The sequence below is a fragment of the Vibrio sp. 10N.261.55.A10 genome, from assembly GCF_041470825.1.
Lineage (GTDB): Bacteria > Pseudomonadota > Gammaproteobacteria > Enterobacterales > Vibrionaceae > Vibrio > Vibrio crassostreae_C.
In genome coordinates, this window is the sequence record NZ_JBFRNC010000054.1 from 1 (window position 1) to 57,671 (window position 57,671).

Below are 57,671 nucleotides of genomic sequence, written 5' to 3' on the forward strand. Positions count from 1 at the left end.
TGCGACGTAATCCATTTCACTGGTTCCAGGAGTAACTGTAGGAATACCAGGTTCGATAGGCTCTCCCGGAAATGTTGGCTCATTCATTTCTGGACGAGTAACTTGATCTACTCGGTAAAGCTCATCTCCATTGATTCCTACTATAAGTTTGCGATCGTTCACGACAATGATTGCTGTGCCATCGTTGTGAAGTGTCACATTGCTTGAATCAACATAAACCTCTTGCCCAACAAGAGTCACAATATATCCACTGTCATTATCCGCGACTTTCCATGTACCAACACTGTCCATTGAAGTAGTGACTGGAAGCTCTGGGATTGTATTACCGTTGTCAGATGAACTGGAAGATGAAGAACTACTTAACAGCCCTGCAACCAACGCAGCCGAGGCGGCACCAACTGCAGCCCAGGTACCGTTAGATTGTTTTTCGTAAGTTACATCATCGACTGTAGCTGTCGTGCCTGGAGTAGCATTGGCATATTGTTCGTTTAATTTATACTGAACAGAAGCATCGATAGCGTTCATCTGCTCGTCAATAAGTTGAAGTGTTTGTTGGTTTGCTAGTTCTACGTCAACTTGAGGTGCAGAAGCAAAAGCAGGTGCTGCTAATACGCTAGAAATTGATATGGCTAAGAGTGATGCTTTCATAAAGTAGGATCTCGTTATTGAATGGAGCGTCTTGCTATCAATGCCTCCTTGGCAAGTGCGTTTATTATTCGCTGTGGTGAGATTTTCAACAATATAGCCAGCTAGTGTTGATGTATAAATCTAATTTATGCATTTGCGCTTTTTAGGTTGAGACTTGAGGTAAGTATGTTGGGTTGGATAAAAACTTGGGTTAAAAGATATGATAAGTGGTGTGAAGAGCTTGGCTTAACGCCTGAGAACAAGCGCAGTTGTGTTGCTTATCGTCGTGATCCTCAAGGGAAACAAATGGAGAGTAGGGAAAATGACACAGCAAATAAGTGACTTTCCGCTGTTTGATACTCATTGCCACGCGGATTTTGAGGCGTTTGAGCAAGGTTTTACACCTGATCAAACTATTGATGGCTATCTTAAAGAAGCGAAACAAGCGCAAGTCGAGAAGTTAATCATCCCTTCTATCGGCCAACGTAACTGGAGGAAGCTCGATGAAATCGCTCAATCTCACCCCAATATTTACTATGCATTAGGCTTCCATCCTTACTTTTTAGAACCGGCCAATGACGAACAATTTTCGGAACTTCGCCAATTACTCGCTTCAAAAAACAGCCAATGTGTCGCGATAGGTGAGTGCGGGCTCGACTTTTTTGTGGACGTTGAACGAGAGAAACAAGAGCGCTTTTTCATCCAACAAATGGAGCTTGCCAAGGAGTTTGACCTGCCTTTAATCATCCATGAGAGGAAGTCTTACAACCGACTTATCGAGCTAATAAAGCAGCATAAGTTCACCTTAGGTGGTGTGATTCACGGTTTTTCTGGGAGTGAACAGCAAGCTTTGGCGTGGATCAAGCTCGGTTTCTATATTGGCGTCGGTGGAACGATAACTTACCCAAGAGCGCAAAAAACACGCACAACCATCGCAAAATTGCCCCTTGAATGTCTGGTATTGGAAACGGATGCTCCGGACATGCCCATGTATGGAAACCAAGGAAATGTTAATCATTCCAAATGTTTAGTTACGATCTTAAATGAACTTTTTTTGCTTAGAAAAGAGCCAAAGCAATCGATTGCAGCGCAAATTTGGCAAAATAGCCATCGCGCATTCGGTATATGTGAATAAAATCGAAGGTTTTTGTTTATCGTTTGCGTAAATTGCACTGAGCTTGTGATTTGGGTCACATTTGCGTGTGAATGGTACATGAATCTTCTACGAAAGTGTGAGGACGGCATTACTTTATTAGTGGTCGCATGAGTATAATTGCCTCCGCTTTATAGCCCCATTTTGTAACACGCCAATAAATAACTAATAAGGAAGTCATAAACTATGAGCCTGTTTATGAGCCTAGTCGGAATGGTTGCACTGATCGCAATCGCAGTACTACTATCTGACAACCGCAAAGCTATTAATCTAAGAACAGTGGGTGGCGCTTTCGCTATCCAATTCGCACTTGGTGCATTCGTACTTTACATCCCTTGGGGTCGTGATCTACTTGCAGGTTTCTCTGCTGGTGTAGCAAACGTGATCGACTACGGTAAAGACGGTACTGGTTTCCTATTCGGCAGCCTAGTTAACTTCTCAGTTGACGGTATCGGTTTCATCTTTGCTTTCCAAGTACTACCAACTCTGATTTTCTTCTCTGCACTTATCTCTGTACTTTACTACATTGGTGTTATGCAAATTGTAATCAAAGTTCTTGGTGGTGGTCTTCAGAAAGCTCTAGGTACTTCTCGCGCCGAGTCTATGTCTGCAGCAGCAAACATCTTCGTTGGTCAAACTGAAGCACCTCTAGTTGTTCGTCCATTTGTTCCTAAAATGACTAACTCTGAACTATTCGCAGTAATGTGTGGTGGTTTGGCTTCTGTAGCTGGTGGTGTACTAGCGGGTTACGCATCTATGGGTGTACCTCTAGAGTACCTTGTAGCAGCATCATTCATGGCAGCACCAGGTGGTCTACTATTCGCTAAAATCATCAAGCCTGAAACAGATACGCCAGACGACAACATCGCTGACGAAATGGACGGTGGCGATGACAAACCAGCTAACGTTATCGACGCAGCAGCAGGTGGCGCATCAGTTGGTCTACAACTAGCACTTAACGTTGGTGCAATGCTACTAGCATTCATCGGTCTAATTGCTCTAATCAACGGTATCCTAGGTGGCATCGGTGGTTGGTTCGGTATGGAAAACCTAACTCTAGAACTTCTTCTAGGTTGGATCTTCGCACCGCTAGCATTCATCATTGGTGTTCCATGGGAAGAAGCAACTATCGCTGGTTCTTTCATTGGTCAGAAGACAGTTGTTAACGAATTCGTTGCATACCTAAACTTCGTACCATACGTTGGTGAAAACGCTCAAGTTGTTGCAGCAACTGGTCAAGTGATGTCTGAGAAGACTCAAGCTATCATCGCATTCGCACTATGTGGTTTCGCAAACCTTTCTTCAATTGCGATTCTTCTAGGTGGTCTAGGTGGTATTGCACCAAGCCGTCGCCACGACATCGCACGTATGGGTGTTAAAGCGGTAATTGCTGGTACTCTATCTAACCTGATGGCAGCAACAATTGCTGGCTTCTTCCTGTCTTTCTAATTAGTTAGAAATCGATATATAGACGCCATAATAATATCGCCCCGTAGCAAGAAATTGCTGCGGGGCTTTTTTGTTTTTAGGCCTGCCGTTTTTAGTATATGCACGCGCTTATGCTTAGATTCGATGTAGGGTCTAGAATGTTTTTTTGAGATACAAACCGTTTGCGTTCTAAGGAGCACTACAATTTATTGATGGATACCTATAATGTATAAGCTAAAGGGATAGGATGTCTCTGTTGGCAAGAAAGTAACCTCGAAATCAACTCGAACGTTATTCTTCTGGGATTAAGCCAAAATTAGCGATACGCTATAGATGTTAGACACAACATGACTGATTTGTTGTGCCATAGACCAAACTGGTACTGTGCGGTGACAAGGATTGCAATTGGTAGCGAAAGTTATCAAGTCTTCAGGGAACCAAGTCCGTTCATTTGTGGCTACTGAGCATTACTAAAATATCCATCTATACTGGATGGAGGGCGAAGTAGTTAACTATTTGAATATATTGATCGGAGATAGAAATGAGCGATTTAAAAGCAGCAGCTCTACGTGCACTTAAACTTATGGACCTAACTACGCTAAATGACGACGATACTACTGAAAAAGTAGTGGCGCTTTGTCATGACGCGAAGACTGCAGTAGGCAACACCGCTGCAATCTGTATTTACCCTCGCTTTATCCCAGCAGCTAAGAAAGCGTTGCGTGAGCAAGGTACTCCAGAAGTACGCATTGCGACTGTAACTAACTTCCCTCATGGTAATGACGACATCGAAATTGCTGTTGCAGAAACAAAAGCAGCGGTAGCGTACGGCGCAGACGAAGTTGACGTAGTATTCCCATACCGTGCTCTTATTGCTGGCAACGAAGAAGTTGGCTTTGAGCTAGTTAAACAGTGTAAAGCAGCTTGTGGTGACATCACGCTTAAAGTGATCATCGAAACAGGTGAACTGAAAGAAGAAGCACTAATCAAGAAAGCTTCTCAAATCTGTATCGAAGCAGGTGCAGACTTCATCAAAACTTCAACAGGTAAAGTGCCAGTAAACGCGACTCCAGAGTACGCGCGCATGATGCTTGAAGTTATCCGTGACATGGGCGTTGCTAAAACAGTTGGTTTCAAACCAGCTGGTGGCGTACGTACTGCTGAAGATGCAGCACTATACCTAGCAATGGCTGATGAGCTACTAGGCGCTGAGTGGGCAGACAACATGCACTACCGTTTTGGTGCATCAAGCCTACTAACTAACCTTCTTAATACATTAGAAGTGACAGACCAGACTGCTGATCCAGCAGCATACTAATTTACTCGTCATATTTGACACCGCAGCGTTGTTGACTGCGTAAGTTCCTCCTAATCACATAGAGCCTCTATGCTCATAGGAATGAACTCACTGGTCGCCTAACTGCAACGCCAAATATTTAGAGTATTGAACATAATAAGTCTGTTTGATGGAGTGGCGTCAAGCCACTCCATATTACCTCTTTTCCCTACAAACCATACTCACTAGAGTTTGGGAGGCACTAATGTATCTACCTCAAGAAATTATTCGCAGAAAACGTGACGGTGAAGTCCTAACAGCTGAAGAAATTAACTTCTTCATTCAAGGTGTGGCTAAGAACACGGTTTCTGAAGGCCAAATTGCCGCATTCGCAATGGCTATCTTTTTTAATGAAATGACGATGCCAGAACGTATCGCACTAACGTGTGCAATGCGTGATTCAGGCATGGTGATTGACTGGAGCCACATGAACTTTGATGGCCCAATCGTTGATAAACACTCTACTGGTGGTGTTGGCGACGTTACTTCTCTGATGCTTGGCCCAATGGTGGCAGCATGTGGCGGTTTCGTTCCAATGATCTCTGGTCGTGGTTTAGGCCACACTGGCGGTACGCTAGACAAGCTGGAATCTATTCCGGGTTACAACATTACACCAACCAACGATGTGTTCGGTGAAGTAACGAAAGATGCTGGCGTGGCTATCATCGGTCAAACAGGCGATCTAGCTCCTGCTGACAAGCGTGTTTACGCAACTCGTGATATCACAGCAACAGTCGATAACATCTCGCTGATCACGGCTTCAATCCTATCTAAGAAACTGGCTGCGGGCCTTGATTCTCTAGTGATGGATGTAAAAGTAGGTTCAGGCGCATTCATGCCGACTTACGAAGCATCTGAAGAGCTAGCGAAATCTATCGTTGCAGTAGCAAACGGTGCGGGTACTAAAACAACAGCAATCCTAACGGACATGAACCAAGTGCTGGCTTCTTCAGCGGGTAACGCAGTAGAAGTTCGTGAAGCGGTTCAGTTCCTAACGGGTGAATACCGTAACCCTCGCTTGTTAGAGATCACTCTAGCATCGTGTGCTGAAATGCTGGTGCTCGGTAACCTAGCTAAAGACTCAGACGAAGCGCGCGAAAAACTGATGGCAGTACTGGATAACGGTAAGGCAGCAGAGTGCTTCGGTAAAATGGTAGCGGGCCTTGGTGGTCCAGTTGATTTCGTAATGAACTACGATAACTACCTAGAAAAAGCAGACATTATTAAGCCAGTGTACGCGTTAGAAAGCGGTGTGGTATCAGCAATGGATACTCGTGCAATTGGTATGGCTGTGGTTGGTATGGGCGGCGGTCGTCGTGTAGCAACTGACAGCATTGATTACGCAGTCGGTTTTGATCACTTCATTCGCCTAGGTGAAGTAGCAAGTGAAGATAAGCCATTAGCAATGATTCATGCTCGCAACGAACAACAGTGGCAAGAAGCTGCAACAGCATTACAAAATGCAATCACTGTGGGCGGAGAATATACAGCAACGCCAGACGTTTACCGTCAGATTCGTTCTGAAGACGTGTAAATAACAGGTATCGGTATACCTCGCGTATACCGATAAACAGAGTTCTGGTGCAAAGAGCAATAAGTTGGTGAAGAAAATGAAAAGAGCATTTATTTTAGTTTTAGATTCATTCGGTATCGGTGAAACAGCGGATGCAGACAAATTTGGTGATGTAGGTTCTGACACTATGGGCCACATCGCAGATCATTGTGACCAAGGTCTTGCAGACAATGCAGATCGTAAAGGTTCACTGGCACTGCCAAACCTGTCTAAGCTAGGTCTAGCGATGGCTCACAAAGAGTCTACGGGTCGTTTTGCTCCTGGTATGGATGCAGACGCTGAGATCATTGGCGCTTACGGTCACGCTGCTGAGCTGTCTTCTGGTAAAGACACGCCATCAGGTCACTGGGAAATCGCAGGTGTTCCTGTACTGTTTGACTGGGGCTACTTCACCGACAAAGAGAACAGCTTCCCAAAAGAACTGACTGACCGCATCCTTGAGCGTGCAGGCCTGTCTGGTTTCTTGGGTAACTGCCACTCATCTGGTACGGAAATCCTAGATAACCTAGGTGAAGAGCACATGAAGACTGGCCTGCCAATCTTCTACACTTCTGCAGACTCTGTTTTCCAGATCGCATGTCATGAAGAGACATTCGGCCTACAAAACCTATTAGACCTTTGTCAGATTGCTCGTGAAGAGCTAGCTGACTACAACATTGGTCGTGTTATCGCTCGTCCGTTTATTGGTGCAGGTAAAGGTCAATTCGAACGTACTGGTAACCGTCGTGACCTTTCTGTTGAGCCACCAGCGGCGACGGTACTTCAGAAGCTGGTTGATGAGAAGGGCGGCAACGTTCACTCAATCGGTAAGATCTCTGATATCTACGCAGGTTGTGGTATCACTCAGAAAACCAAAGCAACAGGTATTCCAGCGCTATTTGAAGCAACCAAAGAAGCGATCACTGAAGCGGGCGACAACACTATCGTGTTCACTAACTTCGTTGATTTCGATTCAGCATACGGCCACCGTCGTGATGTTGCCGGTTACGCAGGTGCGCTTGAGTACTTCGATGGCCGCATCAATGAAATCATCGATATGATGAAAGAAGATGACGTGCTTATCCTAACTGCAGACCACGGTTGTGACCCAACATGGCCGGGTTCAGACCATACTCGTGAACATATCCCTGTGATTGTTTACGGTAACAAGGTTCCAGCAGGCTCTCTAGGCCGTCGTGATACCTTCGCTGATATCGGTCAAAGCTTAGCGTCATACTTTGGCACATCGCCAATGGGATACGGTACAAGCTTTCTGTAATGGTTAACTAAGAGAGAGGGAAACCTCTCTCTTCTTTTTTGTTTTGAGATTAAGGATATTTTCAATGGCTACTCCACATATTAATGCTGAAATGGGTGATTTCGCTGACGTAGTTCTAATGCCAGGTGACCCGCTACGTGCTAAATACATCGCTGAAACCTTCTTAGAAGAAGTGGTTCAAGTGTGCGACGTTCGCAACATGTTTGGTTACACCGGTACTTACAAAGGTCGTAAGGTTTCGGTAATGGGACACGGTATGGGCATTCCATCTTGTTCTATTTACGCGACTGAGCTGATCAAAGACTTTGGTGTGAAGAAGATCATTCGTGTAGGTAGTTGTGGTGCAGTGAGCGAAGATATCAAAGTGCGTGATGTGGTGATCGGCATGGGCGCATGTACTGACTCTAAAGTGAACCGTATTCGCTTTAAAGATCATGACTTTGCGGCGATTGCGGATTACAAAATGGTGCGCGCGGCAGAAGATGCAGCCAAAGCTCTCGGTGTCGGCGTAAAAGTCGGTAACCTGTTCTCGGCTGAGCTGTTCTACACGCCAGATCCAGAGATGTTCGAAGTAATGGACAAATACGGCATTGTTGGCGTAGAGATGGAAGCGGCAGGTATCTATGGTGTATGTGCTGAATACGGCGCAAAAGCTCTAACGATTTGTACTGTGTCTGACCACATCAAGACTGGTGAGCAAACGACATCAGATGAACGTCAAACGACTTTCAACGACATGATGGTTATCGCACTGGACTCAGTGTTGCTTGGTGACCAAGAATAATCTTGATTTGTCTTAGCTTGATAAGTTAACAGATAACAAAAAGCCCCGTTGCTGCCTGAGCGTCGGGGCTTTTTATTGGATCTTTGGAGCTTAGTCGTTATGAGCTTACATTCTTCAACAGTAAGTTCTCACCAGACTTAGTCGGTCTTCTGCGAATCAGCATGATGAACAACACGCCACTCACAAACCCCATCAACACCATACCGATCATGTAGCGATCACTTTTGCGATAATGGTGATCAGAAATTGCAGTCATCTTACCCGTTTCGAAGGTCACTCGAATAAAGCCGATGATCGTCTTCTCTGGTGAATAAATAGGTTCAACTAATTGTTGTCTACCGATACTTGCTGTTGAAAGTGGCGTATCTAAGCCAAGAACCTCACGTACCGAGAGGGCTTTTTCGCTCGAAGCCAGTCGAATACCCTCTGCATCATAGATGGTGGTATCGAACACCAGTCGGTCTTGAGATAGCTGGTTAGTCAGATCAAGCAATCGCTCTTGGTCTTGTTGCGTGATCATCTTGCTGGCTGAAAGTGATGCCTGAGAGATAAGCAGCTTGGTAAGAGTTTCCAACTGTTTTGCTTGGATCTTCTCGTTACCTTTACTGATCACGACCGTATTTTTAATCGTTACAACGAACATGGTAGCCAACAAAATGAGGGCTAGCATTCGTAAAGCGTTACGTATTGAGAACAATGATTCATTCATGTTTCACGAAGCCTGAAATAAACAAATGTTATGATTAAGACATATTGAGACTTGCGTTTTCAAATTGCAATAGGTTAACGTTTAGCATAGTTAATTAGGAATCATACACATGGACGCTCAGAAATATCTGCCGATAAAAAGGCATACGACATTATTAACTCGACTCCCCGAGACTCGTTTCGCTTCTCAACTCGCTAAATCCAAGGCCAATTGGATTGTGTTTGGTGAGTACCTATCTCCACAATCTTTCGATGACATCGACTTTTTCACTGGCACTTACAACACCATCCTCGATACGTGGAAGGTTGGGCATTATGAAGTGGCTTTGATGTCAGGCAATCTAACGCCAGCACACGAAGAAATCCTCCAAGCGCTAAAGCTTGATTATGCTTGCCTTAGCGAGGTCCCAGACTTATCTAAGCCAGGTTTGATCGTGATGGATATGGATTCCACAGCGATTCAAATTGAATGCATCGATGAGATTGCCAAGCTAGCTGGAGTGGGAGAGTTAGTCTCTGAAATCACAGAACGAGCAATGCAAGGCGAGCTCGACTTTGAACAGAGCCTACGCCAGCGAGTAGGAGCACTGAAAGGTGCGGATGAATCGATATTAGAGCAAGTGCGTCAGTCATTGCCATTCATGCCAGACTTGGTCGGGCTGGTGAATACTCTAAATAAGCTTGGCTGGAAAACGGCGATTGCATCAGGCGGTTTTACTTACTTCTCTGACTACCTGAAAGATACCCTTGATCTAGACCATGCTCAATCAAACACGCTTGAGATCGTCAACGGTAAGTTGACGGGTGAAGTCTTAGGCGATGTTGTTTCGGCGCAGACCAAAGCGGATATCTTGGTAGAGTTAGCTGAAGAATACGAATTGGAACTGCACAATACCGTTGCCGTTGGTGATGGTGCTAATGACTTGGTTATGATGGGTTCTGCAGGTTTAGGTATTGCCTATCACGCGAAACCGAAAGTAGAGCAACAAGCTCAAACCGCTGTTCGTTACGCAGGTTTAGGCGGTGTGCTGTGTATCTTGTCGGGTGTATTGGCTAAGCAACAGAAGATCAGCTGGCAAGCGAAACCTTAGGGGCTCTACCTAAGTGCTATTGGCTATGTATCTTATTTAGCAATAGTGGCTCAGACACAAAAAAAGCAGGCTATCAGCCTGCTTTTTCAATTTTCATGCTTAAGTTAATACGCCACTCGAGGCTAGCGTGTTAGCTCCAATCGAATCAGCACTTCATCGGTAATGTCCTCTATCTCGCCATAACCGATAAACGCCGTCACCTCATTCTCTAGCTTCTTAGCTTGATGCATACTGATGCGTGAAAGCTCTTCTAAATCCGACTGGAATAAACTCGTTAGCGGATTAAAGATAGGTGCCGTGGTGACTCGCAATACATACACATCACCTAAGTGCTGCGCTTTCTTGATGAATAAGATGCGTTCCTTTGCTGAGGCGAAGTCTTTGACCAACTTGGTGTGTACCGACTGGATTTTGTCGCCAAACTTCACTGCAGCAATGTACACGTCATGATGCTTAGGCTCCGCACCTTCAATTCTTTTTAGTGGCTCAGCCAACAGTGAGTTGGTGTGACCCTTGAAGATTGGCTCGAGTGAGAACTTTTGGTTGTGACCAAGTTTAGCGAGTAACGTTAGATGTTTATTTAGTGGGAAATTCACACCAATGATCTTACAGCGCAGCGTTGAACTTGGCTTATCAATGAATATTGGGTTGCTGACCATCTTGCTCAACAAAATGTTGTGCAGTGATTCGAGTAGCGAATGCGTTGGCAGTATCTCTTGCTTCTTAATCAGCTTACTTTGGTTTTGATCGATAAGCCCATTAAGGAAAGCGATGGTACGCATTGTCTTGGCGTTCTCGGCAATAACCAACTGCACGTTACGGCCATTCGGGCTCACTCGAATCACATGGTAAGGCACAGTGCTCAGTGGCAAGTTCTTGTCATATAGCTGCAGTTCATTGAAGTTCACTAATACCGGATCATTAATCTTGAGTACCATAGGATGTTCAAGGCTAATACTCAGTCCACGCTTCGAGATATCTAAGGTGTGTCCGTTCGCCGCTGCGCCATCTTGTGATGTAAGTTGCAACGGTGACTTAAATTGGTATCTCGGCTCTTTACGACGAGTCTGAGAGTCAAAGTAGATGCTTTGAATATTGCCGACGACAGTACGCGGGTGACGGAAGCGGTTCAATTCACTGCTTGGAATGCGTGGCTTTTCACTCAGAAGATAGTCCGCCGCACTTTCGTGATCGCCAATCTCTTGCAAGATTCCGCAATGCGTCAGTTGAGCTGAGCTTTGAGCCAGCGTATCCGAGTGTTTAGCTAATGCTTGTCGCTCAGTGTCTGAAAGTTCGAAAACCGAGAACTTGAACGCCTTCCAACTTTTACGTTTGCCACCGATGTGCCAGAACAGCTGTCTTTGTTCACGAGAGGCTTCAGGCAGCATCATTGAATAGAACAAGGTCTTGTTTTGGTGTTCATGGGTAAAAGAGTAGATAACGTTACTGGTTCCCTTCACTCCTGGTTTCGCCAACAGGTTCATACGTTGCTCGTTGAACAGGGTACCCAGCGCTTGTTGATTTCGTTCGTCGTGCCAATATTGCCATAATGGATGGTTGTTATCCGTCAGTAGGGCAAGCTTTAGTTCGCTGCCGCTGAAAAACAGGGGTAGGTTACAAGTATGCTTTAGATAGGTGTGTTCGATTCCTCGAGTACGAGTTCGAATAATCCTATCTTGATTCTCATGGCTGGTTTTCTTACTGGTGCTATTTAAAGACTCATCGAGTAAGCGAGCCACAATATTGTTGTCGCTTACCTTGATGGTTCTTAGAAATTTGACCGCGTTGTTCTCATAAGATTCGTCGATACCCAAAACACGAAATTCAACCGCTTGGTTAACATCGTTTTCTTGGGACTTTTCGATAAGCTCTGAGAACTTAACGCTGATGATCTCGCCGAGGTTGTATCGAAAGGCGCTCGGTACTTTGAACTTTGCACCCGACGGGGAGATATCAACCGTTACACCATGTAGGCTTTGCCCTTTCGATGTGGTGATCTCGACCTGCGAGCTAATCTTGAGTCTGTTCTCTTGGCGTTTTAAGTCGTAACCTAGGTTAATAGCTTCCGCTTCGTACGGGCTATTGGCGCTAGTAATGTCGTGGTTACCTTGAGAAGATGTTTTAACAACGCTCAGAGGCTGAGTTCGCGGAGTCATTACTAACTCCCATGCGCCTTCTGTGTAACCTTTAAACTTTTTCGTACCACGTTGATATGCGTTTAAAGCGATATCATCGAGCCAGTGCTTACGGCCATCGAGAGTGAACTGACGACACTCATTATCAATACGCCCGCGTAAATCAATGCTCTTTGTACACGGAGCCATGATACGATTCAGTTCCATTTTAACGAGCAGCTTCAGAGACGGCGATTCCCCTTCTGTCATTTGAGAAAGAAGGAATTCGAAATCTTCGGCGTGGTAAGCCGGGATTAAACGTTCTGCTACAGATAGAATTTCAGATTGCTGCATACTTTTCTTGTTAGAATGGACGGTGCGTTTATGTTATCGACTAGTTTAAATCGATCTTTAAGTATAAGTGGTATGACTGCAACTTTTATTTTCATCCGTACGGTCAAATAAGTCACAAATTGACAACATCATTGTGTAATTGAGTAAATTATTGAGGTTTTATGGCGAAGGCAAAGCGAGCTTATGTATGTAATGACTGTGGTGCCGATTTTCCACGTTGGCAGGGGCAGTGCAATGCATGTGGTGCTTGGAACACGATTACAGAAGTTAGGTTAGCCGCTTCACCTCAGGTCGCACGTAATGAACGATTGAGTGGTTATGCGGGCGGTGCAACTGAATCTTCGGTTCAAACGCTGTCAGAAATCGATCTGCAAGAAGTCCCACGTTTTAGCAGTGGCTTTAAAGAGCTAGACCGCGTACTTGGTGGTGGTGTCGTACCGGGTGCTGCGATCCTGATTGGTGGTAACCCGGGTGCCGGTAAATCAACGCTGCTATTACAAACCATGTGTCAGCTCTCTTCTCAATTACCGACTCTCTATGTAACCGGGGAAGAATCTCTGCAACAAGTCGCGATGCGTGCGTCTCGACTTGGATTGCCAAAAGAGCACCTAAAGATGCTCTCAGAAACGAACGTGGATAAGATTTGTCAGGTTGCAGAAAAAGAACAACCTAAGATCATGGTTATCGACTCCATCCAAGTTATGCATGTTGCTGATGTTCAGTCTTCACCGGGCAGTGTTGCTCAGGTTCGTGAATCGGCAACCGCATTAACGCGCTACGCAAAACAGAATAACGTTGCTGTGTTCTTAGTGGGACACGTAACTAAAGACGGCACCTTAGCCGGGCCAAAAGTGCTTGAGCACATTATTGACTGTTCTGTTCTATTGGATGGCGGAACCGATAGCCGTTTTAGAACACTGCGCAGCCACAAAAACCGTTTTGGTGCGGTCAATGAGCTTGGCGTGTTTGCTATGACAGGCCAAGGACTAAAAGAAGTCAGCAACCCATCGGCGATCTTCTTGTCTCGTGGTGAAGAAGAAACCTCGGGCAGTTCGGTGATGGTTGTGTGGGAAGGTACTCGTCCATTGCTTGTTGAAATTCAAGCGCTGGTGGATTATTCCCAGCTGGCTAACCCGCGTCGTGTCGCTGTCGGCCTAGAGCAAAACAGGCTTTCGTTGTTATTAGCGGTGCTGCATAAACACGGCGGCTTACAAATGGCTGACCAAGATGTGTTTGTGAATGTCGTCGGTGGTGTTAAAGTAACCGAAACCAGTGCTGATCTTGCGTTGGTGATGGCTCTACTTTCAAGTTTCAGAGATCGCGCATTGCCAAAAGATGTGGTGGTATTTGGAGAAGTAGGCCTAGCGGGTGAGATTCGACCGGTACCAAGTGGGCAAGAGCGTCTTAATGAGGCATTTAAACACGGCTTCAAGAAAGCGATTGTACCGGCGGCTAACATGCCTAAGGGAGGTATTCCAGGAATGCAGATCCATGGCGTGAAAAAATTATCAGAAGCAATTAATGCTTTTGATGAGTTGTAATTGAGCTCACTTCAGCTACTCTATACAGCAGAAATTCAGTCTAACTTAAAACGCCAATTGCGCTTTAGATTAGCACTAAACTAAACAATCATTTAGATTGTTTCTACAGATTGCCTTTTTCTATATGTTAGAAAAAGGCAAAGTTTTTTAGTCCCAAATGCATGCAAAGCTATCAGTCTTCACAGATTGTGATATACTCTGCGCGCATTTTATATCCTATTAACAGAGTAAGACAATGGCAGATTTATCGAAATACAGAAACATTGGTATTTTCGCGCACGTTGATGCGGGTAAAACAACTACCACTGAGCGTATCCTTAAGCTAACTGGTCAAATCCACAAGACTGGTGAAGTACATGATGGCGAATCAACGACTGACTTCATGGAACAGGAAGCTGAGCGCGGTATTACTATCCAATCAGCAGCTGTAAGCTGTTTTTGGAACGATCACCGTCTAAACGTTATCGATACTCCTGGACACGTTGACTTCACAGTTGAAGTATACCGTTCTCTTAAAGTTCTTGATGGCGGTATCGGTGTATTCTGTGGTTCTGGTGGTGTTGAACCTCAATCAGAAACTAACTGGCGCTACGCTAACGAATCAGAAGTATCTCGTCTGATCTTCGTTAACAAACTAGACCGTATGGGTGCAGACTTCTACAACGTTGTTGACCAAGTTAAAAACGTTCTAGGTGCAACTCCTCTAGTAATGGTTCTACCAATCGGCCGTGAAGACGAGTTCGTTGGTGTTGTAGACCTACTAAGCCGTAAAGCATACGTTTGGGATGACACTGGTCTTCCTGAAAACTACGAAATCAAAGATGTTCCAGCGGACATGGTTGATGACGTTGAGCAATACCGTGAAGAGCTAATCGAAACTGCTGTAGAGCAAGACGATGACCTAATGGAAGCTTACATGGAAGGTGAAGAGCCTTCTATTGAAGACGTTAAGCGTTGTATCCGTAAAGGTACTCGTGATATCGCATTCTTCCCAACGTTCTGTGGTTCTGCGTTCAAGAACAAAGGTATGCAACTTATCCTTGATGCTGTAGTAGATTACCTACCAGCACCAACTGAAGTTGACCCTCAGCCTCTAATGGATGAGAACGGTGAAGAAACTGGCGAACACGCTATCGTTTCTACAGAAGAGACTTTCAAAGCGCTTGCATTCAAAATCATGGATGACCGCTTCGGTGCTCTAACTTTCGTTCGTATTTACTCTGGTAAACTGAACAAAGGTGACACGATTCTTAACTCATTCACTGGCAAGACAGAACGTGTTGGCCGTATGGTTGAGATGCAAGCTGATGACCGTAACGAACTAACTAGCGCACAAGCTGGTGACATCATTGCGATCGTTGGTATGAAGAACGTGCAAACTGGTCACACTCTATGTGATCCTAAGCACCAAGTAACGCTTGAGCCAATGGTATTCCCAACCCCAGTAATCTCAATCGCTGTATCTCCAAAAGATAAAGGCGGTTCTGAGAAAATGGGTATCGCGATCGGTAAAATGGTTGCAGAAGATCCATCTTTCCAAGTTGAGACTGACGAAGAGACTGGCGAAACTATCCTGAAAGGTATGGGTGAACTTCACCTAGACATCAAGGTAGATATCCTTAAGCGTACATACGGCGTTGACCTAACTGTAGGTGCTCCTCAAGTTGCTTACCGTGAAACTATCACTCAAGCAATTGAAGATAGCTACACGCACAAGAAGCAATCTGGTGGTTCTGGTCAATTCGGTAAGATCGATTACCGTATCAAACCAGGCGAAGCAGGTTCTGGCTTCAAGTTCAACTCTGTAGTTGTGGGCGGTAACGTTCCTAAAGAATTCTGGCCTGCAGTTGAGAAAGGCTTCGCATCTATGATGGAAAACGGCGTACTAGCTGGCTTCCCAACTCTAGACGTTGAAGTTGAACTTTTCGATGGTGGTTTCCACGCAGTCGATTCATCTGCTATCGCATTTGAAATCGCAGCGAAAGGCGCATTCCGTCAATCTATGCCTAAAGCTGGCGCGCAACTTCTTGAGCCAATCATGAACGTTGACGTGTTCACTCCAGACGATCACGTTGGTGATGTTATCGGTGACCTTAACCGTCGTCGTGGCATGATCAAAGATCAACAAGCTGGCGTTACTGGTGTTCGTATTAAAGCTGACGTACCTCTTTCTGAGATGTTCGGCTACATCGGTCACCTACGTACTATCACTTCTGGTCGTGGCCAATTCTCTATGGAATTCGCACAATACGCACCATGTCCAACTAACGTTGCTGACGAAGTGATTGCAAAAGTTAAAGCAGAAAAAGAAGCTGGTAAGTAATTAGCCCTTTTCTCAATTAGCTAAAAAAGCCCCGCAAGTGAAAGCTTGCGGGGCTTTTTATTTTCAACAAAACTAATTCTGCTCTCTTATCTTAAGTGCTTATATCCAAAAACTTAAAGTTACAGTGATGCATTAATTTCTTTTCATAGGATAGTGGTAGAGCCATATACGGTGTTCGTTAATATTTTTAGCTGTCCACTGACTAAACCGTAGGTTTCTTCATCACGTGTATCTATGGCATAGCTTTAACTTCAACCGTTATCGTATCTTGATATTTACCAGCTCTCGCAAAGTCTATGTTACCTAGCATTACTTCAAGGGGGAGCCCCCAACGCTTGGTTTCATCATTGTTTGAGAAGGTATAAACTGACTTCCGGTTTACCAAAGCATTATTAAATCGCAACGTATATGGGATCGAGATATTGGGTTCCGACTTCTGCTTTAACTCTCCATATTTTTGCTTTACAACTAACCTTACATTCGAGTTTGAAAGAAGATCAAAATCAGAACGGTAGGTGCGGTTAGATTCAAGATCACCAAGTTGGAAGCGATAACCTGAGCTCCCTGAACGTTGAACGTGTGGCGCATTTGGCACTGAGTTGAAAGCTACAAACGCTGGGACTTTGAGTTTAACTTTGGCATTTTTGGTCTCTTGCTTTCTATCTAAGGAAATAGAGGCTTCAAGAAGTCCGTTATAGTTACCAGATGCTGCTACTTTAGCTTCTGGTACCTTTATCCAAAACTTCGTCCTTTGGCTATTATCCAGAGGTAGTTGAAAACCTTTGCTAGGAAAGTGACTCAATTGACGGAAGTTCTTGTCCAGAATAGTAAGGGGCAAATTCGTTCCAATTGAACTTAAGTAGCTAGATTGTTTATTGTTGACCGATACTATGGCCATTGGGAATCGACAGTTCTGAATATCACGTGACAACTCTAAATAAACAGGAATATAAGCGCCTAAATCTCGCTTAAATTCAACATTGCTTCTGTCGATGTTTAGCATCCACTTGCCATTGCATTCGGCGGCCCAAATTGGTTGAGATAACATGGCTAAACCGAACACTGAGATCTTTAGAAAGTGTTTCATGGTTTATCCCTCTTTAATAAGTAAAGTTGGTAGATAAATCAGGTTGTCATTGATTTCTGGGACGTTCAATTTTGTTGGGCTAAAGCCATCTATGACGATGGTGTAGTTGCCCGGTGCAACGCCTTCCACAACGAACCTGCCTGATCGATTAGTGAAAAATTCATACGTTTTCTGTTGTCCAACCAACTGACCTTGGAAGAGCTTTAATGGTTTTTCTTGTCCGATCTCAATTTTACCAATGATGGTTTTCGATGCTGCCGATCCGATTTTTATTAGATGGCCTGTTTGTGATCCTGGCGTAATGCTGTACTCGTGGTCGCCAAAGTCATAACCTATCGGTGCGTCTGGCACATCAATGTAGATACTGGACAATTGGTGCCCTCCAGACAACTGAACGGCATTACTAATAGTATAGGTAGATATTGCTTCTGCAGGATCATCTGCAACCGCATTAATTTCTACATCAGCATCTAACGAGTTATGAACGGCAATAATTGCCACTGGACCATTGATGGGACGTGACCAAGCTAAGTTACCGTCAGCCAGGGTAAGCGCTGTACTTGCTCGTAAAGAAGCGGTTTGGTAGTTTGCTGAGTTATCAAATGCTAGGTGAGAAACCTTAGCATCTGTGATAAAACGGTTTGCCACATAATTACCCTCGAAAGAGTAAGTTTGAGAGTCGCTCTCGCCTTCAGCAGTCATCGCATAGCCATAACTGCCCGTATAGTCCTCTGATGGGCGTTGAAATTGAGCTCGATAGGTATCTGGTTCGTTGGAGTAGGATATATTTGCATTGTATTCTCCATTGTCAGAGTTCCAGTCCCAATCTGCTGAAAAAGTAAAACGGGTTTCGTCAATGTTTTCATTTGGGTTATCTTCTTTCTCTATACCAGCAGAGAGTGATATATTATAAAATTGCCAAGCAACTTCAGTAGAAGCCTGCCATTGCACTTCAGCCTCTTCAAAATCACGATAGTCACCGCTCAGGATTAAACTAAGGTTATCCGTAATACTGAAAACGTAGTTTGAAAAGACACGAAGTCCAGTACTCGCATCTGCAATCTGCCAGGGTAGTGCAAAATAATTATCCTGGTATTCACTACCAAGGCGAAAGTTTGGGGAGCCATAACTGTCTGTTCCCCATAGTTGATGGGAATAATCTAAGCTGTAGATGCTACCTGTATCGTTATTGGGCTTGTTGTTTTGTGCTGAAGCTCTAACGCCTAAATTCCCCCAATCAGAACCTATTGTTGCAATCACGCCTAGTTGCTGTCCTTCAGGGTGATACAAAGCGTTTGCACCGGCTGTTAAGGTATCGCTAATACCATAGTCATAATAACCAGAAGTTACCCATTGCTCGTCGTCATACTTAAAGTTGTTATCTTCAATCGTCGACGTTAAACCAGAGTAGAATCCAAAATCTGAAATACCTTCGCGTAACAAACGCGAGTTAAAGAACTGGCTATAAACGATGGTATCGGTTCGACCTGATTGATAACTAATATCCAACCGAACATCATTGGTACCAGAAACGAGAGGCAAGTCGTCTAGTGTATATCGACCTGGAGGTAAGCGAATTTCAGTGAGAAAAACGTCGTTAATATAGACTTCTATATCAGCACTCTCATTCAGTACCAGTGGTTGAGTTCCGCCATTTTGGATATTCCGGGTAGGTTGTAAGTCTTGGTACAAACGTTCAAAAGCAAGTCCACCGAGAGGTGTACTAGGAAGGTGTCCGGCACTTGCTTGGGTTACATCGCCAAAGGTAAGTCGAAAAGGGGTTGTCGGTTCATCGAAGAAAAGACGAGCTTCGCCACGATAGACGTCAGAGTTGATATCGTTACCACCAGTAACAAAACCGGAAATGTCAATATTAGCGCCTCGAACGCCGCCAATATTGGTTTTTAATAACCATTCACCAAGCCACGTTTGGGTGTCCTCTGTATTAGAGTCGTTAAACAAGGAGTAGTCAGTACTGGCATTTAATGTATTTTGCATTGTCCAAAAAGCGCTTTCTGAGTATTGGGCGGGTTCATATTTGCTACCAAACGAAAGCAAAAACTCAGCAGCAGCGGTTTCATCAATAACTAGGTTAATATTTTGATCGGAGGAATTGAAGGTTGCACTGATACCCATATGGTTCAGTTGTTCTATCGTAATGTACTCTTCGGAGAAATTTCGTAGCGCCACCAATGTCTCAGGGTTGATCAGCTTTTCAGTTGCCTGCACAAGCTGTTCTACGTTAATGGATCCAACAGTCATACCATCAGAATACGCATTTACTTCGCCGATAGTGTTTTCCCCCCAAGTTACTGGGAATGGGAACAACCAACTTTGCGCGAGCGCGGTTTGTATAACAGTAATGAGAGTGAGACATAAAATGAGATTTTTCATGAAAACCTCACTAGTCTATTGTTTTAACAGAAACTTTCTCTGGCTGCCCTAATTCACTTGGTAAGGTGTACTTGACGGTTGTTCCTGGCATTAAGTAAGCGCTTGTCTTTTTACTTAATACTTCCCAATCGACCGTTTTGTTTGCTTTGTCACCAGAGAAGCTGAACTCCATACCATTCATGTTCAGTACTCGTTTGCCATCGTTACGGATAGCAACCTGGCGATTTTGGAGTGTAGTAGTTGGAATTGATTTACTGGATGTGGGAGAGACAAAAACCAAAGTCGCAAACTCTAATAACATGGAAATAGAACTGTCGTCATCTTCCTCAATTTGATTTTCTAGTTCAATTTGCGAAAAGACGATACGGTAGGTGACGGTTTGTTTTATAGGTCCTGTTGGCATGTAACGTACGCGGAAAGTCTGAGATTTTTGCCCGTCAATTTTAGCTTGAGGTGGAAGGACGAGAAACTCATCTTCCGATGGTGTTAAAATTTCTTCGCCAGTAGAAAAATCAGTTTGATAGACATTTACTTCTAAGAGGATTGGTTCTTCTTCCACATTAGTCACTTTATACAAGCCTTGTGCATTTCGACCAACATCATCAAGTTCTAGATAGATTGGGCTGACTTCGTACGCGAAAAGGGCTGAGCTGAACAATAAAGAAAATAGAAGAGTTATAATCCTAGTCATTGATATTTCTCCATAAAATAAACTTGGCTCGAGAACCGAGCCAAGTTTCTTGCCTAAAAGACATTATCCATAAAGCGTCATTCGGTTATTAGCTTGCTGGACCTGCTGCAGCAAGACTCACTTTGATTTTACCTTTATATTTACCTGCTCGTGCAAAGCCTGAATCTTCAGGTTGTACATAAATTGGATGCTTGTTGATTTTGTTCACCAAGTGTTCGCCCAATGATGGAATTGGCGACGCCGTTACCTCCATGCCATGGTCGTTTTCGGTGTTCGCCACCGTATCTGAACCAATTTTCACTGCGTAGTTAATTTTTTCACTCATATTGTGCTTGGTTACGCCGTTTAGCTGGTAAGCTGTTACTGAAAACTCCAAATCAGTTCCGTAGTTACACCATGCACGCAAGTTACCTACCAAAACTTCCTTATTGTTGAAGCCATTGGACCATGAATCCTCGTGCACTTTGTTCGCTTTGCGTAGAACGTTATTCTTCACATCTTTCTTACCTATTCGCAGTAGACAGCGTTTTGGAACTCGGCCTTCAATTCGAATCGTTTTTTGGTCCGTGTTACTCAGTGTCGTAAAGTCCACAGCATTATTAAATTGAACCGCAGAAGCGCCAAAAGAAAGTGAAGCGGCTGCTACAGCAGTAGCAAGAAGTAACTTTTTCATAACTCAATCCCTCGTTAGTTAAGATGCATATCTGTGCATCGCCTCTAAAGACTACGAGGGAACGGTTAGTCAAACCTCATCACATGGAGTGAAAAATATCGTTTGCATAGGGTGAGTTTAGAATGAGTTTTGTCATAATTCATTTTTCTTTTGATTTAACCTTGTTGCTACCTAGTTAGCGCTTTTTACTTGAGCAAGAAGTTCATATCTCGATCGTAAGTTTAATTTACGAAGTAAGTTTGATGAGTGAGTTTTCACTGTATTGATACTGACGTGCTGCTGAGATGCAATCTGAGAGTTTGAAAGCCCCTTTAGCATCAATGTGCAGGTATCCCTTTCCTTTTTAGTTAACTCTTTGTAATTGATTATATTTTCGCAAGCTGATTCATAATTAGGCTCATTGCTTTGATAGGAAGAAACCAGCTTATTTAACACTGACCTTGGGAACCATATATCTTCTTGATAAACAGATAAAATTGCTTTCGATATAAACTCAAAGTGCTGACCGACTTGCCCTGAAAAGCCTTTCTCTAGCCATACTGTAGAGGTATTGTCATTCACATTGACTGCTAACCAAAATTCGTTTCGTTCATGTAGGATAAATCCGTATCTTTTGGGGCATGGCATTGTTTGAATATCAAATAAAACAACCGTTTCAGGTTCGAGTTTCGGTACTTGCACAAAGCATTGGGAATGAGTGATTTGCGCGCTAGGAATAGATACCGAAAGTAGGTCTTTTATCACCCTATAGTATGAATTATTGCGGGTAAGGACATGAATGTCTAACGCGAGTTCAGAATCAACTTCCATGATTGACCTCTCTATTTACTCATACACAAAATCTTTATTAATCGCTAGGTTAATGGGGAGTTATCCCACTGTCTCTGGTTCAATAATATTAGTATTGATTGAGCATTATTCAATGGAATGGATGTGCTATTTGTTTTAATTATTGATTTTCAAAGGAAAATAATAAAATTGAATGGAATGCGCACCAATGGGTTCATACTTTAGTACCGTAAATGGTGCGTTTGTTAAAGGTAGGGACTAGCTAGTTTTTAGTTGGATGTAGATTTGCTCTACCTTGGTACGTGCCCAATCTGTTTTACGCAAAAACTTTAAGCTCGATTTAATGCTTGGGTCTTTTTTAAAGCAGTTGATGTTCACCATGTAACTCAACTCTTCCCAACCGTAATGTTCAACCAATTCAGTCAGTAGCTTCTGTAGAGTGATACCGTGAAGTGGATTATTGTCTTGTGTCATGAGATGTTCTCGCCATTTATTTGAGCTAAGTATACCAGTTTCGCTTTATGAATTATCCGACCATTTGAGTTCGTAATCGGTGTGGATAATCGAAAGCTCTTCTCTACCTGTATCACCAAACAATTTAACTTGAGTCTGCATCCATTCTTCGAAGCGTTTTATCTTTTCTCGATGGAAGTAACCTGGAGGCGCGCATAAAAAGTAATTGTATTTAGGCTTCAGCGCGATATTACCGATTCGGACGAGTTTCTTTTCCTGCAAATAGCGATACACCAAGCTGTGCTTAACCAAGGCAACGCCCTGAACGGATAATGCACCCTCTAAAACAAAATGTGAGCCGTCAAATTGCAATGATGAACGTCCTGCCTTCGCCCCAGCAACGTCTAACCATAGATTCCAATCCATATCAGGCCAACGGTCTTCAATTAACTCTGCTTTATGCAGATCGCTGATGTCATAGATTCCATATTTTTCTTGATAGATAGGATGACAGACAGGGTAAACAACTTCGTCCATTAACCAACGTGATTCAATATTTGGGTAGTTACCATGACCATATCGAACACAGACATCGACAGCTGAGTCTTCAAAGGTAACCAGTTTGTTGGTCGGTTCTATTAACATAGATAAATCTGGGTGACGGTCGCGGAAGTCGCCAATTCTAGGCACTAACCAATGTTGTGCAAAAGAGGGTACGGTCGAAATCGATAACTGAGTGGGGTTGGGGTCTTGGTTTATTCGTCTTACTCCATCTTGAATATGAGCAAAGCCTTTCTTCGCTTGTAGATAGAGCACTTCACCTTCATGAGTTAATACTATTTTTCGGTGCTGGCGAATAAACAGGTCTGCGCCTAACCATTCTTCAAGTTGGCGAATTTGTTGGCTGACTGCTGCAGCCGTGACAAATAGCTTTTGTGCGGCGAGCTTAAAACTGCCTGTTTCAGCTGCCGTATAAAAATAGTAGATCCCTTGGAATGGTGGGGTACGCTCTCTCACATTAGTTTTCCTTAACTGAATGCCAGTATCTATCGTTTGTCGACGTTGCTCTGCTGGTTGATTATTGACCACAACAAAGCAAAAGATCAACAGGAGAAAGGCTATGAATACGATCACAGCAACAGCAAATACCAACCATTCATTTTTGTCATCATTATCAATTAAGAAATTCTATTCTAAATTAAGCCTGTACTTTCAAAATCGTAGAACCAGAAAGCAACTGTCTGAGCTACCCGATTATTTACTTAGAGATATCGGGATTACGTCGGAACAAGTCGAGAAAGAACTGAAGAAGTCATTTTGGGAGTGATTCAAGGCAACGTAGCTTTTAACTCGACGTTGCTTTAACTCAACATAGTTTTGTCGGTGTCGGCAGGTTTACGTTACCGTTCTATGTTGAGTTAAGTTTATAGTTTATATAAAGAAGTGGGAGATGAGATTTAACTCTCCAATAGCTCGTTTACTTCTTCGTGCAACCAATTGGTGAACGCGGTAATGCGTTCTTCTCTCGGGGAGTTAGGATCAAAGCATAGGTTTACTTGAACACCAGGTGTCATGCCAATATTAAAGGGCTTCACTAACAAGCCGCGTTCGATGAAGTCACCAGCCAAGCTGTCTGTTGCCAAGCAAACCCCATGCCCTGCCATGACCGTGGTTAGCCCCATATCAAAGGTTCCTACTTCCATCCACTGAATGGTGCTGCTTTGAGTCGATATGTTTGCTTGCCTAAACCATTCCTCCCACGGGAAACAACCGCTATCAAACTGAATCAGCCAACATTTGAGGAGTTGTTCAGGTGATGTGAAGTTCAAAGAGTTTGCGAGTTCAGGGGAGCAAAAAGGGTAAACCGGTTCGTTGATTAGCATCTCAAGAGTTAAGCCTTCTTCAACACACAGATCTTCGCCCTGCAGAATAGCCACGTCAATCTCACCATGTTTTAAATTTGGGGTGTCAGACCCTGTGAGCACCTTAATTGGGATCTCTGGGTGTTTTACCGAGAACTTCCACAACCTAGGCAGCAACCAACGAGAAGCAAAAGAAGGGGGACTTCTAACAACAAGCAACCCTTGAATAGGTTCTGATTGGATCTTGTTTAACCCCAGCAGAACCTCTTGAAATCCATCAGAGACATGTCTAAAAAGTGTGTGCCCTTCATGTGTCAAAGTCATTGCACGCCCCTTACGAATAAAGAGCTTACATCCAACCTGTTCTTCTAACTGTCGAATCTTCTGGCTGACTGCTGCCTGAGTGACGAACAGCTCTTCAGCCGCTTTACTGTAATTGCTCAAGCGTGCTGCAACTTCAAAGTAACGGAGGCCTGAAAGGTGACGCAGTCTATTGTCCATAATCTCAGCTTATAGTTCTTGTTAATAATGATTGTTCGCTTATCGAACAGGTTGTTTTCATAATAGCGATAAATAAACAGGGAATACAAGAGAGAGAACATGAAAGCAATAACCTGCTGGGTCGGTATATTTGTTACTCAGGTACTTAAAATCAATGATAATACTAAGGTGAGGAAGCCGACTAAATCTAGACAAGTTGTTTGCTTGGAATCGTTAAGTCATCGAATGAGAAAGGATGTCGGCTTAGATTACGAGAGTAGTGATGCTGCGGATTATACTAAGTACTTATAATGTGAGCTTACAAAAAAGGAGCCATAATGGCTCCCTCTCGATTTTAATTATTCTTCCCAAACCACCAATTTATCTTTCGGCCAGTTATGACCAACTTCATGGTATTTCTGCTCAAGGATATGTCGCTTGATTTTGAGAGTCGGGGTTAACACGCCATTCTCAATGCTCCATGGTTCCTTAATCATCAATACACCTTTGATCTTCTCGTGTGAACCAAGCTGCTCGTTCATTTTCTCGATAACGCGCTTTGTCGTTTTCTCATAGCGAGCTCGATCGAAATTAGGGAAGTCATGCGGTACCACAAGTAGGATTGGACCAGGTAGGCCAAGACCTATCAAACACATCATTTCTACGCGGCTGTACTCAAACAGTTTGTTTTCGATTGGTACAGGGGCAACAAACTTACCTTTAGCGGTTTTAAAGGTATCTTTCTTACGCCCACGAATCGTTAGGTAACCTTCACTATCGATATCACCGATATCACCGGTATGAAGCCAACCATCCGAGTTAAAAGACTCTTGGGTTGCAATATCATTCTTGTAGTAACCAGAGAATAAGCCTTTGCCTCGAACTAGAATCTCTTCATCTTCAGCTATTTTGAGTTCGATCCCTGGACCTGCATTACCAACCGTACCAATTTTATCGGCTCTGAATGGGTAGTTGAGCGTGCTGTAGGCGAAAGACTCTGTCATGCCCCATGCCTCGGTAATGTGCAGGCCAACACTCTCATACCATGCGAGTAGAGCGGGTGATACAGGTGCAGAACCACATCCAAGAACGCGAGCTTGGTCTAACCCTAAGCCATCAGCAAGTTTCTTCTTAATGATGTTGTTGATAAACGGAATCTTCAGTAAGAAGTTCAGTTTCTTCTGTGGTAATTTGTCTTGGATTCGCTGCTGGAACAGAGTCCATAAGCGAGGAACTGAGATAAACAGTGTAGGGCGATGCATTTTCACATCATCAATAAAGGTGTCTAAAGATTCAGGGAAAGCCGTAACCACGCCCCCCATCACTGAAGAACCAAAGATGTAAACGCGTTCTGTAATATGAGCAAGTGGTAAGTAAGAAAACAGGCGATCGCCAGGTTGGATTCCAATATGATCAATCAACCTTTGAACAGACCAAGTAAACGCGCCGTAGGTGAGCATTGCGCCTTTTGGTAGCCCTGATGTACCCGATGTATAAACAAGTGACATCAGCTTATCGTCGTGATGCTGAGGGCGTTTGGTTGATGGTTCATGTGTATCAATGAGCTGTTCGAAAGTGTGTTGGCACTTCGCTGCGCTGTCGTATGGCAGTGAAATACTCACTAAGCTCGGATTGTCATCAAGTACTTTTTGAGTGGCTTTAGGATCGTCAAGCTTACCTGCAATCACAATTTTACATTCACTGTGTTCAATACAGTATTGAATGGTATCTGCACCCGCTGTAGGAAAGATTGGGACGCTGACAAAATCTCCTAACATCATGGCAAGATCGCAGATGAACCATTCTGCACAGTTTTTCGATACGAGAGCGACTCGATCGCCAGGTTGGGCTCCGAGTCCTTCTAATGCTGACGCTAATTTCAGTGCTTTGTCGGCTACTTCTTTATAAGTAAATTCGACAAATTGGCGGTTAATAATCTGTTTCAAATAGACTTCATCTGGGCGTTCTTCTGCCCATTTTAAAATCATGTCATTGGGTGTAGGGAGAGCTGTTGCTTGTTCTTGGCTAAACTCGTTAGGCTGAATCATTGTCTAACTCCATGTTTTTCGCTAAGTTATTTTTGGTTATTTTTGTTAAAATCATGTTAAATGTACCATGATTTTTTCTTTTAGGGAGTAAAATTAGCGTTTTCTGTTATCTGTGCAGGCACGTCTGTAGCTTGCAGGGGTTACCCCCGTCCTTTTCTTAAAAATTCTTGAAAAATACGACACATCCTTGTAGCCACATTGATAAGAAATTACAGCTATTTTTGATTCGGTATCCGCCTCAATCAACTTTTTGGCTAACAGTATTCGTTTATCGCACACAAAGTCTCTAAAGCTTACTCCAAAGTGTAGATGAAACTTTTTAGAAAAATAGGTTGCTGAACAGTGACATTTTTCAGCTATGTCCGTTTCTCTTATTTCCTTGTTAATGTTATCCATAACAAAATTAACAACTTCAGAAGCAAACTGCTTGGTCGGCTCCTGGTTGTTGCTATTCATGTCTCTATCGAGGTCGAAGTGTGCTTCAAAGATATGCTGTGTTTTACTCTTTAATTCTTCGAAGGCACTGGTCAGATGATTGTTACTCGTTTCTATAATGAAAAATATATTCTTATGATTTCGAATGATATTAGGTATCTCAAATGGAGAAATTAAAACTATCCGCTTGTTTAGGTTTTTACAAATAGATAATGCCATGGTAAGTAATTGAATTTCACTTTCTCTATTTAAAATGAAAAATACAATTCTTACATCTAAGTTACTGATAACTGATATATCTTGTTGAAAATTTTCCACAGGGAAGTAGCGACTAATTTTATTTATAATAATTGAATTAAACTCGCTATCTATATCTGATAGCAGTGGTGTTATTAATTTCATTTCTACTAAACCTGTATCATATATAAAGGGCCAGATGTGAAAATTTAGAAATAAGGGAGTTATTACAGAGATTAGAAGTACAACAAAAAAGTGCAAGTAAATGGCAAAAAAATCCTAACCGAATGTGTGACTCACCTCTAGATTTACTTTACAGGTAAACGAAGCCTGTTATGAAAATCAAGGAGAGGTTGTCATGGGTAAGTTTTTGAATAATTGCAAAGAATTCATGAAAGATGAAGAAGGGTTGACTGTAATCGAGTATGTAATCGGTGCAGCATTATTGGTTTTAGGCTTAACAACTGTATTTTCAGGCCTAGGAAATACACTGGCAACTAAACTAAACACTATTGTTGCCAATGTTGGTAACACTTCGGGTGGTTAATACTATCATGGATAAGAAAAGAGCAAGACAGCAAAAAGGGCTTACTACGGTCGAATACGTGATTGGTGCTGCTTCACTTGTTCTTGCTGTTGGATTCATTTTTTCTGGAATGGCAACAGCCTTACTTAGTAAGTTCCAGAGTATTATATCGAGTGTATAAATAGAAAATATGATTAATGAGCCTTCTGCTTTTTGGGCGTTACTAATTGCAGTTTCTGTATACGATGTTGAGAAGCATCGTATACCTAATAAAATATTGACTCTTCTTTTATTTGTTTATTTTTTGTCAATGTTTGATAGCAATTATACGTTGGGTTTTTTCTTGTCTTCATTAGCAGGGCTTGTCGTACTTTTTGGGTTTGGTTTGCTTTTGTATTTTATGAGAGCGATGTCTGCAGGTGATGTGAAGTTATTGGGTGTTGTGGGATTGTATCTTGGGTGGGGACAAATACTTGATGCGTCGTACTTTATCTTACTTGCCTCTGGGATGATCGGATCCTTTTATTTACTGTATAACTACGCTAACTCAAGTAGTGTCAGCATTAAAGGTTATTTCCAAAATAAACTTATTTTATTGAGTGGTGTTTCACCAGTCAAAGATGAGCTTACTAATTTTCATAATCGATACTTAAATAAAGTGACAATGCCTTTTGCCCCCTCTGTTGTCATAGGATTAGCGATGTATAGCTATTTTAATTAAAGCTGTTGTTGGTAAGCTTTGTGGAGAGGAATAATATAATGGATATTATAGGGCATACGGCTTCAACAACATTAAAACCGCAAATATCAGCTCCTGTTGTCCCAACATCACTTGATACGTTGGGAATTCCTGAAGTCGTGATTGAAAATCTCGTACTTAAGCATTTGTCTGCATACCCTAAATCGGACGTTTTAGAACTTTCCAATCATATATGTGTTGTGACTCATATTGTGGAAAGTGCTTTGGCGGTATTGAGGAAAAAATCTCTAATTGAGGTTTTTCAACCTACCTCAGATCTTTCTCTCTCATCTGCATCACATAGTCATGTTCGTTATTCTCTCTCAGAGAAAGGGCTAGAAGAAGCCGATTTAGCTTTCAAGCGTGATGCTTATTTAGGTCCAGCCCCAGTTTCTCTTGAGCAATATAGTGAGGTGGTCAAGCAGCAAGACCTTAGGGCTGAGCTCGTGACTCGTCCACATGTCGAGGCGGCGTTAAGTGATGTCTATGGCATCGATAAAATGATTTCCGTCCTAGGGCCGGCAATAAACTCAGGGCGAGCCCTTTTGTTATATGGGCATGCTGGTACTGGTAAAACCTTTGTTGCTAGCCGTATTGTCAACGCTTTGCACACTTCGGTGTTTATTCCTTATGCCGTCTATGCGCTTGGCAATATCATCAAGGTTTTCTCAGCACAGCACCATAAATCTTTAGATAGAAACGGGAGTACCAACGCTATCTCGCTAAAAGACCAATATGATAAACGTTGGCTTAACTGTGAGAGACCGAATATTCAGGTGGGTGGTGAGCTTACCATGGATATGCTTGAAGTAAATCATTCAGAGAACAGCCGAGTCTGGTTAGCACCGGTACAGATGATGGCTAACAATGGGATCTTCGTTATTGATGATCTTGGTCGTCAACCAATACCTGTAGATGCATTGTTAAATCGATGGATTGTTCCGATGGAGTATTCTTTTGATTATTTATCGTTGCCCAATGGTCAGCAGATAACGATGCCGTTTGTTCTAACTCTTGCCTTTTCCACTAACTTAAACCCCAAGAAAATAAGCGATCCGGCGTTTTTACGTCGCTTGGGCTACAAAATTGAATTTAAACCTTTAAATCAGCGAGATTATGAAACTTTGTGGATGAGCGTGGTCGCTGAAAAAGAACTAGAACTTCAAAATGGTTTCTTTGAGCGTTTGTCTCAAATGCACACGCTTCTAAAAGTGCCTCTTTTCCCTTGCTTACCTAAAGATCTCGTTGGTATAAGCAAAGACATTCTTTCGTTTGAGCAACTCCCACCTGTTATCACATTCGATATTCTTTCCATGGCATGGGAAGTTTATTTTACCTCTGATGGACACGAGGAAGAGAATAATGAATAAGAGTCAAGTTTTCCTACTGTTTTTACTGTCCGTAGTATTCGGCTTAGCGGCTGTATTTTTTGCTAAGCAGTGGATGGATGATCAAGTTCAGCCAACCGTTGAAGTTGAAACGGTCGAGCGTCACCCCGTTGTTGTCGCATCACAAGAAATCGAAGCTGGAACCATAATTGAAGAGCAGTATTTAACGACGAAGTTGATGGAAGTTGATTGGATCAATGAAAACAACTATTCGGATCAATCTGAGCTAATCGGTAAGGTTGTCGCTAATACCATTTATGCCGGAGAGGTGCTTCACAAGTTACGATTTACTGTACCAGGAGAAGGGTCAACGCTTGCAGCTCTTATCCCTGAAAATAAACGTGCGGTAACGATACGTGTTGATGATGTTATTGGTGTGGCAGGTTTCTTATTACCGGGTAACAAGGTTGATATTCTCAATACGGTTTCTTACGGAAAAAATTCTGCAGCTACTCAAACGGTTCTTAAAGATATTAAGGTTTTGGCTGTAGATCAAACGGCTAAAACGAATGAAAACAGTCCAATTATTGTACGAGCGGTAACTCTTGAGATGACGCCGAAAGAGGCCGAGAAACTTCTCACGGCTAAAAGCAAAGGCAGTATTCAGCTGACTTTGAGAAACCCACATGAAGTTGAGAAAAAAGTGGTTCGTCGATATGTGCCTAGACCAAGTGTCACCATTATCAAAGGTACAGAAACATCTAATGTGCGCGTCAAGGATTGAGGTGAAATATGAGAATATTAATTGCGTGTGTTTTGAGCCTAATTTGTATTTCGACGGCCAGTGTTGCGGCGTTACAAACGGGAAAAACAGTCACGGTTCCACATCATAAATCTACGCATGTCGTGCTGTCGGGAAAAGCGGCGAAGGTTTCTCTTGGTGATCCTGAAGTTTTAGATATTGTAATTTTAAAATCAAATGAAGTGTTTTTAATTGGTAAAAAATTAGGTGCGACAAACCTAATGGCTTGGGACTCTCGAGGTCGGTTGATTGAGTCTATTAACATTGAGGTTACTCATGATCTTAATAGCCTCAAAGCTAAATTATATGAGTTTCTTCCTGATGAAACTATCGAAGTGCACAGTGCTCAAAATCGTCTGTTGTTAAGTGGACAGGTGAGTAATCAACAGCAGATGAATGTGGCAATTAGAATTGCAGAAACCTATTCATCTGGGCAAACCGCTGATGAATCGAAAGAGAGTGGTAGTGAACAAGCTGCGGCTACGGGGGTTATCAATTTAATGTCGATTGGTGGGGCTCAACAGGTCATGTTAGAGGTGACCGTAGCCGAAGTTCAACGAAGCTTGGTAAGAAAGTTTGACGCCAATTTCCATTTCTTCCAAACCAGTGGTTCAGACTTTTCATGGGGGGCATCTTCAGTGCCTGCTGGTGTTCTGGGTGCGACGCCTATCTTTGATATTCCCACTTCTACGGATTACGGTATTTTGGGATCTTTCATTGATAGCAATACATTGTTTACTTTCGCATTGGACGTAGCAAAACAAAATGGTGTGGCGAAAGTTTTAGCAGAACCTAACTTAACCGCATTAAGTGGCTCAAAAGCTGAATTTTTAGCGGGTGGTGAGTTCCCTATTCCGGTGCCTGACGAAGATGGTATTACCATTGAGTATAAAGAATATGGCGTTGGGTTAAAGTTCATCCCTACGGTTCTTAGCGACAAGAAAATCAATCTAAATTTGGCCGTTGATGTGAGTGAAATTGCCAACAGTAGTTCGTTAACGATTGACCCTGGTACTACTAATGCGACTTACTTTATACCTCCTATTACTCGACGAAGCGCATCGTCGACACTTGAATTAGCCGATGGACAAACTATCGGTATCGCAGGTTTATTGAGTGAAAACGTTAGAGATATCAGTAATAAAATGCCAGGTTTTGGTGATGTGCCAATTTTAGGTCAGCTTTTCAATAGCCAAGAGTATGTATCTGGCGAAACAGAACTCGTTATTCTTGTTACTCCTAGACTTGCCAGACCAATCGATCGAACGAAAGTGACGTTACCTACGGATGCTTTCGTTGACCCCAATGACTTGGAATATTACTTATTAGGCCGAAGCGCTTACATCGCTGAACCGTCAGAGTCGGACTCCGAGCAATCTCAATCGACACAGACTGTATCGCCGACTGATGGTGGTAGCGAAGGCTCATTTGGTCATGATTTATAAGGAGATGGATATGATTAGAATAATGATGGTCTTTCTCGTGATGGTGTTAGTTGGCTGTGCGAACGATGCTCGTTTAGGGCACTCAGTAGCACTAGTGAAAACTGAGCAAACGTATAACCCTAATGCGACCCAAGAGAATTTACTCGAAGTACCTGATGGTACAGGGGAGCGGATGCAGACTGGTTACGACAGATATGTTGGCAGAGGTGAAAATGACCTGTCCGGAAGTAGTAGCCAGATCTTAGAAGAGTTTAATTAAATCTGGAGGTACTCACATGTTGTATCGAGTATCACAAAGTCCGAAAAAACAGAAAGGATTAGTGGTGATTATGATTACTGCTGCCTTGTTGGTTTTTTTAGCCGTCTCAGCGTTAGCTGTAGATATCAACCATATGGTTGTGAACAAAACACGGTTACAAAATGCGGTAGATTCAGCTGCTTTAGCTGCCGCAACTATTTTGGATAATAGTAAGGATAAAGATGCAGTAGATGCCGAGGTTGGCACTGCATTAAATGCCATGGCTGGCTCGACGGGAAACCACGAGTTTGATTTTTCAACCGCTTCAATCAGTATCGATTACTCTAATGATCCTCAAGACTTTACGGGCACGGCTACTTTTGGCATCGACGATGATGTTTATGTGCGTGTTCGAGTAGATTCATTGGGTATGAGTGAATTCTTTATTCAATTATTTGGCCTTGATAAAGAGGTATCTGCTAGTGCTGTTGCGGGCCCCAGTTCAGGGCAAGAAGTTGTAAATAACGTTGTACCAATAGGTGTATGTATTGGTGATGGGACATCTGACAATGATATAGATCCTGAAGATGGCTTTCATGATGTAACTGGTGAAGAAATAACGAATGTTTTTGGCTATGAAGTCGGTACCGTTCATGCTTTGAAAGTTGGAGATAACAAACTATCTGAAATGGGTAATGGAAATTACCACCTATTGGACTTTGGCTCTGGTGGTAAAACGGTAAAAGAAGGTCTAGGGGGGAACTATAGTTATCCTGTTGCAATAGGTGACGATATAACCACCAAACCAGGAGGAACGGTTGGTCCTACCGGTGATGGCTTAAATACTCGATTTGGTGATTATGGTGGAGGATTATCGGCATCAGATTACCCCACTGATTATGTAACGACTGAGCCTACTAATGAGATTACGATCGATGCTAGTACGGGAGATATCGATTTTGACGGCAGTTATACCTATGCTCAATATGAATCAGCGACTAACACATGCATAGCTAATAATGGTTCTGGGTGTGCGGCTAATGGTGTTGCTTGGCGTCGTATATTACCTATACCTATGGTGGATTGTTCAGGTAAAAGTGGCGGTGCGACTGAATTTACGGTGAACAAAATTGGTTGTTTCTTCTTGCTACAAAAAGCGCCGACCAATAACTCAGGAACGCCTGCAGTTTTTGGTGAATTTATACACTCTTGTAGCGTAGCTAGCGGATCTGGCAGTACTAACTCGACTACGGAAGGGACATACAAAATCGTATTGTATAAGGACCCAGATAGTGGGGAGTCGTAACCATGAAACTATTCAATAAATTACAGGGTGGTTTTGCAGCCATTGAGGTGGTTATAGCGACCCCGGTATTACTGTTCTTTCTGATATTGGTGCTGGAATTTGGCAATATTTTAGTCCATTACAATGTGATATCTAAATCTGTGCAAAACGGTGCTCGTTACGCAGTTAGTGAAGTCTATGGAACGATCGGTGGAACTATTGCGCCGACTTCCGAAATTCAAAATGTGGTGGTTTACGGACAGAATAGTGTAGGGACTGCGGTGTTATCTTCATTGACGACTGCAGATGTTACCGTTACGCCACCGTCAGGAGATAGTTATGTACGGGTAAGTGTTACCTATGATTATGTTCCACATTTCTTGTCTATTCCCTTTTCCTCGGAGAGTTTTTCGATTCCGTTAAGCGTCACTTCGGTTATGAGGGTGCTGTGATGAGAAAGTCAAAAAGGTGTATTGAAGGGCTTGCTATCATAGAGTTCACATTAGTGTCATGGCTGATTTTTCTCTTGATTTTTATAATCTTGGCATTGGGTGCCTATATGTTTTCGTTGCAGATGGTAAGTGAAGCCACGAGGAAAGCAGCAAGGTTAGCAACGGTTTGCTATGTAGCAGATAGAGATAATATTGCCGCAATGGTTGTGGGAGATATTCCTCTTGTAGGATTTACCGCTGCCAATTTAGAAGTTGCTTATTTAGATATTGATGGGAATGAAATTACGTCAGGTTACGACACTGATCCAGTATTTAGTACCATTAAATTTGTAAGGGCGAGTGCAACTGGATATGGCGTTCAGTTAATCGGAGATTTGAGTTTTTTTGGTACTAGTGGGTATCTTACAGCTCCTTCGTTCGAAACTATTTTGCCAGCTGAGAGTTTAGGAGTTGTTAGAGCTGATTCCGAAACAAGGAATAGATGTCCATGAGTTATTTTATACAGGAGTTGTAGCATGGGGGAAGCAATTAAAATAACGCCAAATGAGAGTGATATTGTGCGTTTGAAAACAAACCTTAAGGTCTGGTTAATATACAGCTCAGAAGGTTTTCTTTCACATATGAGTCTTGAATTAAAGAAATGTCGAAATGTACATGTTACATCATTTTCTCTCGCAGCAATGAGCGAGGAATACCTAAAAAATGCTGATGTTCCAGAGCTTATCTTTGTAGAAGCAAGTGGAAGTTGGGCACAAAAAATGGTGGAGTTACAGGGGTATGATTTATCGCTCGAGGATAAGGATTTATCTTTAGTTGTACTCGGGGACGAAAGTGATAACGGGTCATTAAAAATTGCGCTTCGCTTAGGAGCCTCAGATTTCTTATCTCATAATGTCACTATTTCAGACTTACTCCCTTTGCTTAAGAAAACGGCTTCCGAAAAGCTTGAAAACTCCAGTTATGGAGAATTTATCTTGTTTTTGAACACCAAGGGAGGGATGGGAGCAACCACTTTAGCGTTAAATACCGCTATTGAGATGGCTAATCAACACCCAAATGAAGTTCTCTTACTCGATATTGATCTCCAATTTGGAGTAATTCCTGATTACTTAAATATTATTCCCACCTACAGCGTTTCTGATGCAATAAATAGCGCGAATGACCTAGATGAAATCTCCTTAGGTACTTTGGTCAATAAACATGAATCTGGTCTTCATGTTCTAAGCTTTAAACATGAAAACAATGCTGATGATTTCGAGCAGGCACAAAAAATAGGCAGACTGCTGCCTATATTGCGCCGTTTTTACCCTTATGTGGTGATCGACCTATCTAGAGGGTTAGATCATGTATTTGCATCTGCTATATCACCTGCAACGAAAGTGCTTCTGGTTTTACAGCAGAGTTTAGTGTCAGTAAAAAACACAAGTAGATTAATTAAGTCTCTGAAGTTTGAGTACGGCTTACAAAGCGACGCAATAGAGGTAATCCTTAACCGTTACGAAAAACGACATTCTATAAAGTTAAAAGACATTGAGCAGGCGGTGGGCAATCACGACATCCACCTGATGCCTAATGATTTTAAAGTGGCACTAGAGAGTGCCAATTTGGGGCAACCGTTAGTTCAGTCGAGAAAGAAAAGCTCAATTACTCGTTCTATCATCGATTTGTCTCACGTTCTTTCACCACCAGAGCAAGAAGAAAAAGGCTGGTTGAAAAAGTGGTTTTCATAACGGGTAGATGAATAGTGAACACGAGGGATTGTGATGTTCTTTAAACGAAAAAATGTAAATCCAGAGTTTGAAAAAAGAGTAGAACAGATTTCGCATGACTCAGAAGATACCAACCCTGTTGAGCGTTTATCCAGTGTTGATACGTCTAGTCAATCTCGCAGTTCTGAAGCGAATGTAGAAAAGGAAAAGGCGATTGATGAAGCTCGAAAAGTGTTAGAGCAAGAGTTATCAATCAAACACTTTTTTCATAAGCAACTGCTTGAGACCCTAGATTTAGGATTACTCTCAAGTTTGGAAAAAGAGCGGGCTAAGGTTGACTTGCATGAAGCCATTTTACAGTTGATGGCTGACGATGGTAGTCATGCGCTGAGTGCTGAAGGGCGAAAGCGGGTTATAAAGCAGATAGAAGATGAGGTGTTTGGTCTTGGGCCGTTGGAGCCTTTACTCGCTGACCAAACCGTTTCAGATATCTTGGTCAACGGTCCTAAAAGCGTTTATGTCGAGCGAAGAGGTAAACTTGAAAAGACGCCGTATACTTTTCTTGATGATCGCCACTTAAGAAATATCATTGACCGTATCGTAAGCCAGGTTGGTCGCCGAATCGATGAAGCATCACCTATGGTAGATGCGCGCTTGGTTGATGGCTCACGTGTGAACGCTATTATCCCTCCTCTCGCACTTGATGGCCCTTCTGTTTCTATCCGCCGTTTTGCTGTGGATCGCTTAACGATGGATAACCTTATTGACTACAATTCAGTTTCACCCCAAATGGCTAAGTTTGTTGAAGCTGCAGTAAAAGGCGAGCTCAATATATTGATTTCAGGTGGTACAGGTTCAGGAAAAACCACCACGTTAAACATATTCTCTGGCTTTATTCCACGTGATCAACGAATAATTACCATTGAGGATTCTGCGGAGCTTCAACTTCAACAACCTCATGTTATTCGATTGGAAACTCGCCCAGCAAACCTTGAAGGTAAAGGCGAAATCAGCCAGCGAGAACTCGTAAAAAATACCCTGCGTATGCGCCCCGACCGAATCGTGGTTGGTGAGGTTCGTGGTAGCGAAGCGGTTGATATGCTGGCTGCGATGAACACGGGCCATGATGGATCTCTTGCTACTATTCACGCGAATACCCCCCGTGATGCTTTGAGCCGTGTCGAAAACATGTTCTCGATGGCTGGGTGGAACATATCAACCAAAAACTTACGAGCTCAAATAGCTTCGGCTATCCACCTCGTCGTACAGATGGAACGACAAGAAGATGGTAAGCGTCGTATGGTGAGCATCCAAGAGATCAATGGTATGGAAGGTGAGGTGATTACGATGTCGGAAATTTTCCGTTTCCAACGTCAAGGTATTGATGAAGATGGCAATATTATCGGCTATTACACAGCAACGGGGGTAGTTCCTCAATATCATGACCAGTTAGTCAAACGTGGACTCGACCTGCCTTTCGAGCTCTTTACTGAGACTCACGGTTAAGGAGAGGTTATGGATAATGTAAGCGTTTCATTAGGTCTGTTATTCATTGCGGTGCTTTTTATCTCTCAAGCTTTGTTATTACCTGCTGCAGGGAAAAAAGCGAAGCATAAAGAGTTGTCTCGGCGTTTGAAGGAGGCGCAACGTAATATCGATGAAGAGAGTCTATCTTTATTAAAAGAACATTATAACAAAGAATTATCTCCTATAGACCGTAAGTTAATAGTTATTCCATACTTTGCTGGATTAAAAAAAATGTTGGAATTAGCTGGTTTTAAATTAGCATTGAGCCGGTTTTTACTTATTGTTTCTCTTTGTGGTGTCTTGCTCACATTGATATCAATAATGACCAATCAAGAATGGTTTATTAGTTTAGCAGCATTCATTTCTGTTTGGGTTATATCTTATCTGTATGTACAAAATCGAGTGGCTTATAGAATGGCTCGATTCGAAGAGCAACTTCCAGAGGCTTTAGATATTATCCGACGAGCACTGCAAGCAGGGCAACCGCTTGTTCAATCATTTAATGAAGTTGGTGAAGAACTTCCTGAACCTATCGGTGCTGAGTTTAAAAATACCTACAACTTACTTAATTACGGTTATGACTTACGTTTAGCTATTTTACAGATGGCAGAGCGAGTTCCCACCGTATCAATGTTGGCTTTTTCTAGTGCAGTAATGCTACAAAAAGAAACTGGGGGGAATCTATCAGAGAACCTGCAAAAGGTATCTGAAGTACTAAGAGCCCGCTTTAAGTTAGAAAGGAAAGTAAAAACGCTCTCTGCTGAAAGCCGTCTGTCAGCATGGATCTTAACCTTATCCCCTTTTGGTTTATTTTTTGCCTTAAAGGTAGCCAGTCCTGAATATATCGAGCCACTTTACAAAGATCCTCGCGGTCTATCGATGGTCAGTGTCGGTATTGTTCTCTTGGCGATCGGAGCCTTGTGGATTAAAAAGATCATCAGTATAGAGATTTAACTTATGGAATTATTAAATATTGAAGTCTGGAAGCAGATGTTAGCAGAGTTTGGGATCAGCTCTCAGGCTGTTATCTATGCGATGATTTTGCTCACTACTGTCTTATTAACATTGACTATTGGGTTCTTGTTTTTAGGTGCTAGATCTCCTTTAGATAAGAAGCTAAGACAAATATCTGAAGAGGGGAGTACTGGTGGTCGAAAACCTTATGATTTTTCTAATACGTTAGAATCATTAAGCCCCTTTATAAGTAAAGGTAATAAAAAGGACAATGAAACTTACTCAGAAAAGCTGATGCATGCTGGGTTCCATGAGAAGAGCTCGTTATCAGTTTTCTACGCGTTGAAGGTTTTATCTAGTTTAATAGGCATCGTCGCTGCTTTTATGGTCTATTACATATCGTTGGGTGGAGATTACAATAATTTACTCATCATGACTTGTGTTTTTCTCGGAACATTTACGCCAAATATTATTCTGAACAAGTTACAAAAAGAGCGTCAGAAAAAAATAAGAAATGGTGTCCCTGATGCGCTTGATCTTCTTGTTGTGTGTACCGAGTCTGGGCTTGGTTTTAATGCAGCCCTTGGACGTGTCGCATCTGAGATCTATGTCTCTCAGCCGGAACTTGCGGATGAACTAGAGACTGTGTTTGCTAAAATCCAAGCGGGTGTCACTATGCCTGATGCGCTTAGACAGCTTATCGAGCGAACCGGTTTAGTCGAATTGGAAGGGTTGGTTTCTTTGCTTTCTCATGCATCGAGAATGGGCGGTAGCTTAGCGCAAACGCTTCGTGATTATACTGAAGACTTTAGAGATAAACGTCAGCAAGCCGCTGAAGAAATTGCGGCGAAAATACCGACCAAAATGTTATTTCCTATGCTGATTTTTATTTGGCCTTGTTTTTTCATTGTTGCACTTGGCCCAGGACTACTTATCGTAATGGACGCATTGAGTGCGCCGGGAGCAAGTTTATGATGTTATACAATAAGTTCCTTCTACTTTTCCTACCAATACTACTACTCGGTTGTGCATCATCTGATGAGCCAACGAATCAATTTGATGCAGAACTGTATTCTGGTAAACCGATAGATACGTTAACGAATGATGACCCTCCTTTGAGTGAGAAAGAAGCGATCATGCGTGGTGATGTAGCATTAAGGGACAACAACATCGATCTAGCCTTGTATGAATACATCCGCTCTCTGTCTTTTCCTGAGCAAGAGTTTCACGACAAAACGCTGTTTACTATAGGTAAAATCCATTCATCTCGTGGCAACTCGGCGCTTGCCGAGAAAGCGTATTTGGCGGCCTTAGATTTCAATCCAGCACATACCGAGGTACTGGAGGAATTAGGCGTTTTGTATACGAAGCAGCGACGAACGGATGAAGGTCGAAGTTATTTCTTTAAAGCGATTAATGCCGACCAAGTTCGTTTGAAAAGCAGTGAAACGATTAAAAACCACCAAGCGTTAAGCCAAAGTGAAGTCGCTAGCTTGAAGGTTGACAGTATGTCTCCTGCATCAGCATATATGGGAATTGGTGTGTTGGAAGATGTCGACGGAAAGCATCAGATAGCTCAAGAGTACTTCAAAAAGTCACTGCAGATAGACAAAAACTCATTCAAAGCTCTGTTGAATATGGGCTACTCCCATTACATGTACGGCAATTACAAGGAAGCGTATCAGTACACGCGTTCAGCTCTAGAGTTAGAGCCAAATAGTGAGAAGGCCCAAAACAATCTAGCCCTCATTTATCTGGCTTCCGGTGATGTTAAGAAAGCCACTAATATGTTTATGCGACATATGGATACGCCTGAAGCGTTGAATAATGTAGGGTATTTCCTAATATTACAAGGTAAGCCGGATGAAGCCGTTCCTTACCTTCAGCAAGCAATAGACAAGAAACCATCGTATTACAGAGTTGCGAACGAAAACTTAAACAGAGCACTAGCGGAAGTGAGAGAGATGGAGCAATAGTCGTTTAAATTTTGGCTCAGTGAAAAGGATATTCATGTCGCCTAAAAGTGAGAGTTTTAATAAAGATATCATTGTTATCTCTGTCATTTGGCTAGTTTGTGCCACAATGATCTTTATTTACAAGTGGGAGAGTGTTTCAGCTCTTAACCTGAATGATAATGACGACTATATGCGTTTCGTTCAATTTCAGGATTGGATGGCAACTGGACATTGGTACCTAGAGCCAATGAATAATTTTAATGCCGCTGATGGCATTGTTATTCATTGGTCTCGCTTTCCTGATTTAATCTTATCGCTCGTAGCTTTTCCATTGTTGTTTATCGTCGATGATAATCTTGCTTATACAATATCCATTTCTCTTGTCCCTCTGCTTTACTTGCTACTTTTTTCGCTGTCATGCTTTTACCTAGCTGACCACCTCTTCGGTGCCAAGTATCGCTTTATTAGTATGATGTTTGCGATTTCTTCGCCTTCAATTATCCATTTTTTACCCGGTTCTATTGATCATCATAATATTCAGCTGGTCTTCGCGGTCCTATTTCTAGCTTTAACGCCATTGAATCATGAGCAGTTGCGCCATGCGTGGCGTGTGTATGCGCAATCTATCTTGCTGTCTCTATCTTTATGGACGGGGCTTGATAATGTTTTGCTATTCATGTTTTTTTTCGCGATTTACACCGTGTATTACGGTCTTGTTCGCCATGAGTGGTTTGGCTATATCTCTAAGTTGTATGCGAGTTCCGCTCTGTTTGGGATTTGTGCGGTTTTATTAAATCGGCCTTACGATGAGTTTTTCGTTTTTAAGTACGACGAAATATCATTTGTTCTCATCATCCTTTTCTTCTGTGGCTGGCTTTTCGTTAATGTTTATCATCGGTTTATGAATGAAGATAACAGTCTACTGCAAAAGGTTTTTCTGTTCGTATTTCTAGCTGTTCTATTTTTAATCCCAGTGGCAGTGCTTTATCCATCACTCAGCAGTGCGTTGTTAATTGATTACCCTCCAATACTTAAAGTCTATTGGTTAGACCAAGTGACGGAAGCGAAATCGGTCGTTAGATATGTCGCAAGTCATGGTTTTTTCTCGATAGAGAATTACGCTTTGCTCGTGATTCCTGCCACTTTGTATCCACTTTTTAAGCGTAAAAATCACCACTGCGCAATTTTGTATCTCATCTTTATGTTCAATTTAGCCCTTGCGATCTTTTGGCAGATTAGAGTCATGAGGTTGTGTTTTGTGCTAGCGGCTCCCCTCCAAGCATACGTGATTCTTCAGTTAGCAGATTACATCCGTTCCTCCATCATAAAAGCAGCGGTTATTACTTCTGGAGCACCACTAGCGGTCGCCTTTGTCATTCTCGCGTTGTCGCCAACCGAAGAAATTACAACTACTCTTGATCAAAAGGAGCAATCTCTGAAGATTCATAAGGTGTTAAAAGATAACGATATAAATTCGCACACCATACTTTCAGGGATTGAAACGGGGGCTCCAGTGTTGGCAAAAACGGATAATCGAATTATTGCTGCTCCTTACCATCGAAATATTGTTGGGAACCAATTTCTTATTGAAGTGATGCTAGAGGAAGATCTGAGCTTAGCCGAACGGAAAATCATAGAGAAAAGCATCGATATCATTGTTATTGGCAATGATCCGCATTTGTTGATTTTAAAGGACTCGGCTAGCGAGGAGGCATTGATCAATAAGCTGTACAGCTCAGATACGCCAACTTGGTTAGATGTTGTGTACGACAATATTGAAAATGGGTACCGAGTGTTTCGAGTCAGGGAGAGCTCATGAAGAATCAAACCATAGCGGTGTTACTCCCGTGCTATAACGAAGCCGGAGCGGTTGGAAAAACGGTGGCTGACTTTCAACGTGCACTACCAAGTGCGACGGTTTATGTGTACGACAATAACTCTACTGATGGCACGGTCGAAGAGGCGCTGCAAGCTGGTGCTGTTGTTCGCCATGAGTATCGTCAGGGCAAAGGTGAAGTTGTGCGACGGATGTTCTCAGATATTGATGCTGATATTTATATTATGGCTGATGGTGATGATACCTACGACGCCTCCATTTGCCCTACACTGATTGAACAACTGGTTACTGAACAGCTCGATATGATCATTGGCAGTCGAGAGCGCTCTTCCGAGGCTTATCCTGCAGGACATATTTTGGGTAATAAGATGTTTTCGACTCTGATAAATAAAGGGTTCAATGCTCAATTGAATGACGTTTTCTCTGGCTATCGAGTGATGAGTCGCCGGTTTGTAAAAACGGTCCCTATTTTCAGTGACGGCTTTCAAATTGAGACGGAACTAACCGTGCATGCATTGCACCACAATATGTCGATCAAAGAAGTACCCACTCATTATCACTCAAGGCCTGAAGGCACGGCGAGTAAGCTGAATACATTGAGTGATGGGATCAAAATCCTCAACTTTATTTTGTTCCTGCTACGAGACGTAAAGCCGATGTTTTTTTTCGGTGCTTTGTCGGTGTTGCTTTGCTTTATCTCATTGGGATTAGGGGTTCCCGTTATTATCGATTTTATTGATACCGGGCTCGTTGAAAGAGTCCCAACAGCTATTCTGTCTAGTTCAATTGCACTTATTGCGGTGATGTCTTTCTTTTGCGGCTTGATACTCGACAACGTGTCGCGCGGCAGACGAGAGATGAGGATCCTTTCAATATTAAGAAGTCACGATCACAAGCCATCTCAATAGGATTCAGGAATGAGAATAAACAAGGATGAAGACAAGGAGTGGCTCGATTATTTGTCCCGTTTCAGTGATGAATATGACGAGCGAGTCTACGAAAGCAGTACAACAGGCTATGTGATGAGGGCGGGTCATATAGCGTGTGAGAAGCCTTTCAGTAACAGAGAGCATTTCTCGAAGGTGCTAGAAGTGGGTTCAGGAACGGGTGAACACTTGAGACATGTTCAGCATAGTTTTGATGAGTATACGGTCAGTGATGGCGATTCTGCCGCACTTGAAGTGGCAAAAAGGCAACTCAGTAACACCAGTACTTATGACAAGCTCGTTTTTAATGTAACGAATGCACGAGCGTTAGACTTTGAAAGCAACTGCTTTGATCGTGTTATTGCGACACATATATTGGAACACCTTTATGAGCCTCATCTTGTGATTAAAGAATGGCTTAGGGTATTAAAGCCGGGCGGCACTTTGTCCATTTTGATTCCTACAGACCCAGGTATTGCATGGAAGGTTGGTCGTTATATGACGACAAGAAAACTTGGAGTGAAAAAGGGGTGGAACTACGATTACATTATGGCGAGAGAACATGTTAATCCCTGCAATAATTTGATCGCCTTTTTAAAGTACTATCTCCCTGATAATAAACACTCTTTTTGGCCGTTAAGCCCAATCCCGCTAATTGATTGCAATTTGTTTTTTAACTTCCATGGAATCAAGCCTGCTAGTTAAAGGTTCGACGGCTCCTATCGTTCAGTCGTAAGCAAGAAGTTAGGTATTCACTAACTTCTTGCTTCGGTTAGATCTTTAGTTAACAAAGCCAGTAAGAGCGCCGAATAGCATAAACATGCCGACAAGCCCTACGATTGGCATCTTGACCGTTTTTAGTAGCCACACGCCAACAATGATCAAAGCGAAGTCTAAACCACTGCTCACTGCGCTTGTGAAAATCGGTTGATATAGCGCTGCCAACAATAAACCGACAACCGCCGCATTCACACCAGTAAGAGCGCCAGCCATTAAAGGTTTGCTTGCAATCGCCTGCCAGTTTTTCAACACACCGAGTAGTAATAAGAAGCCCGGTAAGAACACAGCAATCGTTGCGAGTAGTGCGCCTGTGATCGGTGCCGATGGCATCAATACATAACCTAAGTAAGTCGCAAGTGTAAACATAGGCCCTGGTACTGCCTGTGCTGCTGCATAACCTGTTAGGAAGGCATCTTGAGACAGTTGGTCACCAATACCATTTTGTAGCAACGGAAGTACCACGTGGCCGCCGCCGAATACTAAGCTACCTGCTTGGTAGAACAGGCCAAACACTTCAATACCTTGAGAGTAAGCACTGAATAGAGGCAGACCAACCAGCAAAGCAACAAAAATCACGAGAGGCGTTACCGATATTTTTTGCGTTGAAGGTATCGTTTTGAGCTCTTGAGATGTCAAGAACTTACTGCCAATCATCGCTGCAAATAGAAGCACTAAAACTTGAGGCCAGATGCCTGGAATCAGTAGCAGAACAATCGCGGTAATCACACATAAGGCGGTTGCTATCTTCGATTGGCAAAAGTTCTTGTACATACCAAAGGTTGCATCAGCCACAACCACTACCGCTAATAACTTAAGCCCGTGAATGATTGAATTGAAAAGTGGTGCTTCCAATAGCTGGTTGCTGACTAACGCCAATATCAGCATCAGAATCACAGATGGGGAAGTGAAGCCGACAAATGCAGCAATAGCACCTGTTAATCCACCTTTCTTGTAGCCAACCGCAAAGCCAACCTGACTTGAGCCAGGGCCCGGTAGAAATTGGCTAAGAGCGACAATCTGCCCGTACTCTTCGTCGGACAACCAATTCAGTTTCTCAACAAAGGTTTTACGGAAGTAGCCAATGTGTGCTGCTGGTCCACCAAAGCTAATCCAGCCAAGCCAGAAAAAGGTTTTAAAAATTGAAAGCATGATCGATTCCAGATAAATGTTTAGCGTAATTTAGGTGGAGTTGAACTATGATTAAAATTAATTGTTTTAATTGTAACTATGAATAATATGGGATTGATTTGTGGCTGATTTTAACTGGAAAGGAATTGACCTTAACTTATTGATTGCACTGCAGGCTTTGTATAAAACGAATAGCGTGAGTAAGGCTGCTGAGCGTTGTTATGTCAGCCAATCTGCGATGAGCCATAGCTTACAAAGGTTACGAAAGTTGTTTGATGACCCTTTGTTTGAGCGTGTGGGCAGCAAGATGGAGGCAACCGACCGAGCCATTGAACTATCAAGTACCGTGGACGCGCTACTGAATACCATCCAGTCTGAAGTTCTGTTATCTAAATCGTTTGATGCAGAGACTTATAAAGGGACTTGGAAGATTGGTCTCACTGATTATGCCGAGCAGATGTTCGCTCCAATATTGTTTGACCTGATTAATCAATCCTCTCCTTATTCCCAAGTAGCGTTGTTCAATGTAAACCGGAGTAACTACCAGCAAGTCTTTGACGATGCCAAGCTTGATATGACGATAGGTAGCTTTGGTGAGGTACCAAAGCAATATCGAACAAAGCATTTGTATACGGAGCAACATGTTTGTTTACTTGATCAATCGGTTCTATCTATTGAGGAGCCGATGTCGCTAGAACAATTTGTTGCTGTCGAGCACGCGCTCGTTTCTCCGGCAGGGGCTTTAAAGACGGGAGTGGACACTCGTTTAGGTGAACTAGGTTTAAGCCGGAAAGTCGCGATATCTTCCAGTAACTTTTTAACTGTTAAGCGGCTCATTCGTGGCAGAGAACTATTGTGTATTGTCCCCAAGCTAGTCGCGCGCAAGGATATGGATAGTGAAGAAACCTTACTAGCTGTGAAGCCACCAATTGATGTTCCAGATTTTGATATCCAGCTTGTTTATCGAAAGGCAAAGCATTTAGATGATAAAAATAAACTACTTAGAAAGCTGATTACTAATGCGATCTCATCTGTGATTTCCGAATAGTTTATTGTGTCGGTTAATCGTCAAATTCATATGAATTAATTTTAGAAAAATCCGGTTTATTATAAGAACCCGACTATACTTAATTTACGACTTAAAGCAGTCGTAAAGAATAGGCTTTTTGATTTACCTAAGTAAAAAAATTGGTTATATCCTCATGATATAGCTTAAAAATCTACCAGGCTAAACGGACTTAGTTGGTCTTAAAAGCGCTAGCTCCCCCTAGCGCTTTTTCTTTTATGTCGATTCTGGCAAAAGGGTCTGAATTCTTTTCAGCAGTTGCTCGATCTCTTGTTTTTCATAGTGAGCCGTCACCTTAGGTTGGCTACTTTCTCTTGGGAGTAATGCAGTTTCGATATGGTGCTGCAGTAAAGCATCTTGTGAGTTAGCGTTGAGCTTCTCTGCAAGTACCACAGCTTGTCGACCAATCGTGGTGAAGTCTTGTTTGATGGTGGTCAGTGGTGGATTAAAAAACGCACTGTCCTCGATGCCATCAAAGCCGACGACCGCAACCTTGTCAGGGACTGGAATCTGCAGTTCTTGCAGTGCGCGTAAAACCCCTAATGCCATTTGATCACTGGCGACCAACACAGCATCAAATGGGATTTGTTTCGCAACGGCGTCTCGAATGCCAAGGTAGCCACTTTCCGCTTGCCAGTTTCCTTGATGTTGAAACTGTACCTGACAGTTTGCATCTGATAGCACACCCAACCAACTCTGAAGACGGATTTGTGAGGCACTGGATTCGTTAGGCCCGCTGATCAACAAGTATTCAGAGCGACCATTTTCAATAAGATGCTGAGCCGCCAGCTTTGCGCCCTCGGCGTGATCGCCGCATATATAGTTAACTTGGCTGTTAGAAGGGACATCAATGAAGATGAGGTTCAAGTGTTGATATTGTTCTACCAGCAATTCGGCGTCTGCACTCTTTAAAGGCACATTGAGAATGATGCTGTCGACCTGTTGAGCCATCAGTTCACGAATAGCCTCGCGGGTGTTGGTGAGGTTCGGTTCGGATACTACAGAAAAAGCGGTGCCATACCCCATATCGTGAGCCTGCATTCGTACACCGTTAGCGATCATTGCGGCGCCATGCAGTGCCATATCGAGCGTCACTAACCCTATGCTGGTGGACTTGGAACGGCTGAGCATTTGAGCCCCTTTATTGGGCACATATCCAAGCTTCTTTATCGCAGCATTCACTTTGTTTCGAGTGGATTCTGCGACATCTTGCGAACCGTTCGTCACCCTTGATACTGTTTGAGTCGATACGCCAGCCAGCTTCGCCACATCTTTAAAAGTTACACTCATCACACCGTCCATCGAATATTCCCGTCGTTCGATGAGCTTATCCAATTTAGCGAAATGAAACTCTGCTCCCTTTCAAAAAAATGTCATTTGAAACATTAAATATGTTTCCGGAAACAGTCGATCTTGTGCAAATTTTAGCAACGAATAAGTGTTTTTAGATCACGTTATTTAGCCTTTTTAGTACTAATTTCAGTCTTCAAGTTCACTATTAATTTTAGTTTATGTTTACGAAAACAATATGAGATTGGCTATGAGCGAATTTATTCATCTAACAAGTAAAAACCACAGTTTGATCATCAAATCGGGCCGTACTCCAGAGGTTCTTCACTGGGGCGCAAAGATCGCCAGTATTGATGAAGATCTTTTGTTATCAACCGAGAGACCGATCTCTCAAGCACGCCTTGATGTCGATGTACCGCTTTCTCTTTGTCCTGAATTGGGTAGCGGTCATTTTAATGCGCCGGGAATAGAAGGGCATCGTGATGGTTTTGATTGGGCACCCGTTTTTAATACCGTCCGCGTGGAAGCTCAGGTTCAGCAAGCCACTTTTGTTCTAGAAGACACCGTGTCTAAGCTTGAATTGACGGTTGAAATTAAACTGGATTACGAATCGGATGTGGTTCAAAAGCGCATCACAGTAACCAACAAAGGGGGCAGTAAATACTATTTAAATAAGCTGTCATCAACGTTGCCGCTGCCAAACCACGCCAATGAATTGATGACGTTCCATGGTCGTTGGTGTCATGAGTTCCAAACGCAACGTCAGCGTTTTGAGCATGGTGGCTTCATGCAAGAGAACCGTCGCGGCCGTACTTCACATGAAAACTTCCCTGGCATGTTTGCAGGAACGCAAGGTTTCTCAGAACAGAATGGTTTGGTGTGGGGCTTCCATTTAGGTTGGAGTGGTAACCACCAAATGCGTGCTGATGTTCGCAGTGATGGCCGCCGCTTTGTACAAGCGGGAGAGTTATTGTTAGCGGGTGAATCGATTCTAGAACCAGAGGCTACTTACCAGACACCTTGGCTCTATGGCTGTTACAGCAACTCTGGTTTGAACGGTATTGCTCAACGTTTTCAGCAGTTTGTTCGTGACAACATTATTCAATTCCCTACCGATAAACCTCGCCCTGTGCACTTAAATACTTGGGAGGGCATCTACTTCGACCATAAACCGGAATACATCATGCAGATGGCAACCGAAGCCGGCGCAATGGGTGTTGAACGATTCATTATTGATGATGGTTGGTTTATTGGTCGTGATGGCGAACGAACGGCCTTAGGCGATTGGTATCTCGATGAAGTGAAATACCCAAATGGCTTAGAACCTGTGATTGAACACGTTAACCAACAGGGGATGGAGTTCGGGTTGTGGGTTGAACCTGAGATGGTCAGCCAAGACTCAAACCTATACCGTAACCATCCTGATTGGGTCCTAGGTTTGCAAGGTTATCATCAACCGTCTGGTCGTTGGCAGTATGTTTTAGACTTGCAGAATGAAGCGTGCTTTGACTACTTGTTCTCTCGCCTTGATACGCTTCTGACTACGTACAATATCGGCTACTTAAAGTGGGACATGAATCGTGAATTAGTTCAGCCGGGCCACCAAGGTAAGGCGGCGGTGCATGGTCAAACTGAAGCCTTGTATCGTCTCGTTGATCAACTGAATCAAGCACACCCTAAGGTCGAGATTGAATCTTGCTCATCAGGCGGTGGTCGCATTGATTTTGAAATCCTTAAAAGAACACATCGATTCTGGGCATCCGATTGTAACGATGCATTGGAACGACAAGCCATTCAAAAAGGCATGAGCTACTTCTTCCCACCAGAAGTTATGGGTGCGCACATTGGCCCTGCTGAGTGCCATTCAACCAATCGTCGTCACAGTATCAATATGCGTGGTGTCACCGCTTTGATGGGGCACATGGGCGTTGAACTTGACCCGGTTAAAGAGTCGCAACAAGAGAAGCAAGCTTTCTCTCACTACATCTCTCTGCATAAGCAGTTCCGCCATATTTTGCACTCAGGTCGTAGTTTCCGCATGGATCCCGCGGACAAAAACCAGAACATCTATGGGGTGCAGAATGATGATGAAATGCTGATCACCGTGTGTCAGTTGGCCATGCCTGAATACGCTCTGCCATCACCACTTCGTATTAGCTGCGTGGAAGACAGTGCGCTGTATCAAGTGAAGTTAGTGGAGATGCCACAAACCAGTTTCCAACTCATGAAGCAACGCCCTCAATGGTTAGATAAAACTCTGACTTTAAGCGGCGATAACCTCAAAGAGATTGGATTGACCTTACCTATTCTCGACCCAGAGTCTGCCTTGATTGTGCATCTAAAAAAGATGTGAATCTCTGACTCTGAGTACCCCTACAAACAAAAATCTAAATATAAAAATTATAATCGGCAGCGAGGTATTGCTGCCGCAATAACTCAACTTAAGGAAAACAAAATGTCTATTACCGTTCTGTTGTCATTTTTGTTATTTACTGGGTTTGTAGTCGCGTTTACCTACAACAAAGTGAAAAATGACAAAAACACCTCACAAGATGGTTTCTTTCTTGGCGGAAGAAGCTTAACCGGTGGCTTAATTGCCAGCTCACTTATCTTAACGAACTTGAGTGCCACCAGTTTCGTGGGCATGAGCGCACAATCTTACACCCACAACATGAGTGTCATGGGTTGGGAAGTGGCTTCTGGTGTCACCTTGGTGATTATTGCTTTAATGTTAGTTCCTCGTTATTTGAAACAAGGTATCACCACCATTCCTGATTTCTTAGAGAGCCGCTACGACATGTCGGTGAAGAAGTTTGTGACGTTACTTTTCTTGTGCCAATACGTGATCAACATTTTGCCTACCACACTTTACGCGGGCGCTGTTGTTTTGGGTGAAATCTTCGATGTTCAGGCCCTGCTAAATATTTCAGAGTTTAGTTCAATTGCACTGATTTCGGCGACGATTGGTCTACTTGGCTTCTTTTACGCGATTTATGGTGGCCTAAAGGCGGTTGTAATTGCAGATACCATTAATGGTGTAGGCTTGATTGTCGGCGGCATGATGATCCCTGTATTTGGTTTAATGGTGTTGGGCGAGGGGAGTTTCGGTGCTGGCTTAGATATTCTGCTTTATGCCGCGCCAGAGAAGCTCCAATCGGTGGGTACAGAAACCGATCCACTGCCGTTCTCAACATTGTTCACAGGTCTGCTTTTGGTGAACTTGTATTACTGGGGTACTGACCAATCTATCATTCAACGCGCATTGGGTGCTAAGAACCTGAAAGAAGGTCAGAAAGGTGTAATCCTTGCCGGTGCGATTAAGGTCATCTCTCCGCTGTTTTTGATCATTCCGGGTATCATTGCTTTCCATATGTTTGGCGCTGATGCGGGTAATCCAGACACCATGTACACCCGTTTAGTTAATGAAGTTTTGCCTAAGCCGCTAGTGGGCTTCTTCGTTGCGGTGATGTTTGGTGCGATTTTGAGTACCTTTAATGGTGTGTTGAACAGCTCAACGACTCTGTTTGCATTGAACGTGTATAAGCCGCTATTCGGACAAGGTAAAACCGATGAAGAGCTAGTGGGTAAAGGGCGTATTTTTGGTGTCGTGATTGCGATTATCTCGGTATGTATCGCACCATTCATCATGTACGCACCAGAAGGTTTGTTCCAATATCTACAAATGGTGGCAGGTTTCTTCAGTGTGCCAATCTTCACTATCGTGTTTGTCGGCTATATCTCTAAACGTGTACCAGCTGTAGCGGCGAAAGTGGCGTTGGTGGTGTTTGTAAGTTCTTACGCTGCAATGCAGTTGGTGTTCAAAACTCCGATTCACTTCCTACATCAATTAGCGATTCTGTTCGTGGTATGTACCGCGTTGATGTTCATCATTGGTTACTTTATGCCGCGTGAGTCTGAGTACGTGATGCCAGTCAATGAGAATATTGATGTGACACCTTGGGAGTTCCGTTTCGAGGCTTCGGCTATTATTCTTTACATGGTGCTTGGTGCTTACGTTATGTTCTCGGATGTGGGTTTTGTATCGGACGATCCAACCATCATGCAAGTTTATGGCGTGTGTGGCATTGTTATGTTGCTCGGTATTTTTGGACGACTAGCAAAGCGAAAGAAAGCACTTGCGACCGCGTAGATGAGTTCGGGTAATTAAAAACGAAAACGCCGCTCTTTGGAAATAGGAGCGGCGTTTTTCGATCTTGTGAAGATAAATGGAAGGCTAAAAAGTCTAAAAAGAGAATCGAGTCCATTTCTTAGCTCGCCAGCGATAGGCCATGATGATTCCACGGAACCACTCGTCCATCGCGATTGCCATCCAAGCACCCAATACGCCATAACCCCAATGCACGCCAAGCAAATAGCTCATGGCAACCCCAATGCCCCACATGCTGAGAATGCCCATTTTGATCGGGAATTTAATGTCGCCAGCAGCCTTTAGACAAGAGATAAAGATAAGGTTAAATACTCGTCCAGCTTCAAGAATGATGGAACCTGCAATCAGTGCCGCCGTTAGCGCAATGATCTCTGGATCTTGCGTGAACAGATCGAGAATTTCGAAACGGAACACATACACCATGCAGGTGATCGCGGTTGACGCGATAAAGCCAACCACAAAGTAACGTTGCACGCGCTTGGTAATCTCGTCGATCCAACCCTTACCAATGTAATAGCCTGTTTGGATTTGGCTGCCTTGACCAATTGCCAGTGCAAACGCAAAAGAGAGGCGAGCGATGTTTTGTGCGTAAGTAAACGCAGCCAGTGAAGACGTACCCATCTGCACTACAAAGAAGGTAATGCTGATCTGAGCCATGTTATAAGAGAGCACTTCTCCAGCGTTCATCGAGCCGATCTTCATGATTTTTTGATAGATGGCTTTCGGCACAGATTTAAACTGCTTCACTGGTAGATAAATCCCTTTGCTTCTGACCACACCAATCAAGATCAACATTCCGATTACTTGGCTAATGACGGTCGCGGTCGCAACCCCTTGCACGCCGTATACAGGCAAACCAAAAGGTTGATATAAGGCACAGTAGTTACCGAATACGTTGATGACACCTGCAATCATATTGATCACCATCGGTGACTTTGAATAGCCATGACTGCGCAAAATAGTGGTGAGAACCACACCTATGGTTACATTGAAGGTGAGAGCACCACTGATGAACAGGTATTCTTGCGCGTACTGTTCGACTTGAGGTTCGAGTTGATAAAGCGGGATAAAATATTCAGCAACAAGAACGGCAATTACACTCAGTAGCACACCGGCAATAATGGCCAGAATGATACTTGCTACACCCACGTGAGCGCTCTCTTGAGTGCGGGAAGCACCATTGTATTGCGCGATTAGAATACCCGTACCACTGCTGACCATGGTCGAGACAATGATCAGGAAAAAGGATATCTGAGAAATAACACCAACGGCAGACACGGCTTTGTCCGAGTATCCCGATAACATGAATACATCACTGGTGTTGAGTGCGGTTCTTAAAAGAACTTCGATAAAAATTGGCCAGGTGAGCGCAACGATTCCCATACGTTTGTTTAGGGTGGAATCAGCATTAGGCATTTAGGTTTTCTCAAAAAAGGGGTAGACGACACTATAGTTTAGCTATTATTTAGTAAACGACTATCAAATTAATGTCCGGAAGGCTAATAAGGATAAATAAAATTCGAATAAGTCTTCAGAATTCAATATTTCAGTGAGGGTGATGAAATTTTTGAATGGGATTTCATAGCAAGAGCACTCTTTGCTTTTTGTGAGTAAAAGCTTGCCTGTGTTAGCTGAGTACAACGAACAGAGTAAAAGGATCATGGTAGGCCAAATGGTCTAAGTGCTTGTTTTTCGCTTACGTTACTTCAGATATAAAAAAGGCACTCAGCGAGAAACTGAGTGCCAAAGTCTGAAATTTATGAGGTTAGATTTTCATTGAATTTCAGAAGACAGGTATAGGTTTTTACTTACTCTGCGTCAGTAAAGAAATCGTTGTATAACATGTATAGGTGGGCAGCACTCCAAGAGAAGTTTGGAGCACCTTGTTGTTCACCGTTTAGCGGGTTGTAGTTCTCACGGATAGGACCGTCTTGTACCAAGCCATCGGCGTGGTCGAAGAATGCGCCTGCCATTTCAATCGCATCGTCACGGTAGCCGTAGCTGTCCATACCTTTTAGGCCGAAGTAGAACTGGTCTACCCATACACGTCCACGCCAGTAAATATCTGGGCCAAATGCTGGGCTAGAAAGCGCTGCTGTGCCCAGTGGAACGTAGGTGTTGAACTCTGAGGTATCTTTCATCACAGAGACCACGGCATCAGCGTGAGCTTGTGTTGCTGCACCGTTGAACAGTGGTGACCAACCCTCAGGGCCTTTACCACGCTCGACAATCGGTTTACCTGCACAGCCATTCGCTAGTGGCTTGTCTTCGATACGAATGTCGTAGAAGAAGTTAGTGCCTTCGTCGAACATACAGGTGTTGATGTAGTTCGATAGGTGCTCTGCTTTTTCACGGAACTCTTTCGCTTCTGCGTCTTTACCTAGAATGTCAGCCATTTCTGCTAGGTACTTGTTATCGCTGTACATGTAGCTTGCTTGGTCAACGGACTCTTGCAGCAATGAATAGCCAAGCAAAGTGCCGTCTTCAGCGCGGTTTTGAGCGAACTCAACATCCCAATCGCTGCGCTTACCACCGTTTGCAACGTATGCGTCTAGCTGGTCTTTATCAATGAAGCCAAATGCGGCTGCATCGTCACGGCCTGATTCCCAAGATGCAGCCGTTTGTGCGGGGCTCTCGATGTAATCGTAGTTGCCTTCTGCTACCACTTTATCCAGTGCTGCTTGTCCTACGACTGTTTCGTGCTTATCGCCACGAACCACGGTGAAGTACATTTCACCTTCAGGTGTGTTGTGTGCTTTGTCACGAGCAGCGCCATACTCTGGAACGCCATTGCCGTTGTTGTCACGGTTGCGTAGCCACCAATCATGGTATGCCACTAGTTTTGGATACATCTCTTGTAGCCAAGCTTCGTCGCTGGTGGTTTTGTAGACTTCCATTACTGCCCATGCTGCTAGGCTTGGTTTGGTATTACGTTCATTCCAGTTACCGCCATCGCCGCCACGTTCTGGACTTAGGTTGTAAGCGAGTAGATCGGGCACGTAACCTTCATCCCAAGGACGAACGGCATCGTCAGCCTGAATTTGGTAAGCGAACATCGCGCGGATGTTATCTTTCGCTACATCTGGGTTGAAGTGAGCCATTGCGTAGGCTTGCTTCCATGTGTCCCAAGGCCAAGTTTGGTTGCCCGAGAACCAACGCGCCGTCACGGATGGTGTCACAGAGTCAAACTCCATCGCACCTGCAGCGCCACGCCAGTTACCGTTTAGGGTTTCCATCGCTTTAACCGCAACACGCTCTTGCTCTGGTGTCGCGTTCGGGTTGGTTAAACCCATCTCAAGATAGCCTTCCCAACGTTCTGCTGATGCGGCTAAGAAGTCGGTAGGGTTTGCCATGATCTTTTTGATTTCAGGCTGTTCCGCTTGCGCTTCTTCTGCCGTTAGAACATGCGAGTATGTGGTGTAGATAGTCGTCGATGCTTCAATGTTTGCCGTTGAAGTAAACGCTAAACCATCAACCGTGGTTTTCGTTGGAATCGACTTGTGAACTTGGTATTCAGACTCACCAGAAGTCAGTAGATCCCATGTCGAACGAACCTTACCGAAGGTCACCTTTAGGCCATCGTCGGTTGCGACGATTTGACGGTCATACTCAGGGTAAGTTTCAGCGATTGTTTTGTCGGTTTGTGCCACGCCTTCTTTGGCGTGCGTCTTTTCTAGCAGTTCACCATCCCACACTAATTCAACCGGTGAGTCGGTAGTGATTTTTGTTTCTAGCAGAGAGGTACGGTTTGAAGCAAAACGCATCGTCATTTCTACAGTCACATCGTCAGATTTTAGTGTCTGAACCAATGCGCCCGGTAGGCTGTAAGCTTCCATAGTGAAAGCCACTTTTTTGCCATCTTTGAACACGCTTAGGCGGTCGAAGTTATCAGCCATGAAGTTGATGTATTCTTCGGTAAGCAGTGCTGTACCTGGGAATCCGCCCATGCCTTCTGCACTGTCTGGCAGTAGGTGACCGTGCCATGCGCCTAGGTCGAAGAATGGGTTAAAGCGTTGGTGGTCATCGAAGTCGTAGTCACGCATGTATTCAGGTGAGCCAGTACGGTCGATAACGTTCTTAAATTCGTTGGCTTGCAGTTGCTCTGTGTCAGAGCCTGAGCCAGAGATTGAGTTTGAAGCACAACCAGTAACGACAAGGGCTGCACCGATAGCGAGAGCTGCGAATGATTTATTCAGTTTCATGATCAATTCCTGTTATTACCAGTAGAAGTATTGCATTGCGAACACCTGAGCGTCGCCGATTTCAGTGTCGCTGCCTACGCCAAAGCGGCTATCGAAAGCAGTCGCAAACGCGCCGTTGCCGTATTCATACCAAACGCCAGCATTGATGTAAGAGGTGATTTCTTTGTCGCCATTGTCACCGTCAAAGTTTGCGTAGTTGTAGGCTGCAGATAGGTAAACGCCTTGTGCCGCTTCGTACCATGCACTGGTTTGAATACCAGACTCGCTACCGAAAGACTCTTGGTTGCCTTTATCTGTATCGTGCCAAACACGAGTGGCGAAGTTTTTGTACTCAGCACCCAATAGCAATAGTTCACCACCATCGTTGTTACGAACTTCACCACCACCCATTAGGGTTAAGTCGTCGGTCAGATCGTATTGAAGGTAACCATTGACCATGGCGTTCTTATCTTTCCATTGGTCTGCGAAGCTGTCGTATTTACCGAAGTGAACAAGAGCATCGTCTTCCGAGAAGTCAGACTCTGGCGCGAAAGAAACGCTGTAGCGAAGCTTGCCTTCTAGGTTTTGAATCTTCACACCAAGGTGCACGTCTCGCGTGTTTGAGATCGCGTAGCCGTATTCAACCGTAGGGTCACCCCACCATTGAACGTCATCTAATGAAGAGTCCATACGACCAATCATGAATTCTGTTTTGTTATCTGTGCGGTAGCCAGCGTAAAAGCGGTTGAAACCACCTTCAAAACCGCCCCAGCCGTGGCCCGTTGCCCAAGCATTGCCTTCGTCATCGGCTTGTACTGTCCAGCCCTCCATATAAGCAAGACCAAACCAATTACCGTGCTCGATAGCCAAGCCAGCTTCAATGTAAGTACCGTCTGCGTAGCGGCCTTTATCATCACCTTCGAGTGCCACGTGACCACCAAGGCCAAGCTCACCATAAAAGTTAAATAGGGTTTCAGTTTCTGTCTGAGGAGGCTGAGTATCACTGTGGTTTGCTGCGGACTCTTCCGCGTGGGCAGTGGTACTTAAGGCAGCAAGAATACAGCTTGTAATAAGAGTGTTTTTAGTAAAACTACTTTTCATTTTAATCACTTCTGTGTCGGGGTTATAAATGAAGGTTCGCAAGCAGTTCTGACTTCTAATATGGGGTGCTCTTCAAGGCGTATTGGTCAGGTTACTTACGATCGCAAAACCAATATTAATGATAATTTTGATGTTTAAAATTAATTAAGTTTAAAAGTGTGATCTATTTTTAGTAAATATTTACTTTGTTTTTATTTTGACTTTCAGTTGAATTTGCAGAGGTATGGCTAGGGTTGTAAGTATTCGGGAGGTGAATTGTTTGATGGGTGGTTAGATTGTTGGTTCGAATGTTTTGATTCTTGAATGGCTTTGATTTAATCGAGATGGTTAGTGGAAATGTACCGACAAATAAAAAGGCACTCACCAAATGTGAGTGCCTGAAGTTTAAGTCAGAGTGCCCGAAGTTTAAATCAGAGTGCAGGGTAAACTAAGCGTTCGCCGGTTCAGGTTTTGCTTCTAGTTTTTTCTCTTCTGGAGATAAGCTTTTTTCATATTTTCCGTACTTCCACCACGCGTAGCCAAGGAAGATAACAATCCCGCCCACGTTGTAGAAGATGATGGTCATGATGTCAGCACCTGTTGGGAAGGTTGACGCAAAGAAGCCAACAGTGAAAATGCCGATCAGAATCGAGACCACGGTAATGCCTGTCATACGTGAGCCCATTCTGAAATCACGAGGTAAGTGATCCAACTTCAAACGTAAATTAAGGTACGCGATCATGATGAATAGCGGTGGCAACATCGATGCTGCAGCTGTCATGTTGATAATGGTACTCATCAGATCTTGAACCGTAT

49 protein-coding genes and 1 pseudogene (1 of these 50 running past the window's edge) are annotated in these 57,671 nt (G+C 43.4%); 31 read left to right on the top strand and 19 right to left on the bottom strand.

From position 1 onward, the window contains the following. Nucleotides 1–648 (bottom strand): annotated as a pseudogene (locus tag AB4274_RS16665) (hypothetical protein); the annotation flags it as partial. Between the two features lie 165 nt (nt 649–813). Here AB4274_RS16665 and AB4274_RS16670 point away from each other — a divergent pair. From AB4274_RS16670 to deoD, 7 genes are all read left to right on the top strand, one after another. Continuing rightward, nucleotides 814–969 (top strand): DUF5363 family protein, encoded by a 156-nt coding sequence (locus tag AB4274_RS16670; RefSeq protein WP_017066983.1) that lies wholly within the window; start codon nt 814–816, stop codon nt 967–969. Beyond that, nucleotides 950–1,762, top strand: coding sequence for a TatD family hydrolase (locus AB4274_RS16675; protein ID WP_372112666.1), 813 nt, complete (start codon nt 950–952; stop codon nt 1,760–1,762). Before AB4274_RS16670 ends, AB4274_RS16675 begins: the two co-directional genes overlap by 20 nt. Before the next feature lie 204 nt (nt 1,763–1,966). Next, nucleotides 1,967–3,229, top strand: a complete 1,263-nt coding sequence (locus AB4274_RS16680) for a NupC/NupG family nucleoside CNT transporter (protein WP_017058833.1) — start codon at nt 1,967–1,969, stop codon at nt 3,227–3,229. A gap of 520 nt (nt 3,230–3,749) precedes the next feature. Then, entirely contained in the window at nt 3,750–4,526 is a 777-nt protein-coding gene (gene deoC / locus AB4274_RS16685; protein WP_010436196.1) for a deoxyribose-phosphate aldolase, read from the top strand. 223 nt (nt 4,527–4,749) lie between these two features. Continuing rightward, nucleotides 4,750–6,078 (top strand): thymidine phosphorylase, encoded by a 1,329-nt coding sequence (gene deoA, locus AB4274_RS16690; protein WP_017063283.1) that lies wholly within the window; start codon nt 4,750–4,752, stop codon nt 6,076–6,078. Nucleotides 6,079–6,154: 76 nt separating this feature from the next. Beyond that, nucleotides 6,155–7,375 (top strand): phosphopentomutase, encoded by a 1,221-nt coding sequence (locus AB4274_RS16695; RefSeq protein ID WP_372112667.1) that lies wholly within the window; start codon nt 6,155–6,157, stop codon nt 7,373–7,375. 64 nt (nt 7,376–7,439) lie between these two features. Further along, nucleotides 7,440–8,159, top strand: coding sequence for a purine-nucleoside phosphorylase (gene deoD, locus AB4274_RS16700; RefSeq protein ID WP_017063285.1), 720 nt, complete (start codon nt 7,440–7,442; stop codon nt 8,157–8,159). A 97-nt stretch (nt 8,160–8,256) separates the two neighbouring features. Here deoD and AB4274_RS16705 read toward each other — a convergent pair whose 3' ends face one another. Beyond that, the gene (locus AB4274_RS16705) at nt 8,257–8,868 is read right to left on the bottom strand and encodes a YtjB family periplasmic protein (protein ID WP_076655999.1); all 612 of its coding nucleotides are present in this window, start codon (nt 8,866–8,868) and stop codon (nt 8,257–8,259) included. A 109-nt stretch (nt 8,869–8,977) separates the two neighbouring features. Here AB4274_RS16705 and serB point away from each other — a divergent pair, with 109 nt between their 5' ends. Further along, on the top strand, nt 8,978–9,958 hold the full coding sequence (gene serB, locus AB4274_RS16710; protein WP_017058828.1) for a phosphoserine phosphatase: 981 nt from the start codon (nt 8,978–8,980) through the stop codon (nt 9,956–9,958). Between the two features lie 122 nt (nt 9,959–10,080). On the opposite strand, the gene AB4274_RS16715 is transcribed toward serB, so the two are convergent. Beyond that, nucleotides 10,081–12,426: a PilZ domain-containing protein gene (locus tag AB4274_RS16715; protein ID WP_017066978.1), complete on the bottom strand. Its 2,346-nt coding sequence runs from the start codon at nt 12,424–12,426 to the stop codon at nt 10,081–10,083. A 161-nt stretch (nt 12,427–12,587) separates the two neighbouring features. Between AB4274_RS16715 and radA the strand changes: the two genes are divergently transcribed. Together radA and fusA are read left to right on the top strand one after the other, a co-directional pair. After that, nucleotides 12,588–13,967, top strand: coding sequence for a DNA repair protein RadA (gene radA, locus AB4274_RS16720; RefSeq protein WP_017063288.1), 1,380 nt, complete (start codon nt 12,588–12,590; stop codon nt 13,965–13,967). A 235-nt stretch (nt 13,968–14,202) separates the two neighbouring features. After that, on the top strand, nt 14,203–16,290 hold the full coding sequence (gene fusA, locus AB4274_RS16725; protein WP_372112669.1) for an elongation factor G: 2,088 nt from the start codon (nt 14,203–14,205) through the stop codon (nt 16,288–16,290). 232 nt (nt 16,291–16,522) lie between these two features. Here fusA and AB4274_RS16730 read toward each other — a convergent pair whose 3' ends face one another. The 7 genes from AB4274_RS16730 to AB4274_RS16760 all read right to left on the bottom strand — a co-directional run bounded on the left by AB4274_RS16730 (nt 16,523) and on the right by AB4274_RS16760 (nt 23,394). Further along, the gene (locus tag AB4274_RS16730) at nt 16,523–17,377 is read right to left on the bottom strand and encodes a hypothetical protein (protein WP_102319911.1); all 855 of its coding nucleotides are present in this window, start codon (nt 17,375–17,377) and stop codon (nt 16,523–16,525) included. A 3-nt stretch (nt 17,378–17,380) separates the two neighbouring features. After that, a complete protein-coding gene (locus tag AB4274_RS16735; protein ID WP_372054892.1) occupies nt 17,381–19,771 on the bottom strand; it encodes a fimbria/pilus outer membrane usher protein in 2,391 nt (796 codons plus the stop codon). A 10-nt stretch (nt 19,772–19,781) separates the two neighbouring features. Continuing rightward, nucleotides 19,782–20,462 (bottom strand): molecular chaperone, encoded by a 681-nt coding sequence (locus AB4274_RS16740; protein ID WP_102319913.1) that lies wholly within the window; start codon nt 20,460–20,462, stop codon nt 19,782–19,784. Nucleotides 20,463–20,550: 88 nt separating this feature from the next. Continuing rightward, the gene (locus tag AB4274_RS16745) at nt 20,551–21,135 is read right to left on the bottom strand and encodes a hypothetical protein (protein ID WP_372054894.1); all 585 of its coding nucleotides are present in this window, start codon (nt 21,133–21,135) and stop codon (nt 20,551–20,553) included. A gap of 171 nt (nt 21,136–21,306) precedes the next feature. After that, nucleotides 21,307–21,945: a response regulator transcription factor gene (locus tag AB4274_RS16750; protein WP_102319915.1), complete on the bottom strand. Its 639-nt coding sequence runs from the start codon at nt 21,943–21,945 to the stop codon at nt 21,307–21,309. Between the two features lie 237 nt (nt 21,946–22,182). After that, on the bottom strand, nt 22,183–22,398 hold the full coding sequence (locus AB4274_RS16755) for a VF530 family DNA-binding protein (protein ID WP_102319916.1): 216 nt from the start codon (nt 22,396–22,398) through the stop codon (nt 22,183–22,185). Nucleotides 22,399–22,443: 45 nt separating this feature from the next. Further along, nucleotides 22,444–23,394: a LysR substrate-binding domain-containing protein gene (locus AB4274_RS16760; RefSeq protein ID WP_065584041.1), complete on the bottom strand. Its 951-nt coding sequence runs from the start codon at nt 23,392–23,394 to the stop codon at nt 22,444–22,446. 103 nt (nt 23,395–23,497) lie between these two features. Between AB4274_RS16760 and AB4274_RS16765 the strand changes: the two genes are divergently transcribed. Next, the gene (locus tag AB4274_RS16765) at nt 23,498–23,704 is read left to right on the top strand and encodes a DUF1127 domain-containing protein (protein ID WP_017063291.1); all 207 of its coding nucleotides are present in this window, start codon (nt 23,498–23,500) and stop codon (nt 23,702–23,704) included. 130 nt (nt 23,705–23,834) lie between these two features. On the opposite strand, the gene AB4274_RS16770 is transcribed toward AB4274_RS16765, so the two are convergent. The 3 genes from AB4274_RS16770 to AB4274_RS16780 form a co-directional block, all read right to left on the bottom strand. Further along, on the bottom strand, nt 23,835–24,740 hold the full coding sequence (locus tag AB4274_RS16770) for a LysR substrate-binding domain-containing protein (RefSeq protein ID WP_372074603.1): 906 nt from the start codon (nt 24,738–24,740) through the stop codon (nt 23,835–23,837). 338 nt (nt 24,741–25,078) lie between these two features. Continuing rightward, nucleotides 25,079–26,767, bottom strand: coding sequence for an AMP-binding protein (locus AB4274_RS16775; RefSeq protein ID WP_136973756.1), 1,689 nt, complete (start codon nt 26,765–26,767; stop codon nt 25,079–25,081). Nucleotides 26,768–26,860: 93 nt separating this feature from the next. Beyond that, nucleotides 26,861–27,604: a helix-turn-helix domain-containing protein gene (locus AB4274_RS16780; RefSeq protein WP_372112672.1), complete on the bottom strand. Its 744-nt coding sequence runs from the start codon at nt 27,602–27,604 to the stop codon at nt 26,861–26,863. A gap of 193 nt (nt 27,605–27,797) precedes the next feature. Between AB4274_RS16780 and AB4274_RS16785 the strand changes: the two genes are divergently transcribed. From AB4274_RS16785 to AB4274_RS16865, 17 genes are all read left to right on the top strand, one after another. Beyond that, on the top strand, nt 27,798–27,986 hold the full coding sequence (locus AB4274_RS16785; protein ID WP_136973754.1) for a Flp family type IVb pilin: 189 nt from the start codon (nt 27,798–27,800) through the stop codon (nt 27,984–27,986). 169 nt (nt 27,987–28,155) lie between these two features. Beyond that, entirely contained in the window at nt 28,156–28,686 is a 531-nt protein-coding gene (locus AB4274_RS16790; protein WP_372112674.1) for a prepilin peptidase, read from the top strand. 38 nt (nt 28,687–28,724) lie between these two features. After that, nucleotides 28,725–30,074, top strand: a complete 1,350-nt coding sequence (locus AB4274_RS16795) for an AAA family ATPase (protein ID WP_372112676.1) — start codon at nt 28,725–28,727, stop codon at nt 30,072–30,074. Then, the gene (gene cpaB / locus AB4274_RS16800) at nt 30,067–30,816 is read left to right on the top strand and encodes a Flp pilus assembly protein CpaB (protein ID WP_059020093.1); all 750 of its coding nucleotides are present in this window, start codon (nt 30,067–30,069) and stop codon (nt 30,814–30,816) included. Before AB4274_RS16795 ends, cpaB begins: the two co-directional genes overlap by 8 nt. Nucleotides 30,817–30,824: 8 nt before the next feature. Beyond that, entirely contained in the window at nt 30,825–32,279 is a 1,455-nt protein-coding gene (locus tag AB4274_RS16805) for a type II and III secretion system protein family protein (RefSeq protein ID WP_372112678.1), read from the top strand. Further along, nucleotides 32,269–32,538: a hypothetical protein gene (locus AB4274_RS16810; RefSeq protein WP_050652463.1), complete on the top strand. Its 270-nt coding sequence runs from the start codon at nt 32,269–32,271 to the stop codon at nt 32,536–32,538. The genes AB4274_RS16805 and AB4274_RS16810 overlap by 11 nt, the downstream gene beginning before the upstream one ends. Nucleotides 32,539–32,554: 16 nt before the next feature. Further along, complete coding sequence (locus AB4274_RS16815; protein ID WP_372112679.1) at nt 32,555–33,823, top strand: pilus assembly protein TadG-related protein; 1,269 nt, start codon at nt 32,555–32,557, stop codon at nt 33,821–33,823. 2 nt (nt 33,824–33,825) lie between these two features. Beyond that, the gene (locus tag AB4274_RS16820) at nt 33,826–34,254 is read left to right on the top strand and encodes a TadE/TadG family type IV pilus assembly protein (RefSeq protein WP_050652461.1); all 429 of its coding nucleotides are present in this window, start codon (nt 33,826–33,828) and stop codon (nt 34,252–34,254) included. After that, nucleotides 34,254–34,745, top strand: coding sequence for a TadE/TadG family type IV pilus assembly protein (locus tag AB4274_RS16825; protein ID WP_102319923.1), 492 nt, complete (start codon nt 34,254–34,256; stop codon nt 34,743–34,745). Before AB4274_RS16820 ends, AB4274_RS16825 begins: the two co-directional genes overlap by 1 nt. A 24-nt stretch (nt 34,746–34,769) precedes the next feature. After that, nucleotides 34,770–35,984 carry an AAA family ATPase gene (locus AB4274_RS16830; RefSeq protein WP_102319924.1) on the top strand — a complete coding sequence of 405 codons (1,215 nt, stop codon included), beginning with the start codon at nt 34,770–34,772 and terminating at the stop codon, nt 35,982–35,984. Nucleotides 35,985–36,017: 33 nt separating this feature from the next. Beyond that, the gene (locus AB4274_RS16835; protein ID WP_171732476.1) at nt 36,018–37,469 is read left to right on the top strand and encodes a CpaF family protein; all 1,452 of its coding nucleotides are present in this window, start codon (nt 36,018–36,020) and stop codon (nt 37,467–37,469) included. Between the two features lie 9 nt (nt 37,470–37,478). After that, nucleotides 37,479–38,444, top strand: coding sequence for a type II secretion system F family protein (locus tag AB4274_RS16840; protein WP_102319926.1), 966 nt, complete (start codon nt 37,479–37,481; stop codon nt 38,442–38,444). Nucleotides 38,445–38,447: 3 nt separating this feature from the next. Further along, a complete protein-coding gene (locus tag AB4274_RS16845; protein WP_102319927.1) occupies nt 38,448–39,419 on the top strand; it encodes a type II secretion system F family protein in 972 nt (323 codons plus the stop codon). Next, on the top strand, nt 39,416–40,420 hold the full coding sequence (locus AB4274_RS16850) for a lipopolysaccharide assembly protein LapB (RefSeq protein WP_102319928.1): 1,005 nt from the start codon (nt 39,416–39,418) through the stop codon (nt 40,418–40,420). The genes AB4274_RS16845 and AB4274_RS16850 overlap by 4 nt, the downstream gene beginning before the upstream one ends. Before the next feature lie 34 nt (nt 40,421–40,454). Further along, a complete protein-coding gene (locus AB4274_RS16855) occupies nt 40,455–42,218 on the top strand; it encodes a hypothetical protein (RefSeq protein WP_372112681.1) in 1,764 nt (587 codons plus the stop codon). Further along, entirely contained in the window at nt 42,215–43,144 is a 930-nt protein-coding gene (locus tag AB4274_RS16860) for a glycosyltransferase family 2 protein (RefSeq protein WP_372112682.1), read from the top strand. Before AB4274_RS16855 ends, AB4274_RS16860 begins: the two co-directional genes overlap by 4 nt. A 9-nt stretch (nt 43,145–43,153) precedes the next feature. After that, entirely contained in the window at nt 43,154–43,867 is a 714-nt protein-coding gene (locus AB4274_RS16865) for a class I SAM-dependent methyltransferase (RefSeq protein WP_017065822.1), read from the top strand. 75 nt (nt 43,868–43,942) lie between these two features. Here the strand turns inward: AB4274_RS16865 and chrA are convergent, their stop codons facing one another. After that, nucleotides 43,943–45,091 (bottom strand): chromate efflux transporter, encoded by a 1,149-nt coding sequence (chrA, locus tag AB4274_RS16870; protein WP_372112684.1) that lies wholly within the window; start codon nt 45,089–45,091, stop codon nt 43,943–43,945. Between the two features lie 100 nt (nt 45,092–45,191). Between chrA and AB4274_RS16875 the strand changes: the two genes are divergently transcribed. Then, nucleotides 45,192–46,118 (top strand): LysR family transcriptional regulator, encoded by a 927-nt coding sequence (locus tag AB4274_RS16875; RefSeq protein WP_372112685.1) that lies wholly within the window; start codon nt 45,192–45,194, stop codon nt 46,116–46,118. 234 nt (nt 46,119–46,352) lie between these two features. On the opposite strand, the gene AB4274_RS16880 is transcribed toward AB4274_RS16875, so the two are convergent. After that, complete coding sequence (locus tag AB4274_RS16880) at nt 46,353–47,426, bottom strand: LacI family DNA-binding transcriptional regulator (protein WP_372054916.1); 1,074 nt, start codon at nt 47,424–47,426, stop codon at nt 46,353–46,355. 250 nt (nt 47,427–47,676) lie between these two features. On the opposite strand from AB4274_RS16880, the gene AB4274_RS16885 reads away from it, so the two are divergent. Together AB4274_RS16885 and AB4274_RS16890 are read left to right on the top strand one after the other, a co-directional pair. Then, on the top strand, nt 47,677–49,779 hold the full coding sequence (locus AB4274_RS16885) for an alpha-galactosidase (RefSeq protein WP_102319934.1): 2,103 nt from the start codon (nt 47,677–47,679) through the stop codon (nt 49,777–49,779). A 102-nt stretch (nt 49,780–49,881) separates the two neighbouring features. After that, the gene (locus AB4274_RS16890; protein WP_102319935.1) at nt 49,882–51,576 is read left to right on the top strand and encodes a solute:sodium symporter family transporter; all 1,695 of its coding nucleotides are present in this window, start codon (nt 49,882–49,884) and stop codon (nt 51,574–51,576) included. 93 nt (nt 51,577–51,669) lie between these two features. Here AB4274_RS16890 and AB4274_RS16895 read toward each other — a convergent pair whose 3' ends face one another. From AB4274_RS16895 to AB4274_RS16910, 4 genes are all read right to left on the bottom strand, one after another. Continuing rightward, nucleotides 51,670–53,010 carry an MATE family efflux transporter gene (locus tag AB4274_RS16895; RefSeq protein ID WP_017060807.1) on the bottom strand — a complete coding sequence of 447 codons (1,341 nt, stop codon included), beginning with the start codon at nt 53,008–53,010 and terminating at the stop codon, nt 51,670–51,672. Nucleotides 53,011–53,402: 392 nt separating this feature from the next. Next, nucleotides 53,403–55,796, bottom strand: a complete 2,394-nt coding sequence (gene ygjK / locus AB4274_RS16900) for an alpha-glucosidase (protein ID WP_136973742.1) — start codon at nt 55,794–55,796, stop codon at nt 53,403–53,405. 15 nt (nt 55,797–55,811) lie between these two features. Further along, nucleotides 55,812–56,876, bottom strand: a complete 1,065-nt coding sequence (ygjJ, locus tag AB4274_RS16905) for a protein YgjJ (RefSeq protein WP_004734431.1) — start codon at nt 56,874–56,876, stop codon at nt 55,812–55,814. A 427-nt stretch (nt 56,877–57,303) separates the two neighbouring features. Then, nucleotides 57,304–57,671, bottom strand: the end of a protein-coding gene (locus AB4274_RS16910; protein WP_017069519.1) for an amino acid permease. The gene runs 1,066 nt beyond the window's last position; 368 of the gene's 1,434 nt are visible here — the last part of the coding sequence; the start codon falls outside the window, past its right edge; its stop codon occupies nt 57,304–57,306.

Bases quoted from the DNA above. Each gene is read 5' to 3' on its own strand.
- radA (WP_017063288.1), top strand. From the start codon at position 12,588: ATGGCGAAGGCAAAGCGAGCTTATGTATGTAATGACTGTGGTGCCGAT.
- AB4274_RS16835 (WP_171732476.1), top strand. From the start codon at position 36,018: ATGTTCTTTAAACGAAAAAATGTAAATCCAGAGTTTGAAAAAAGAGTA.
- AB4274_RS16765 (WP_017063291.1), top strand. From the start codon at position 23,498: ATGAATACGATCACAGCAACAGCAAATACCAACCATTCATTTTTGTCA.
- AB4274_RS16855 (WP_372112681.1), top strand. From the start codon at position 40,455: ATGTCGCCTAAAAGTGAGAGTTTTAATAAAGATATCATTGTTATCTCT.
- AB4274_RS16845 (WP_102319927.1), top strand. From the start codon at position 38,448: ATGGAATTATTAAATATTGAAGTCTGGAAGCAGATGTTAGCAGAGTTT.
- AB4274_RS16745 (WP_372054894.1), bottom strand. From the start codon at position 21,135: ATGAAAAAGTTACTTCTTGCTACTGCTGTAGCAGCCGCTTCACTTTCT.
- AB4274_RS16840 (WP_102319926.1), top strand. From the start codon at position 37,479: ATGGATAATGTAAGCGTTTCATTAGGTCTGTTATTCATTGCGGTGCTT.
- AB4274_RS16670 (WP_017066983.1), top strand. From the start codon at position 814: ATGTTGGGTTGGATAAAAACTTGGGTTAAAAGATATGATAAGTGGTGT.
- AB4274_RS16785 (WP_136973754.1), top strand. From the start codon at position 27,798: ATGGGTAAGTTTTTGAATAATTGCAAAGAATTCATGAAAGATGAAGAA.
- AB4274_RS16715 (WP_017066978.1), bottom strand. From the start codon at position 12,426: ATGCAGCAATCTGAAATTCTATCTGTAGCAGAACGTTTAATCCCGGCT.
- AB4274_RS16820 (WP_050652461.1), top strand. From the start codon at position 33,826: ATGAAACTATTCAATAAATTACAGGGTGGTTTTGCAGCCATTGAGGTG.
- AB4274_RS16880 (WP_372054916.1), bottom strand. From the start codon at position 47,426: ATGAGTGTAACTTTTAAAGATGTGGCGAAGCTGGCTGGCGTATCGACT.
- chrA (WP_372112684.1), bottom strand. From the start codon at position 45,091: ATGCTTTCAATTTTTAAAACCTTTTTCTGGCTTGGCTGGATTAGCTTT.
- AB4274_RS16790 (WP_372112674.1), top strand. From the start codon at position 28,156: ATGATTAATGAGCCTTCTGCTTTTTGGGCGTTACTAATTGCAGTTTCT.
- AB4274_RS16675 (WP_372112666.1), top strand. From the start codon at position 950: ATGACACAGCAAATAAGTGACTTTCCGCTGTTTGATACTCATTGCCAC.
- AB4274_RS16750 (WP_102319915.1), bottom strand. From the start codon at position 21,945: ATGGAAGTTGATTCTGAACTCGCGTTAGACATTCATGTCCTTACCCGC.
- deoA (WP_017063283.1), top strand. From the start codon at position 4,750: ATGTATCTACCTCAAGAAATTATTCGCAGAAAACGTGACGGTGAAGTC.
- fusA (WP_372112669.1), top strand. From the start codon at position 14,203: ATGGCAGATTTATCGAAATACAGAAACATTGGTATTTTCGCGCACGTT.
- AB4274_RS16740 (WP_102319913.1), bottom strand. From the start codon at position 20,462: ATGACTAGGATTATAACTCTTCTATTTTCTTTATTGTTCAGCTCAGCC.
- AB4274_RS16895 (WP_017060807.1), bottom strand. From the start codon at position 53,010: ATGCCTAATGCTGATTCCACCCTAAACAAACGTATGGGAATCGTTGCG.
- AB4274_RS16705 (WP_076655999.1), bottom strand. From the start codon at position 8,868: ATGAATGAATCATTGTTCTCAATACGTAACGCTTTACGAATGCTAGCC.
- AB4274_RS16810 (WP_050652463.1), top strand. From the start codon at position 32,269: ATGATTTATAAGGAGATGGATATGATTAGAATAATGATGGTCTTTCTC.
- AB4274_RS16830 (WP_102319924.1), top strand. From the start codon at position 34,770: ATGGGGGAAGCAATTAAAATAACGCCAAATGAGAGTGATATTGTGCGT.
- AB4274_RS16680 (WP_017058833.1), top strand. From the start codon at position 1,967: ATGAGCCTGTTTATGAGCCTAGTCGGAATGGTTGCACTGATCGCAATC.
- AB4274_RS16780 (WP_372112672.1), bottom strand. From the start codon at position 27,604: ATGAAATTAATAACACCACTGCTATCAGATATAGATAGCGAGTTTAAT.
- deoC (WP_010436196.1), top strand. From the start codon at position 3,750: ATGAGCGATTTAAAAGCAGCAGCTCTACGTGCACTTAAACTTATGGAC.
- AB4274_RS16775 (WP_136973756.1), bottom strand. From the start codon at position 26,767: ATGATTCAGCCTAACGAGTTTAGCCAAGAACAAGCAACAGCTCTCCCT.
- ygjK (WP_136973742.1), bottom strand. From the start codon at position 55,796: ATGAAACTGAATAAATCATTCGCAGCTCTCGCTATCGGTGCAGCCCTT.
- AB4274_RS16805 (WP_372112678.1), top strand. From the start codon at position 30,825: ATGAGAATATTAATTGCGTGTGTTTTGAGCCTAATTTGTATTTCGACG.
- deoD (WP_017063285.1), top strand. From the start codon at position 7,440: ATGGCTACTCCACATATTAATGCTGAAATGGGTGATTTCGCTGACGTA.
- AB4274_RS16890 (WP_102319935.1), top strand. From the start codon at position 49,882: ATGTCTATTACCGTTCTGTTGTCATTTTTGTTATTTACTGGGTTTGTA.
- AB4274_RS16825 (WP_102319923.1), top strand. From the start codon at position 34,254: ATGAGAAAGTCAAAAAGGTGTATTGAAGGGCTTGCTATCATAGAGTTC.
- ygjJ (WP_004734431.1), bottom strand. From the start codon at position 56,876: ATGAAAAGTAGTTTTACTAAAAACACTCTTATTACAAGCTGTATTCTT.
- AB4274_RS16885 (WP_102319934.1), top strand. From the start codon at position 47,677: ATGAGCGAATTTATTCATCTAACAAGTAAAAACCACAGTTTGATCATC.
- AB4274_RS16865 (WP_017065822.1), top strand. From the start codon at position 43,154: ATGAGAATAAACAAGGATGAAGACAAGGAGTGGCTCGATTATTTGTCC.
- AB4274_RS16860 (WP_372112682.1), top strand. From the start codon at position 42,215: ATGAAGAATCAAACCATAGCGGTGTTACTCCCGTGCTATAACGAAGCC.
- cpaB (WP_059020093.1), top strand. From the start codon at position 30,067: ATGAATAAGAGTCAAGTTTTCCTACTGTTTTTACTGTCCGTAGTATTC.
- AB4274_RS16735 (WP_372054892.1), bottom strand. From the start codon at position 19,771: ATGAAAAATCTCATTTTATGTCTCACTCTCATTACTGTTATACAAACC.
- serB (WP_017058828.1), top strand. From the start codon at position 8,978: ATGGACGCTCAGAAATATCTGCCGATAAAAAGGCATACGACATTATTA.
- AB4274_RS16795 (WP_372112676.1), top strand. From the start codon at position 28,725: ATGGATATTATAGGGCATACGGCTTCAACAACATTAAAACCGCAAATA.
- AB4274_RS16755 (WP_102319916.1), bottom strand. From the start codon at position 22,398: ATGACACAAGACAATAATCCACTTCACGGTATCACTCTACAGAAGCTA.
- AB4274_RS16850 (WP_102319928.1), top strand. From the start codon at position 39,416: ATGATGTTATACAATAAGTTCCTTCTACTTTTCCTACCAATACTACTA.
- AB4274_RS16730 (WP_102319911.1), bottom strand. From the start codon at position 17,377: ATGAAACACTTTCTAAAGATCTCAGTGTTCGGTTTAGCCATGTTATCT.
- AB4274_RS16695 (WP_372112667.1), top strand. From the start codon at position 6,155: ATGAAAAGAGCATTTATTTTAGTTTTAGATTCATTCGGTATCGGTGAA.
- AB4274_RS16815 (WP_372112679.1), top strand. From the start codon at position 32,555: ATGTTGTATCGAGTATCACAAAGTCCGAAAAAACAGAAAGGATTAGTG.
- AB4274_RS16770 (WP_372074603.1), bottom strand. From the start codon at position 24,740: ATGGACAATAGACTGCGTCACCTTTCAGGCCTCCGTTACTTTGAAGTT.